46 protein-coding genes, 1 tRNA gene, 2 pseudogenes and 1 riboswitch are annotated in these 46,921 nt (G+C 56.3%); of the genes and pseudogenes, 17 read left to right on the forward strand and 32 right to left on the reverse strand.

The window, feature by feature from the left end; genetic code table 11:
- The 4 genes from JX360_RS11380 to rpsB form a co-directional block, all read right to left on the reverse strand.
- Nucleotides 1-1,036: amidohydrolase family protein (locus JX360_RS11380; protein WP_244350937.1), on the reverse strand; the 1,036-nt coding region annotated here is incomplete at its 3' end.
- Between the two features lie 78 nt (nt 1,037-1,114).
- Complete coding sequence (locus JX360_RS11385; RefSeq protein WP_244350939.1) at nt 1,115-1,924, reverse strand: PHP domain-containing protein; 810 nt, start codon at nt 1,922-1,924, stop codon at nt 1,115-1,117.
- Between the two features lie 13 nt (nt 1,925-1,937).
- Complete coding sequence (gene tsf, locus JX360_RS11390) at nt 1,938-2,726, reverse strand: translation elongation factor Ts (protein ID WP_279611446.1); 789 nt, start codon at nt 2,724-2,726, stop codon at nt 1,938-1,940.
- 182 nt (nt 2,727-2,908) lie between these two features.
- Nucleotides 2,909-3,706, reverse strand: coding sequence for a 30S ribosomal protein S2 (gene rpsB / locus JX360_RS11395; RefSeq protein ID WP_244350941.1), 798 nt, complete (start codon nt 3,704-3,706; stop codon nt 2,909-2,911).
- Nucleotides 3,707-3,907: 201 nt separating this feature from the next.
- Between rpsB and JX360_RS11400 the strand changes: the two genes are divergently transcribed.
- The 3 genes from JX360_RS11400 to JX360_RS11410 all read left to right on the forward strand — a co-directional run bounded on the left by JX360_RS11400 (nt 3,908) and on the right by JX360_RS11410 (nt 5,818).
- Nucleotides 3,908-3,981 (forward strand) — tRNA-Pro (locus JX360_RS11400).
- A 497-nt stretch (nt 3,982-4,478) separates the two neighbouring features.
- Nucleotides 4,479-5,324, forward strand: a complete 846-nt coding sequence (locus JX360_RS11405; RefSeq protein ID WP_244350943.1) for a DUF726 domain-containing protein — start codon at nt 4,479-4,481, stop codon at nt 5,322-5,324.
- 14 nt (nt 5,325-5,338) lie between these two features.
- Complete coding sequence (locus JX360_RS11410; protein ID WP_244350946.1) at nt 5,339-5,818, forward strand: hypothetical protein; 480 nt, start codon at nt 5,339-5,341, stop codon at nt 5,816-5,818.
- Between the two features lie 301 nt (nt 5,819-6,119).
- On the opposite strand, the gene JX360_RS11415 is transcribed toward JX360_RS11410, so the two are convergent.
- From JX360_RS11415 to JX360_RS11430, 4 genes are all read right to left on the reverse strand, one after another.
- Entirely contained in the window at nt 6,120-7,142 is a 1,023-nt protein-coding gene (locus tag JX360_RS11415) for an isopenicillin N synthase family dioxygenase (RefSeq protein ID WP_244350948.1), read from the reverse strand.
- Between the two features lie 117 nt (nt 7,143-7,259).
- Nucleotides 7,260-8,054, reverse strand: a complete 795-nt coding sequence (locus JX360_RS11420) for an ABC transporter permease (RefSeq protein ID WP_244350950.1) — start codon at nt 8,052-8,054, stop codon at nt 7,260-7,262.
- A 109-nt stretch (nt 8,055-8,163) separates the two neighbouring features.
- Entirely contained in the window at nt 8,164-8,370 is a 207-nt protein-coding gene (locus JX360_RS11425) for a hypothetical protein (RefSeq protein WP_244350954.1), read from the reverse strand.
- A 145-nt stretch (nt 8,371-8,515) separates the two neighbouring features.
- On the reverse strand, nt 8,516-8,710 hold the full coding sequence (locus JX360_RS11430; protein ID WP_244350957.1) for a hypothetical protein: 195 nt from the start codon (nt 8,708-8,710) through the stop codon (nt 8,516-8,518).
- 146 nt (nt 8,711-8,856) lie between these two features.
- On the opposite strand from JX360_RS11430, the gene JX360_RS11435 reads away from it, so the two are divergent.
- Together JX360_RS11435 and JX360_RS11440 are read left to right on the forward strand one after the other, a co-directional pair.
- Complete coding sequence (locus tag JX360_RS11435) at nt 8,857-9,336, forward strand: GNAT family N-acetyltransferase (RefSeq protein WP_244350960.1); 480 nt, start codon at nt 8,857-8,859, stop codon at nt 9,334-9,336.
- Between the two features lie 2 nt (nt 9,337-9,338).
- Nucleotides 9,339-10,481 (forward strand): NAD(P)/FAD-dependent oxidoreductase, encoded by a 1,143-nt coding sequence (locus tag JX360_RS11440; protein ID WP_244350963.1) that lies wholly within the window; start codon nt 9,339-9,341, stop codon nt 10,479-10,481.
- Here the strand turns inward: JX360_RS11440 and JX360_RS11445 are convergent.
- The 9 genes and pseudogenes from JX360_RS11445 to JX360_RS11480 all read right to left on the reverse strand — a co-directional run bounded on the left by JX360_RS11445 (nt 10,444) and on the right by JX360_RS11480 (nt 19,414).
- Complete coding sequence (locus tag JX360_RS11445; RefSeq protein WP_244350966.1) at nt 10,444-11,436, reverse strand: alpha/beta fold hydrolase; 993 nt, start codon at nt 11,434-11,436, stop codon at nt 10,444-10,446. The two genes, JX360_RS11440 and JX360_RS11445, sit on opposite strands and share 38 nt — an antisense overlap.
- A gap of 60 nt (nt 11,437-11,496) precedes the next feature.
- Nucleotides 11,497-12,495 carry a LysR substrate-binding domain-containing protein gene (locus JX360_RS11450; protein WP_244350968.1) on the reverse strand — a complete coding sequence of 333 codons (999 nt, stop codon included), beginning with the start codon at nt 12,493-12,495 and terminating at the stop codon, nt 11,497-11,499.
- Nucleotides 12,496-12,639: 144 nt separating this feature from the next.
- Nucleotides 12,640-13,908, reverse strand: a pseudogene (locus JX360_RS11455) (RNA-guided endonuclease InsQ/TnpB family protein).
- A gap of 116 nt (nt 13,909-14,024) precedes the next feature.
- Nucleotides 14,025-14,153 (reverse strand): hypothetical protein, encoded by a 129-nt coding sequence (locus JX360_RS17625; protein WP_279611448.1) that lies wholly within the window; start codon nt 14,151-14,153, stop codon nt 14,025-14,027.
- A gap of 340 nt (nt 14,154-14,493) precedes the next feature.
- Nucleotides 14,494-15,141 (reverse strand): thermonuclease family protein, encoded by a 648-nt coding sequence (locus JX360_RS11460; protein ID WP_244350974.1) that lies wholly within the window; start codon nt 15,139-15,141, stop codon nt 14,494-14,496.
- A 237-nt stretch (nt 15,142-15,378) separates the two neighbouring features.
- Nucleotides 15,379-16,434, reverse strand: coding sequence for a UDP-3-O-(3-hydroxymyristoyl)glucosamine N-acyltransferase (lpxD, locus tag JX360_RS11465; RefSeq protein WP_244350975.1), 1,056 nt, complete (start codon nt 16,432-16,434; stop codon nt 15,379-15,381).
- A 24-nt stretch (nt 16,435-16,458) separates the two neighbouring features.
- The gene (locus JX360_RS11470; RefSeq protein ID WP_244350976.1) at nt 16,459-16,977 is read right to left on the reverse strand and encodes a DUF4330 domain-containing protein; all 519 of its coding nucleotides are present in this window, start codon (nt 16,975-16,977) and stop codon (nt 16,459-16,461) included.
- Between the two features lie 78 nt (nt 16,978-17,055).
- Complete coding sequence (locus JX360_RS11475) at nt 17,056-18,519, reverse strand: hypothetical protein (protein WP_244350977.1); 1,464 nt, start codon at nt 18,517-18,519, stop codon at nt 17,056-17,058.
- Nucleotides 18,512-19,414, reverse strand: coding sequence for a TIGR03943 family putative permease subunit (locus JX360_RS11480; protein ID WP_244350978.1), 903 nt, complete (start codon nt 19,412-19,414; stop codon nt 18,512-18,514). The genes JX360_RS11475 and JX360_RS11480 overlap by 8 nt, the downstream gene beginning before the upstream one ends.
- 102 nt (nt 19,415-19,516) lie before the next feature.
- Here JX360_RS11480 and JX360_RS11485 point away from each other — a divergent pair, with 102 nt between their 5' ends.
- The 7 genes from JX360_RS11485 (at nt 19,517) to JX360_RS11515 (ending at nt 25,186) form a co-directional block, all read left to right on the forward strand.
- The gene (locus tag JX360_RS11485; RefSeq protein WP_244350979.1) at nt 19,517-20,032 is read left to right on the forward strand and encodes a hypothetical protein; all 516 of its coding nucleotides are present in this window, start codon (nt 19,517-19,519) and stop codon (nt 20,030-20,032) included.
- A 25-nt stretch (nt 20,033-20,057) separates the two neighbouring features.
- Nucleotides 20,058-20,630 carry a hypothetical protein gene (locus JX360_RS11490; RefSeq protein WP_244350980.1) on the forward strand — a complete coding sequence of 191 codons (573 nt, stop codon included), beginning with the start codon at nt 20,058-20,060 and terminating at the stop codon, nt 20,628-20,630.
- A gap of 47 nt (nt 20,631-20,677) precedes the next feature.
- Entirely contained in the window at nt 20,678-22,336 is a 1,659-nt protein-coding gene (locus JX360_RS11495; protein ID WP_244350981.1) for a bifunctional aminoglycoside phosphotransferase/ATP-binding protein, read from the forward strand.
- Between the two features lie 194 nt (nt 22,337-22,530).
- Nucleotides 22,531-23,184, forward strand: coding sequence for a Crp/Fnr family transcriptional regulator (locus tag JX360_RS11500; RefSeq protein ID WP_244351007.1), 654 nt, complete (start codon nt 22,531-22,533; stop codon nt 23,182-23,184).
- Nucleotides 23,185-23,626: 442 nt separating this feature from the next.
- The gene (locus tag JX360_RS11505; protein WP_244350982.1) at nt 23,627-23,923 is read left to right on the forward strand and encodes a hypothetical protein; all 297 of its coding nucleotides are present in this window, start codon (nt 23,627-23,629) and stop codon (nt 23,921-23,923) included.
- A gap of 230 nt (nt 23,924-24,153) precedes the next feature.
- Entirely contained in the window at nt 24,154-24,654 is a 501-nt protein-coding gene (locus JX360_RS11510; RefSeq protein ID WP_244350983.1) for a hypothetical protein, read from the forward strand.
- 13 nt (nt 24,655-24,667) lie between these two features.
- Nucleotides 24,668-25,186, forward strand: coding sequence for a MogA/MoaB family molybdenum cofactor biosynthesis protein (locus JX360_RS11515; protein ID WP_244350984.1), 519 nt, complete (start codon nt 24,668-24,670; stop codon nt 25,184-25,186).
- A 173-nt stretch (nt 25,187-25,359) separates the two neighbouring features.
- Here JX360_RS11515 and metK read toward each other — a convergent pair whose 3' ends face one another.
- Complete coding sequence (metK, locus tag JX360_RS11520) at nt 25,360-26,607, reverse strand: methionine adenosyltransferase (protein WP_244350985.1); 1,248 nt, start codon at nt 26,605-26,607, stop codon at nt 25,360-25,362.
- 206 nt (nt 26,608-26,813) lie between these two features.
- Nucleotides 26,814-26,925: riboswitch (SAM riboswitch) on the reverse strand.
- A 172-nt stretch (nt 26,926-27,097) separates the two neighbouring features.
- Nucleotides 27,098-27,466, reverse strand: a complete 369-nt coding sequence (locus JX360_RS11525; RefSeq protein ID WP_244350986.1) for a hypothetical protein — start codon at nt 27,464-27,466, stop codon at nt 27,098-27,100.
- A 161-nt stretch (nt 27,467-27,627) separates the two neighbouring features.
- Between JX360_RS11525 and cobO the strand changes: the two genes are divergently transcribed.
- The gene (cobO, locus tag JX360_RS11530) at nt 27,628-28,251 is read left to right on the forward strand and encodes a cob(I)yrinic acid a,c-diamide adenosyltransferase (RefSeq protein ID WP_425244394.1); all 624 of its coding nucleotides are present in this window, start codon (nt 27,628-27,630) and stop codon (nt 28,249-28,251) included.
- A gap of 36 nt (nt 28,252-28,287) precedes the next feature.
- The gene (locus JX360_RS11535; protein WP_244350988.1) at nt 28,288-29,706 is read left to right on the forward strand and encodes a cobyrinic acid a,c-diamide synthase CobB; all 1,419 of its coding nucleotides are present in this window, start codon (nt 28,288-28,290) and stop codon (nt 29,704-29,706) included.
- A gap of 9 nt (nt 29,707-29,715) precedes the next feature.
- Here the strand turns inward: JX360_RS11535 and JX360_RS11540 are convergent, their stop codons facing one another.
- Nucleotides 29,716-30,984, reverse strand: a complete 1,269-nt coding sequence (locus JX360_RS11540) for a URC4/urg3 family protein (RefSeq protein WP_244350989.1) — start codon at nt 30,982-30,984, stop codon at nt 29,716-29,718.
- Nucleotides 30,985-31,000: 16 nt separating this feature from the next.
- Complete coding sequence (locus JX360_RS11545; protein ID WP_244350990.1) at nt 31,001-31,270, reverse strand: hypothetical protein; 270 nt, start codon at nt 31,268-31,270, stop codon at nt 31,001-31,003.
- 193 nt (nt 31,271-31,463) lie between these two features.
- Between JX360_RS11545 and JX360_RS11550 the strand changes: the two genes are divergently transcribed.
- Together JX360_RS11550 and JX360_RS11555 are read left to right on the forward strand one after the other, a co-directional pair.
- Entirely contained in the window at nt 31,464-32,930 is a 1,467-nt protein-coding gene (locus tag JX360_RS11550) for an aminotransferase-like domain-containing protein (protein WP_244350991.1), read from the forward strand.
- 174 nt (nt 32,931-33,104) lie between these two features.
- A complete protein-coding gene (locus JX360_RS11555; protein WP_244350992.1) occupies nt 33,105-33,644 on the forward strand; it encodes a pentapeptide repeat-containing protein in 540 nt (179 codons plus the stop codon).
- 79 nt (nt 33,645-33,723) lie between these two features.
- Here JX360_RS11555 and JX360_RS11560 read toward each other — a convergent pair whose 3' ends face one another.
- From JX360_RS11560 to JX360_RS11610, 11 genes and pseudogenes are all read right to left on the reverse strand, one after another.
- Entirely contained in the window at nt 33,724-34,578 is an 855-nt protein-coding gene (locus JX360_RS11560) for an ATP phosphoribosyltransferase regulatory subunit (RefSeq protein WP_244350993.1), read from the reverse strand.
- 32 nt (nt 34,579-34,610) lie between these two features.
- Nucleotides 34,611-35,448, reverse strand: a pseudogene (locus JX360_RS11565) (IS630 family transposase).
- Between the two features lie 378 nt (nt 35,449-35,826).
- Complete coding sequence (locus JX360_RS11570; RefSeq protein ID WP_244350994.1) at nt 35,827-37,116, reverse strand: aromatic ring-hydroxylating oxygenase subunit alpha; 1,290 nt, start codon at nt 37,114-37,116, stop codon at nt 35,827-35,829.
- Nucleotides 37,117-37,194: 78 nt separating this feature from the next.
- On the reverse strand, nt 37,195-37,818 hold the full coding sequence (locus JX360_RS11575) for an aromatic-ring-hydroxylating dioxygenase subunit beta (RefSeq protein ID WP_244350995.1): 624 nt from the start codon (nt 37,816-37,818) through the stop codon (nt 37,195-37,197).
- Nucleotides 37,815-39,404 carry an ABC transporter permease gene (locus JX360_RS11580; protein WP_244350997.1) on the reverse strand — a complete coding sequence of 530 codons (1,590 nt, stop codon included), beginning with the start codon at nt 39,402-39,404 and terminating at the stop codon, nt 37,815-37,817. Before JX360_RS11580 ends, JX360_RS11575 begins: the two co-directional genes overlap by 4 nt.
- The gene (locus JX360_RS11585; RefSeq protein WP_244350998.1) at nt 39,401-40,231 is read right to left on the reverse strand and encodes an ABC transporter ATP-binding protein; all 831 of its coding nucleotides are present in this window, start codon (nt 40,229-40,231) and stop codon (nt 39,401-39,403) included. Before JX360_RS11585 ends, JX360_RS11580 begins: the two co-directional genes overlap by 4 nt.
- Nucleotides 40,209-41,228 (reverse strand): ABC transporter substrate-binding protein, encoded by a 1,020-nt coding sequence (locus tag JX360_RS11590; RefSeq protein WP_425244395.1) that lies wholly within the window; start codon nt 41,226-41,228, stop codon nt 40,209-40,211. The genes JX360_RS11585 and JX360_RS11590 overlap by 23 nt, the downstream gene beginning before the upstream one ends.
- Before the next feature lie 82 nt (nt 41,229-41,310).
- Complete coding sequence (locus JX360_RS11595; protein WP_244351000.1) at nt 41,311-42,117, reverse strand: phytanoyl-CoA dioxygenase family protein; 807 nt, start codon at nt 42,115-42,117, stop codon at nt 41,311-41,313.
- Between the two features lie 44 nt (nt 42,118-42,161).
- On the reverse strand, nt 42,162-42,590 hold the full coding sequence (locus JX360_RS11600) for an ester cyclase (protein WP_244351001.1): 429 nt from the start codon (nt 42,588-42,590) through the stop codon (nt 42,162-42,164).
- 174 nt (nt 42,591-42,764) lie between these two features.
- Entirely contained in the window at nt 42,765-44,042 is a 1,278-nt protein-coding gene (locus JX360_RS11605; protein WP_244351002.1) for an ATP phosphoribosyltransferase regulatory subunit, read from the reverse strand.
- A gap of 30 nt (nt 44,043-44,072) precedes the next feature.
- Nucleotides 44,073-45,182: a cysteine hydrolase family protein gene (locus JX360_RS11610; protein ID WP_244351003.1), complete on the reverse strand. Its 1,110-nt coding sequence runs from the start codon at nt 45,180-45,182 to the stop codon at nt 44,073-44,075.
- Between the two features lie 251 nt (nt 45,183-45,433).
- Between JX360_RS11610 and JX360_RS11615 the strand changes: the two genes are divergently transcribed.
- Nucleotides 45,434-46,813 (forward strand): nicotinate phosphoribosyltransferase, encoded by a 1,380-nt coding sequence (locus JX360_RS11615; protein WP_244351005.1) that lies wholly within the window; start codon nt 45,434-45,436, stop codon nt 46,811-46,813.
- The last annotated feature ends 108 nt before the right edge of the window (nt 46,814-46,921 follow it).

Genomic DNA, 46,921 nt, shown 5'->3' on the forward strand with positions numbered 1-46,921 from the left:
CATTGTGCAGGATGCTGCCAATCTTGATCGCTTCCAGAAGATCCTGGGAGTCGTTGCTGGCGGATCCGTCACAGCCAAAAGACACATTCACCCCCGCCTGCCGGTATTTCAAGATGGGGGCAATGCCGCTGCCCAGGCGCAGGTTGCTCAAGGGGTTATGGACAACGGTGGATCCGGTGCGGGCCAAGATCTCGATATCCGCATCGGTTAACCAAACGCAGTGGGCCAAAGAGGTTTTGTCATCTAGGTAGCCAAGCCGGTCTAGATGTTCGACGGCGCTGCAGCCGTATTTTTCCTGGGCCAGCATTTGTTGGGCGCGGGTTTCCAACAGATGGGCATGACGGGGCAAGTTGTACGTTTGGCTCAGCTCCACACAGCCCTTAAACAGATCATCTGAACACAGTTGGATCCCGGTTGGGGCCACCATCAAGGAAATTCCCTCTTCCGGTCGGTGGAACTGCTGCACCGCCTCTTCTACAATTTTCAGGACTTCCGCAGTGGTGAGGGGGTAAGCCTCGTGTTCCAAATCGGTGGACTCCCCGGTGGGTACCCCTGTTGACAGGGCTTGATCCTGAATCAGTGGGCCGATAAAGGCGCGGATCCCGCTTTGTCGGTAGGCTTGCACGGCTGCTTCGATGGTGGCCAGCTCTTGCCCAGGGATCAACACCAAGTGATCTACCACCGTAGTACCCCCGGTGAGCAGGGTTTCCACGGCAGTGCCCAAAGCACTTAGATAGACCTTCTCGGTGTCTAGAGGTGAATATTCATGCAGTTGGGCAATCCACAGCTCCAGCGGATAGGGAGGGATGATCCCCCGTTGCCACATTTCTGAGGAATGGGTGTGGGCATTCACAAAACCCGGCAAAAGCAACTTATCGCGGGCATCCAGTTCCGTGCTAGTTGCCGTTCGCGTTAGCGGGACGGAGTCCTTTAAGCCTGAGCCAATCGCCGCAATTCGTTCCCCTTCGATATACACATCCACCGTTTCGTAGCCCGTGCTGGTGGGAATCAACGCATTGCGGAGGACGTAGCTCATGCCAGGGATCCAAAAAGGCCGCCTGTTACCTTAGCGTGTTCGAGTTAACACTGCCAAGGCAGACACCAGGGAAACCCCTCAAGCGGACACCTGAGCGTGGGCTGCTTTCAGGGCATCCAGCAGATCTAAGCTCAGGCCCATCATATTCAAATGAAACCCCGCTGGATTTGGCCCGTGGTAATCACTCCCGCCGGTCACCACCAAGTTGTGCTTCTGGGCCAGTTTCAACAGTTGCCGTTTCTGTCGCACACTGTGATCCGGGTGATAAACCTCTAGGCCCATCAACCCCGCTCCCAACAGGGCCGCAAACGTATTCTCTAGAGGATCTCCCCGAAACAGTCCCGGATGTGCCCACACCGGCACCGCTCCGCAGGAGCGCAACAGTTGGATCCCTTCCAGGGCACTGAACTTTTCGTAGGGAACAAAGGCTGGGCCATCGTCCCCCAAGAAACGCTCAAAGGCTTCGCAGGCATTGCGCACATGACCGGCTCTCACCAAAGCTTGTGCCAAATGGGGCCGACCCGGGGCAATCGGGGTGTTTGGCATTGGGATCGGGTAACCCAGTTCTGTGAGGCGCTGCACCATGGCCTCGGCGCGTCGGATCCGCCCTTGGCGACGCTTTTCTAGAGGTGGGGTGAGTTGCTCTCGCCGGGGATAAAACCCCAACAGGTGCAAAGACCGCCCCTGCCAAACGGTACTCAACTCCACTGCCGGGACAATCTCAACGGCCCAACGGGATCCTGCCTCAACCGCTTCATCCCAACCGGCCAGAGTGTCGTGATCGGAAATGGCTAGGGCTTTCACACCAGCACGAGCAGCTGCTTCCACCAATTGTGACGGACTCAGGGATCCATCCGAACAGGTGGTGTGGCAGTGCAGCTCCAGCATGGGCTTATTTTTTCTATTTTTTCTTTTTGGCGGATCCCTTTTTGGCCGGCTTACTCTCGGCAGCAGGAGCAGGAGTGGGTTCTTCTGCAGGAGTTGGAGGAGGAGCTGGGGGTGCGGCTGCTTCTTCCACCTGGGCAGGTTCTGCCGGTTTGAGGCCAGCTTGGGCAGCCACCTCAGCGGCAAAATCCACCTCTTCTTTTTCGATCCCTTCTCCTAGCACAAAGCGGACAAAGCGCCGCACCTGAATGTTTTCCCCCAGTTTGGCGATGTGCTGCTTCACCAGTTCTTCGACGGTGATGGAAGAATCTTTGATAAAAGGCTGATCCAACAAAGATAACTCTTTCAAACGCTTGTCGATGCGACCCTGCACGATCTTTTCCCGCACGTTCTCTGGTTTGCTAGCCAGGTCATCTTTGCCCATCTCGATGGCTTTTTCCCGCTCCACCACCTCCGCAGGAATCTGGTCAACACTGACGTATTCCACGTTTTGGCAAGCAGCGATTTGCTTAGCGATATCCTGCACCAATTTTTTGAAATCTTCCCCTCGGGCGACGAAATCCGTTTCGCAGTTCACCTCCACCAACACGCCAATCCGGTTGCCAAAGTGGATGTAGCTATCCACAACTCCCTCTGCCGCGACGCGACTGGCCTTTTTAGCAGCCCCTGCTAACCCCTTCTGCCGCAGCCAAGTGATGGCTTTTTCCATGTCGCCATCCGTTTCCACGAGGGCTTTTTTGCAATCCATCATGCCTGCGCCTGTCTTCTCGCGCAGTTCTTTGACCAATTTGGCATCAATACTCATGAGGGTTCCTCAAGTCTCACATCGTACAAACAAGGGGTGACAAAAAAAGTGTGGCCGGATCAGAGGTCAAGCTCAGGGGTAAATTGTGAACCTATATGTCAAGGATACAGGCTTCTGGGTAGGGAGCAGGCAGGGATATCCACAGTTGGTAGCAGGGATCCCTGCCCAGTAGCATCTAGGGCTTACTCTGTCTCGTCTGAGTCTCCCTCTTCATCTTCGTCCAGGTCATCCAGACCATCCTCATCGAGATCCATGGCACCTTCGTAGTCGAACTCATCCTCTTCGCTGATGTCGAGCTGTCCGTGCCGCCCTTCGTAGATGGCATCGGCCAACTTACCCACGATCAGCTTGATGGCACGAATGGCATCGTCATTGGACGGAATGAACACATCGCTGAGATCCGGGTCACAGTTGGTGTCCAATAGAGAGATGATCGGGATATTGAGTTTGATACACTCCTGGATGGCATTGGCTTCCCGCCGTTGATCCACGATGATCACGGCATCCGGGAGCTTGCGCATGGTTTTGATGCCACCCAGGTATTTCTCCAATTTGACCAATTCCCGCTTTAGCCGAGCAGATTCCTGTTTCGGCAAGCGATCCATCATGCCGCTGCTCTGCATTTCCTCGATTTCTTTGAGGCGGTCGATGCGGGTTCTGATGGTGGCCCAGTTGGTGAGCATACCTCCCAACCAGCGTTGGTTGACAAAATAACTACCGCAGCGGCGGGCTTCTTGGGCAATGATCCCAGCGGCTTGCCGTTTGGTGCCAATGAACAGGAACCGCCACCCTTTGTCGGCAGCATCCCGCACATATTCGTAGGCTTCGTTGAGGTAACGGGCTGTCTGCACCAAATCAATGATGTGGATGCCGTTCCGTTCTGTAAAGATGTAGGGCCGCATCTTCGGGTTCCAACGGCTGGCTTTGTGGCCAAAATGAACCCCTGCCTCCAATAGCTGAGGCAAACTGACTACGCTCATGAATGTGTGATCTCCTGCGGGTTGGCCTCCGCCCGAACGGATCCCGGTTAAGGACACCCGATGGTTCAGGCGTGTGATTTTTTAACAGCTTAACTAAGCTAGCATGTCTCTCACGGGATCCCGCAATTTGGGGTTAACGCCTGTTGGGATCTGGTGCTAGACTAGCGAAGCACTTCTAGAGTTTTCTCTTGTTAAGTGCATCGGGGCGTAGCGCAGCTTGGTAGCGCACCACTTTGGGGTAGTGGGGGTCGAAGGTTCAAATCCTTTCGCTCCGATAGGTAGAGATAGCAAATCACCGGAAGCCTGCTTTCTGAGACGGTTTCAGCAGCTTCTTCCTCCTTCTGGGAGGGCTGGTTTAGCCCCGTGAAGGTGACGATTTTGGCCTCAGGGTCTCCCTAAAACCCTCCCCAAACCACCACTTAAGGCTGGAAGCCCTCTAGAGTTAAGTGAGTGGGTGGGCTTAGGTAAACGTAGTCCTGAAAGCCTTGCTGGTCAACACGCTGATGATTTAGGGCTGCCCAACACCAACCCCTACCCTACTCCATCCCGCCACCAGCAGCTCGGGAGTCCTTGTCTTCTGGCAGTTCTGTCAGAATAAGAATTCCTTTGGTTTTTGCTTAAGATTCATAGATTTTCGTCTATTGACCTTTCTTGAGTGTTTGAGGGAGAAGGTAAGTTGCTTCGCCTAGATCTTTGAATAGAATTCAGCTATTTTGCTGATGAACTTTTCAACAGATATCATTAAAATGCAGGAAACTGACTGAGATGAGCAATGATTTGGAAGATCAGCAAGATATTAGGCAAATCTGCTTATCGGGGAATCAAGTTTGCGAAAAATATTAGTCGTACAGCAGACATCATTCAATCTGTCGGAGAATTAATCCCTGATTTTTCTCTGTTTGAAAATTTCGATGAGCCTTATTTGCAGCCTGTCCAACCTAAGATAGATCAAGACGAAGCTCTAATTTTTGTTAATGGTTTTCTAACTGAAAATGAAATACAACCTCAAGATAATCACTTGTTCTGGAGAGCTGTGAGAAAAGCGGGTTGGAGAGGCTCACTGTACCACCTTTGGTGGGATGCTTCTAACCCCATGAATTTTGTGATGTCAACATCCCTACTGGGTGTTGGATTACTTCTACATTGGGAAGCCCATGAGAAGAAGGCAAAGACGGTTGGTTTGAAATATACCTATCCAATGTTATCAGTGCTGCCTGAGAAAAAGATAACCATCATTGGTTTTTCCTTGGGTGCAAGAATTGCTTACTACACGATGCAGGCTTGGCCTCATCATGACAGACGACTCAAGGATATTGTACTTTTGGGTGGTGCTGTCAGGAGAGGAGCAAGTAAGAACTGGAGCGAACATGTAGAAAAACTAAGTGGGAAATTAGTCAATATCTATAATGAAGAAGATTTAGTGCTTAACTTTCTTTTTAAGACTGCCTCACTGAATAGAAGTCCATGTGGTATTAAGCCGATAAAGGAGTTTCATCCAAAGATTGAAAATCTCAATGCAACACATTTGATTGGCTCATTAGGGCATGGTTATACATCCTATCTTCCACACTTGCAAAGATTGCTTGAGCAGAAACTAGATTGGAAAAATCTAAGGTGAAAGGAGGAGAATTTATGTCAATTGCTGGGATTGCCGTTTCTACTCTATCAGAACTTTATGAGAGAGCGGAGGGTAGACATAAATATCCAGAAGGATTGGAAGGAAACCTCCTGAGATTTTTCCTCAGTTTCAAAAAGGCTTTTGATAACAAGAATGAAAGAACTTTAAGTCATCTTATTTCAAATCGTTACTACAGCTCGTCTTTTGTGAACAAGAATAAGAAAGATCTTGTCAATTACTTTGGTAGAGTGTTTGATCAACTACCCTTCTTTATTTATCCAAATCTGGAGATAGAGATTTGTACAGAGCCTGATATTGTTGAAGGAAATTTGATTTATTTGGTTATTATGGCGTTTATCAATCTTGAGATCTTTGCCATTCCTGTTGATATATCAAGGTTTCCACTGGGAACAGATGGCAGAATTGGAATTCTATTGGAGAAAGATCCTGCTTCCGGTGTATTCAGAATTGTTAATATGGAAGCTTTAGATTAATCAAGTTACAGCCCCTTCGCGGGTTTACTACAACAACTGTTGTGTCCTTACCCCATTTTGAAAGGGCTCCGGGGATTCCCCCGTGCTAGGTGACTAGCGGTCGCGCTAGCGTGCTCTTGGCGCAAAGGGCTGTAAGGGAAATTTTAATGCGAGTGTACGTCTGGCCGTGGGAGAGACGTTCCGAAAACCTTACAGAGGTTCAAATCCTTTTGCTCCGATAGGTAGAGATAGCAAATCACCGGAAGCCTGCTTTCTGAGCAGGTTTTAGTAGCTGAGTCAAAGACTTGTTTTGCCCGATTTCTTACTGCCCTGTCTCCCCAATCATCGAGACATCCAACTTAGAGCGGATATACTCCCCGGCTTGTACAGGGGCATAACGAGGGGGATGGTTCTCATCTTGGCAAGTGGGCAAACACTCGATCCAAGCATCATCGCGGGGGGCCGTAAAGTAAACCAAGGATAGACGGCGGCTGGAGCCAAAAGCTTCTCTGGGTGGGTTCACCACCCGATGTAAGGTAGAGCGCCAACGGTCGTTCGTCCAACGGGCCAACAAATCGCCAACGTTGATGACAAACGAGTTGGGAACGGCCTGCACGTCAATCCACTCCTCGGACTTGGAGTACACCTGTAGCCCACCGGGCGCCCCATCTTGCCGCAGAAGGGTAAAGCCGCCGTAGTCAGAGTGAGCGCCGTAGCGCAACTGCCCTGGAAGCGGTTCCACTTCTTGTTCGGGATAATGCACAGCCCGCAGGACTCCCCCTTTCCCTTCCATAAAGGGTAGAAAATAGGTTTCTGGTAAGTCTAAGGCCAGGGCGCTGATGCGCATTAAGGTTTCAGTAAGCCGCAGTAACGCTGCATCGTAGGCGAGCAAGGCGGCCCGCAGTCCCGCTGGATGAGTGGGCCAAAGGTTGCCAGAATCGGGATCCAATCCTGCCTGAGGCCGTTGCGGATCTTCCCGAAACAGGTCGTTAAACACCAAGGCTTCGCAGAGATCGTAGGGAACTTCGGCTCCACGGGTAGCAGCCACACTTTCAATACCAATTGGCAGATACCCCCGATTTTTCACTCGATCTGGAATCGCTGCCTGCATTTTCTGTTCTAGGGGCAGATCATAAAAAGCCAGCACGCTTTCATAGGCAGTTTGAATGAGGGCTTCCGGGATCCCGTGCCCTGTAACGATCACAAATCCCACCTGCTCTAGGGCGGCCCCAAACGCCTTGGCTACCCCCAACGGATCTGTACCCTCCCGAAAAGGCGTCAAGTCCAGACAGGGGATCCCTTGCTGTTGAGAGTGGACAGGGTGCAGAGATGAGATTAAGGACATTGCGGATCGGGATTCTTTGGCAAAAGCATTTCCCACATTACAAAAAGGGACGAACCCGCGGTTGTGTGAGCTGATACTGGCCATTGCGGACTTTTGGGGGAAGGGATGCGGATGCACTCAGCTAAACAAGCGCCGAGCCAACTGCCGGTGGGCCAAAGCCCCCACCCCCATCATCAACAGGATCATCCAAGCCAATTCCAGCAGCCACAGATTCGGCAACCCCAGTGGCCAACGCACCAGATCCACCAAACTGGAGAGAGGTAAAAAGCTGGCTACCCAGTTCAGGGCAACCGGCAGGTTATCCCGCGGGAAATAGGTGCCACACAACACAAACATTGGCACCACCAGGGTAAAGATCGGCACGTTCACCTGATCCACTGTCACCACCAGTCCGGCTGTCAGCAACCCCATCGCGGCGAACACCAAGCTGCCCAAGGCCAAAATCGGCAGGGATCCCAACAACCCCTGCAGGGGGTAAAGGCCAACCACCACCGTCACCAACCCCGTGACCATGCCAGAAATAAAACCACGGGTAGCCGCCCAAAACCAATCCCCCAGAAACACCTGAGTGTAGCTGAGGGGAGCGGTGAGGAGAGCATGCCAGGTACGCTGATAGTTGAGGCGAATGAAGCTGCCGTAGGCCCCTTCAAAAAAAGCCTGGAAAAGGATGGCCACCGCGATCATGCCCGGCGCAATAAATTGTAGATACGTGGCGGGCTGCCCCAAGTACACCAGCTCCCCGACCAAAGGAGTGAGGCCAAATCCAAACGCCAGCAGATAGACCAAAGGCTCGGTAACTGGGGGTAAGAAGTTCACCAGCCAGGTTTTGCGATAAACCTCCGCATGACGACGCCAGACAGAATAGATGCCCCAGGGATCCGGCAGAGCAAAGGGTTTCATGGGTTGAGCCAAAAATGTATCCACTGCCTCAGTTGTACAGCACTCCCCCGCCCCTTCCGGGGTTGGATCCCACAGTTTTGACTGCCGTGAGCTGCCAATGTTGGGTCTGGCGGAGTGTCAACTAGGCGGATTCGCTCATCAGAACCAAACTATCGGAGCCAGAGACCACGTGACCTTCCGCTAGGGCTTGTCGCAATTGTTTTAACTTCTGCAACTCCGTACTGCTATATTGCTGGCGCATCAACAGGATATCCAGATGCCGCTGCTGCCGGTGAGTCAACACCCGTGTTTGAAAGACTTCGTCGATAATAGCCTGCATACTTTCCATGTGGAGATCCGCCCCAACCGGGAACTGTATTTTCAGTATGGAATTTGGGGTATCCTTTGGCCTTGGCGGTTGTACGGATGTTGATCTAAGCGATTTGGCGTATTTTTCTGCAACAACCTCCAAGAAATGACCTAAGTAGAAACCCTTAGGCAGCGTAGCTGACGATGCGCGGTTCAGCCTGTACCTGCCCCTCGAGCAAGGCGAGCGTCAGCTGATCGATGGCATCTAGGTCGAGTTCACTGTAAAGTTGCTGCCAGAGCAGGTGGTTGATTTGGGATTCTTGCTCACGGGTCAAGTAGGCTCGCTGTAGAGCAGATTCGACAATCAGGCGGATAGACATGGTCGTGGTGGAATTCAACTGTCCCTATTGGACTCGATGGGAGTGGGGTGGGGCAGTGATATCGGTCAGTCTGTGATCCCAATCAGGCTTGTCTATAACAGGGATATGCCTGACTACAATCAGATAGGATTTACTGCTTGTCCTGAATGCAGATTGAGATTCGCCCGGTGGAAAACTCCGATAGTGCTGCTTTGCTCCACATCTTAGAAGTGGTCTTTGCCGAATATCCGGGTTGTGTGTTGGATCTAGAGGAAGTTCCCGAGTTGCTTCAGCCAGCCACCGCTTTTGCCCATCTCGGAGGCTCCCTGTGGGTGGCACAACAGGAGGAGCAGGTGGTGGGGTGTGTGGGGATGGTTCCCACCGAAACGCCAGAGCGAATGGAATTAAAAAAGCTTTACACCCTCCCAAGGGTGCGTGGCAAGGGTTTGGGGCGGCGGCTCATTGAACAGGTGGAAGCAGAAGCCCGACACCAGCAGGCAAAGTACGTCCATCTCTGGACAGATACCCGCTTCACCACAGCCCATCGAGTCTATGAACGGCTAGGCTACGCACGGCTGCCCGAAACCCGCAAGCTCTATGACCGCAGCAACTCGGTGGAGTATCACTACGAAAAGCGCCTGCGTTAGGGATGCCGCCTTTGAACTGTGATGTGGTGGTGATTGGCTGCGGGGTAGTGGGTTGTGCCATTGCCTATGAGCTGGCTGTTGCTGGCCTATCGGTCATTGGAATAGATGCCGGGGATCCGGCGGCAGGCTCTACGGGAGCAGCCCTAGGGGTATTGGTGGGAATCTCTAGCCAGCAGCCCAGTGGGGATGTGGTGAATTTGCGTCTCAAAAGCCTGGAGCGGTTTGATCCCTTAATTGCCCGATTGGAGGCAGATCTGGGCCGCAGCTTGCCGGTGAATCGACGGGGCCTGCTGCAGTTGCTCAAGGAGGGAGAAGCGGAGACTTGGCAGGCCACGCTTCTGGCCCGTCAGGCGGCTGGCTATCCCCTGCACCTGTTAAGCCCTTCCGAGGTGGGATCCCTGCAGCCAGGGTTGCGAACGGATCGGGTTGGGGCGATTTTCTCCCCTCAGGATCGGCAAATCCAACCCAAGCTCCTGACCCAGGCCCTGTTCGAGGCCGCCCAACGACAGGGGGCCCGCTTCTTCTTTCATCAGCCTGTACAGCGGTTTAAGCGCAGTCCGGATCCCCCCTTTCGTGTCCACGTTGTCTACACCCCAGATCTCACCCTCTCGGCTGGGCAGGTGGTTCTCGCTGCCGGGTTGGGGAGTTCACCGCTGGCGGATGAGCTGGGTCTGCGGGTACCCCTACAAGCCGTGAAAGGACAAGCGCTGCGAATCAAAGCTCCCAACCTCTTGCTGGGGCCGGTGATCACCGATGAAGATTTGCATTTGGTGCCCTTGGGGGATGGATCCCTGTGGGTAGGGGCAACGGTGGAGTTCCATGCCCCGCAGCCTCAGCCAACGCTGCTGGCGTTACAGGATGTGCTGGCTCGTGCCATTGCGCTTTGTCCAGCTCTAGCAGAAGCCACCCTCATGGAGCACTGGGCAGGCCAACGTCCCCGACCTGCAGGCCAAAGGGCCCCCATTCTGGGGTTTGCTCCAGGTTATACCAATCTCTGCTTGGCAACAGGCCATTATCGCAATGGGGTGTTGCTGGCTCCCATTACTGCTGCCATTACGCGGGATTTGCTGCTGAAGGGGGAAACAGAGTTGTGTGATCTGGAGCAATTCACTCTGAGAAAGAGGGAAGAGGCAAGCCCCCTTTAGGTTGCTGACTTTGTTGTTGATATCTCGCTGTTGTCTTCTTGATAGCGTTCGTTGTTGAAATCGAGGTTGAGATCGAGGTCAGGAACTCTTGAATCAAAGGTAAAACTGACTCAGCATGAAAGGCAGGGATGGCATGACTGGCTGCAGGCAGGATTTTGAGCTGCGCCTCAGGGATCCGCTCCGCATAGGTTTGGCAGTGCCAGAGGGGAATCGTGTCATCCTCTTCCGCCGCAATCACCAGTGTTGGGGCTTGAATGCGATGGATCTGATTTTCAACGGTATCGACGGCATCTTCCGGACGCAGACGGTGCAACAGAAATTGTCGAGCGACTGGCTGCTGGCGCAGGGATCCCCGTAACCAGAGGATTTGAGCCAGTCGATCCTCCTGATGCCACCAGCGGGCCAGAGGGATAGCCGCCTGCAAAAGTCTATCCACCCAAGGGGTTTCCCACAGCAAAGGCCGCAAATGGTTATACCGCCCCACAAAGCTATCGTCGCGGATCCCGGCAGGAGCCAACAAAACCAATCCCTGTAATGGGTAGCGCACCCCATAGGCCGCCCCCACCCATCCCCCAAAGGAATGGCCCACCAGCACCAGCGAGGATAAGCCCAACGCCTGCACAAAACCCCGCACAAACTCCACTTCTGCAGCAATGTCGTAGCGCAAAGCCGGTTGGCTCGACTGACCAAACCCCAACAAATCCAGGGCAATACAACGGTAATCGGATCCCAACCGTTGCATGATTGGCCACCAGTTGGCATGGGTAGCCATAAAGCCGTGCAGAAATAGCACCGGCATCCCGGATCCCCACTCTCGGTAAGCCGCCCAGCAGGACTCTGCACCTGGAATGTTCAATCCATCCAGTTTCACCCGCTGCAGCGGGATCCCTTGAATATCAGCTCGTAACTCCGCTAGGCGCCGTGCTAGAGGCAGCCGTTCCATCAACTCTTGCATTGCTCTTGCCGAGTGCTCAGCCCTGTTTATGCGATTAGCCATCTCTTCTTCAGATCAACTTCAGATCAACTGCAAATGGGGAGGAGGCGTTTTCAGCCAGTCTTGACGCGTCAGTAGCCCCTGCCGGAACCCAGTGGCCGCCTGCGATTGGTACCGCTCCGGGTTAAAGGCCAACCAAAGGGTACGCCGCACCTGTAACCCTTCTACCGACAGCTTCTGCAGCCGCCCCTGTTCCAGATCGGATCCCACTGCCACCACCGACAAAAAGGCCACCCCCAAGCCCGCCTGCACAGCATTTTTGATCGCTTCGATGGAGCTGAGTTCCAGTTGCACATCCAGTTCAGAAGGATTGATACCGTGACGATCCAACACCCGGTCAATGGTCTGGCGAGTGGAAGAGTGGGGATCCAGGGTGATAAACGGTAAAGTCAATAGATCCGCAATGGAGAGGGAATGGATGGCCGAACTAGGGGAACTAACCAAGACATATTCATCCTCCGCCAGGGCAGTCACCTTCAGGTTTTTTTGCAAATCAAACGGGATCTCACCCCCGACAATTGCCACATCCAATTGCCCTTCCGCCAGCTTCTGGGCAATCCGCCGGGTGGATTGCACCAACAATTGCACCGAAATGTGGGGATAGCTGCGGTGATACTGAGCAATCAAAGAAGGCATCACATAGGTACCTACCGTTTGGCTGGCCCCCAAAACCAGGTGCCCCCGCCGCATATCCTGTAGATCCGCCAGGGCTTGGGTGGTTTCCCGACACAACTTGAGAATGCGCTCGCCATACTGCACCAGAATTTGCCCTGCATCCGTCAACTGCACTTTGCGCCCGCCCCGGTCAAACAGCACAACCCCCAACTGTCGCTCCAGGTTTTGGATCTGCAGACTGACGGCAGGCTGGGAGACAAACAAACTATCGGCAGCACGGCGAAAACTGCCCTGCTGAGCAATCGCCCGCACAATGAGTAACTGATCCAAAGTAAACGGCAATTCATCCGCCATAGGGAACTCCAAAAACCACTGCGGGATCCCTGGCAACTCTCCAAGCGACACAACAGCCTATGGTTCGTAGATTAATTGGTCTGGTCTTAGCAATATGTTTCGACAACCCAGCTTAGCCCGCCCCTGAGAACCCGTATCAGATCATCATAGATAAGCAAGAGTCCGTAAACTACCCGACGCTATGCCTACGGCACGCTAGGCGAACACCCTAGCGGGTAGAGCGCGGGCTTTCAGTAGCCCTCCAGTTATCTGGCAAAATAACCAGGAACCTCCAGGGCGGTTTACGAGCGCCCCGATTGCTTGGTCGCGCCAGCGGTGCGGAGCACGAATATTCTTGGCACCGTTAAAGTCCGCATCCCCATGCCAACCACAATGCCCACACTGGAACTGCTTACCACTCCGATACGACTGGCCGGGATCAGGATGAATGTGCAGGCAGCAGTGGCAGGTTTGGCTGGTGTATCTAGGATCCACAAACACAACCCTGACCCCAGACCGCAACGCCTTGTAGCCGATGACCCTCCGGGTCGTCCGGAGGACGATAAACAACCTCAACTGGTGGAACGCCCAACTGTTACTGCGTCTGCGCTCGGTCTTGTTGCGAGGCTGTTGATTCGTCCGTTCCCGGATCCCTGTCAAATCTTCCAGTGCAATGCTGGCAGAAAGGGCTTCGGCGGCTTCAACGATGCGTTTGGAAACGTTGTGGTTGACCCAACTTTGGAACCGACGCTCACGGCCAGACAGCTGTTGCAGCAGTTGACGGCATCGCCGCCTAGAACTGCGTGTGCCCTTACTAGCCTTGTGCTGGAGCTTGGCTCTCAAGTCGGCAAAGTGGTCACGAACCTTAGTTATGTCCTTTCCATTCCAGTGCTGTCCCTCCGTTCGCGTTAGCGGTGCGGAGCACTGTGTGTGAGCAATATCCGTCCGCCCCAAATCCACCCCCAAAACCTTATCCCCGCCTTGCGGCTCGGGTGGCTTGGACTCCAAGCAAACCTGGATGTAGTAGGAGCCGTCTCGCCGTTTGACCAGGGTTGCGGACTTGGGGTGAGAACCGGCCAGCATTCCTCTTTGGTAGTTGCCGATGGCCAGCCCAAACCGCTCACGACCCTCAACGGTAGTGAGCGAAACCGTCCAGTCCTTCTCCCGAAACGAGAAAATCCGAGCGTCGTAGGTTACAAAGCTAGCTTTGAACCCTTTGACCGGACGGTTCTTGCGCTTAGCAGCTGTGCGAGACCCTGCAACTCGACGGCACACCTGTTGAGCCAAGTTGCTCGACAAGCCAAAACGAGCACGAATCTCGTAATAGCAAAGGGATTGCAGCTTGACCGCGTTGGCTATCTTCTCTGGCGTGTTCTGGTTCACCCAGTTCAGCGCTTGCCCAAAAGCATCCAATGTCGCATCTAGTTTTGTGGCTTGCGACTAGGACACCTTCAGCTTACAGGAGATAGTCAGGACTTGGTTCATAGTCCTATTGTATCTCATCAGAACAGGGCTGCCTGTATGTTCGTTCTACCGGAGCACGTTAGATTCTTGTCCGGCTCCGTTCCTGTGCCAGACTCGCATTCCTCCCGATGCTATGCCTACGGCAGAGCGCGGGGCTCCTGCTCCTTTAGCTGAGAAAACTGCTCGATGCTGCCCTGATAGTCTAGCTCCAGCGTTTGCTCGATATCCGAACGGCCAAAACAGAAAAAAACCCCATCGGAAGCCATTTTTGAAGAGATGGGATGTCCACATGAAGAGCCGCATTTGAGCGCCAATTGCCCCGGTCAACTCGTAAAATAGACAGGGACTTGCAGCTCCACAAATCGGAAGCCTTGGGTTAACTGTACCCCTGGCCCGACACAGGCCCTTAGGGATCCCAGCTGATGGAATCGCTCCCCAGGGGAAATGAGGAGGGTCTCATTTAGAGAAAGTTTAGAGAAAGCAAATGCTCCCGAAACCCCCGATGTAAGGGATCCCAGTCAGAACTGGGGAGTTGTTTCAGCCTGTTGTTGAGGACTTGGCTCACGGGCACGCCAGCGATCCTAGCTTTGTACTTTGAGCTTAACCCTAGCGAGGGCCATAGGTTGTCCAGTAGCCGCGCCCTTGTCTTTCTCCTGCGCTGGCCGCTTCGGAGAGGATGGTGCCGTACTTTAGGCCATCGGTTTGGGGCGACAACCGGCCATGCCCCAAAAACAACATTTCCTGATTGATGAGGGTATTGGCTTGCCAAACGTAGGCGGGCAGTGTTGGGGCAGGGGCTAAGGCCGGATCCAACTCCAAAAACACCTCACGACCCAGCAAAGAAGTCTGCAAGTATTGACCGGCATTGTAGACAGCCAGAGGGGTTTCTTCCCGCAACTCCGTCCAGTTGGGGTTAATCTGGTCCGGCAAAGGATCAATCCCGATCAGTTGCACCAACCGCAAAGTCAAATCCCCCTCGATCTGGACAAGTAGGGTGTTGTAGTTAACCACCCGAATCACTTCCGCTCGTTTTAGGGTGCGCAGATCCGGGCGTGCCACCAACGTTAAGGCCCAACTGGGCAAAGCTGAGAATATCAGGGGCAGAGCCAGCAGGCTTCCCCATTTGACAAGACTCCGTCCTACGGATGGGATCAGGGATTTACGGCGAGGGGAAGCAGGGACGGAACGCAGGGATTTTTGCATCATGGACTTCACCCGTTGCATGGCAGATTTGGCAATAGTCGTGCTTCGCATGGTTGACTCTGAGATCTCACACCGCCCTGACACCGCAGCCCACTGAGTTTCCACCGCGCGGGATCCGGCTCACCTGCCGTCACTTTACAAAAAACTTGAGCGGATGGGTCAGAGTGGCCTCATTTTCAGCTGAGGGAGCAGACCCGGGTTCAAAAGCCCTTATGCGCGAGGAAGGGGTTCGAGACGGTGAGTTGGGTTACAGCCCTTGAATGCCCCGCAGTCGCGTGTCGCGTAGCATTAGGGATCCTGCTTAAGGTCCCGGTCAAGGCCCAACCGATCTTCCAGTTCCGCCACACGGGCTTGCAATTTGCGTAAGCTGCGTTGCAAATCCGGCAGGTGCCGCAGGGCCGCCATGCTTTTTCGCCATTCGGATACCGGCTGATGGGGATAACCGGCCACCGTTTGCCCCGCCGGAATATCACTGGTGACACCCGTCTGGGCCGCAACCCGCACTCCATCCCCAATCTCGAGATGCCCTGCCAAGCCGGATTGTCCCGCCAAAATGACATGGTGACCCAGCTTCGTACCCCCGGCAAGGCCCACCTGCGCGATGATCACACAGTCAGGGCCGGTCTTGACCCCATGGCCAATTTGCACCAGGTTGTCGATTTTGCTGCCTCGGCCAATGCGGGTTTCCCCCACCGCCGCCCGGTCAATGGTGGTGTTGCTGCCCACATCCACACCGTCTTCCAGCACCACCCGTCCTGCCTGTAACATCCGTCGCCAAGAGCCATCCGCCAGAGGAATATGACCGAAGCCATCGTCCCCAATGACGGCCCCACTGTGAATCAGGCAGTCATCCCCAATTTCCGTGCGCTCGTGAATGACGCAGTTGGCGAACAGTTGACAACGGGATCCAATCTGCACCTGCGGGTAAATCGTCACGTTGGCATGAATTTGCGTATGGTCGCCAATCTTTGCCCCCGCCATCACCACCACGTTCGCCCCAATCGCCACCCCTTCCCCCAGTTGCACACTCTCATCGATCACGGCTGTGGGATGGATCCCAGCCGGAGCCCGATAGGGTTGGTAGAACAGCTCGATCGCTTGGGCAAACAACAGCCGCGGATCCCGGCCCCGCAGACAGGGGAGCGGGCGTGGCAAAGGGGTGGATTCTGCCACAATTACGGCACTGGCTTGGGTTTGCTCCAACAGGGGCAGGTAACGGGCCTCGCTCACAAAGCTCAACTCCCCTACCTGAGCCTCGGCCAAGCTGGCCACCCCGTGGATCTCCAGATGGGGATCCCCTTCATAGGTGCATCCCAGCTTTTGGGCGATCTCCTGTAGCTGCATCGCGTTTCACACCGAAAGGGATCCCTAAGATTGCAGCAGCCGTACCTCCATGACGGTGCCGCGCAGGTTGTAGTCAAAGGTTTCTAACTCCAGCGGAACACCGATTTTGACGCGGTTGTTGCCCAAAACGATGCCACTGTCGGTACGCTGGCCGCGCCCTCGCAAGGTCAAGACCAAATCGAGGCGATAGGCTTCTGGATCCGGCAAATTCTGGACGCGACCATCCGGGAAGACCATCGGCACGGTCCGGCTGACATTCTCTACCCGCACCACTTCCACCTGACCATAGGGCTGGTTACGGATGATCAAATCGGCTTTATGCCCAGCCTGAAAAGGTTCCATGGAACGGCTGCTGATCCCGCGCACGATCATGTCCACTTCCACCGGTACAGGGGATCCCCCGCCCACCTGCACCACGCTGCCCGCCTGCCGACCCGGGAAAAACAGAACGGCCGCAATCGCCACTACCACAATCACCAGCGCCCCCAGATCCAGTAGGCTCACCCTGCCAAAAAGTCGCCCCTGCCCGTCAATCACCTGCATTGTGACTTCCCTCGAACACACTGCTTCGATTCTAGGCAGGTTTGCCCCCATTCCCAACCGGGGGTTACCCCTGTTTCCCTACGGGATCCAAGCCAGCATGCTACTGCCCAGAGGCAGGCGACGACGGCTGCTGGGAATCGGTAGTCCATCTTCCACATCCAACAACCATACTTGCGAACTGGCAATCGCCTGCCCAGTACGGCTGAGGGGGGCCAAGGGATCCGGCAACCCCTGAAAAGGTTCCAGTAGGGTATAGGCCAAGGTGCGCCCATCCGGGGCAAGGCTGAAATCCAAGCCAATCGGATACTCTGCCCGAACCACCTCTGTCTGGCGGCCCTCTTCCCAATCGATTGCCAATAGCCGCGGGGACTCGGTATAGGTCTCTGGGTCGATCTCATTCACCAGGCCGTAAAATACAGGCGCTGTCGTGGAGAATGCCCCCACCCCAATCGAGCCTTCTGCCACCCAAATCTCTTGGCTATTGCCGGTGTTGCTGACGATCCAAAGGCTACGGGTATAGTCGGGGTTGAAGCGCAGCAGCGCCCCGAAGGCTCCATCCGGTCGAATCGCCAAGGTTTGGCCAAACTGGGCCAGGAAACTCTCTGCCGCTGCCCGCGGATGCAAAGGGACGATCCCCACCCCACGTCCCTGAGAGATCAAGAGACTGCTCTCGTCTGGGCTGATTAAGAAGTCTCCCCCCACAGCTGTATCCAGATCCAAGCGCTGAAACGGATCCCGGTGAGTTTCTTGGATCCACAGTTGCGTTTCCACCAAACCAGAGGGATCCCGTTGCAGGGGCATCCGTTCTGCGACCACCAGTTCTCCGGTTGGCGAAACTTGGAAGCGCAAATTTTGGTAGCCTTGATGGTCTAGCAGCAACTCCGCGGTCTGATCCTCCAGGTTAAGGCGATACAGATCCTGGTGTTGAATCCCTGTTTCCGTCGCAAAATAGTAGACATACCGGCCATCAGCACTGGGCTGCATTTGTGTTACTTTCATCCCGGCTGGGGTGAGCAGCGTCGTGGAGTGGGTTTCTAGGTTGAACAAAAACAGTCGCCCTGCCTGGGGTGGCTCCGTGCCAATTCCCAGCAACTGCCGATCCGGGGTGCGAAATTCTCCCTCAAACGGACGGGACATCGGCTGGCCCCGTTCATCTTGAGCCGCTTGCAACTGCACCCGGTAGGTTTGGCCGTAGGGGGCAGGTTCCGTCAACGTCCAAAAGAAGCGGCGTCCCAATTTGCGCATCCGCCCCGGCAAGGGGGGCTGGATCTGCAGGTGGGCCTCAACACTGTCGGGATCCATCGGGCGGTTGAAGGTGAGCACCATTTGCAAATCACGGGATCCCACCCGTTGCTGTTGCCAGTTAAAATCCCGCACGTAGGGAGCCGTATGGTTGCCCAGCAAAAACAGGATGATCCCAACCATCAGACTGCCAAAGGTAATGCCTGCAACCCAGCGATCCAGCGGTTGGGAAAACCAATGGGCGGGCCAGAGAGAGCTTGAGGCAGGGATCCGGTTCATGTCTATTCTGGACTCACTCATCTGCGTAGGGATTCACCGGCACCGGCAGCGGCTCAATCCGCTCCGCCACAATCACCAGCTGTGATGTGCCATTCCGTTGCTCTATCGCCATTCTCCCTTCCAGGCGCAACCAACTGTCGGTGGCGAGATCTTCAGCCCCTGGCCACAGCACCGGCAGACCCACAGGGTAGGCATCGGCAGCGCAACAACTGACCAAAAAGCGGGCAATGACGAAATGATCCGGTCGTTCGTCGGGAATGACAAACCCCTGCACCTGCACCGGCTGATCCACATAGTTGTAGGGATCCGGATAGACATCCAAGGTGCGCACCCAATCCAACAAGGTGCGCTGGCGGGGATCGATCTTGGGGCGAAACGCTTGCGGCTGGCTGCGGGACACCCCCAGATAGGGGGATACCCCCCGGTTCAGGGCCGTCTGGCTAGAAAGAGGCTGGGGCTCGATCCAGAATCCCAAAAGGGCTGTCAAAAGCAATAACCCTGCCCCTAGCCTTGGCCCCAGCAACGAGGAATGGGTTTCGGGCATGGCAGCTTTGGCGCCCCGCCAACGACCCATCCCCAGTCCCAGCAGGCATAGCCCTGCCAACAGCGCCACGTTCACGTAGTTGGGATTGATCAGCATTAACAGGGTGCCCCGCCAGCGGTAAACCACCAACAGGAGCCCAAGCAGGATCAGCCCCGCCGCCTCCCAATAGGCCGTGTTCCCCCACAGCAGCAGCCTTCTGAGTGGCGATAAAAGCGGGTTTACTAAAGCCTGGCGAGGCAAGTCGCTGCTGCCGCGCACCCCTGTTGGAAGGGCACGCATGGGCTGGGCGGAGCGCAGATAGGACTTTTGCTCTGGATCCCCGTTCAGAACCCTATCGCTGGCATATTCGGAGCCAGAACGGTCTTCGGGCATAGGTTACAGCTTCTTCACACAACTCTGAACCTAAGTTTAACGAATCCCCTAGCAGCGAGTGGCTGTGTTTAGGGTGGGGCCGTTGTGAGGGTCATTAAATCAATGACGAAACAAGCCGGCAAGTTGTTCCCACTCTTGGACATGAGTTCTATCGGTGTAGTGGTGATGGCCTTGGGTCTGTTAACCTGTGCTTCTCCCCCAAGTTGGGCCAGCACGGGATCCCTTCAGCAAACCCTGACGGCAGAACAAGCCCATCAGCACTACCGCCTTGCCCTCCACTTTTGGGGCCGTCAACAGGGAGCGACCCTCAACGAAACCCTCTACGCTCAGGGAGCCCAGATTGGAGAACGCTACTGTACTGCCCGTCGGGAAGGCACCTCCCACCAAGACTGGATCTCCCAAACCCTGAGTGCTCTTGCGGCTACTCCGAATCTGTCGGTGGCGCAAATGCAGGGGATCGCCCAGTTTACAGGGGCTGCCATCTTGGCCTATGCTCCTTACCACTGCCCGGAGCAGAGTTTACCCTTGAATCAGGCGGAGGTGGGGCTGCCAGATCGGGTCGCGCCAGCGTTGCCTAGCGGACAAAACTCTGGTGCGCTAACCCAGCCTGCCCCCTGACCCCTCTCGGAGGATCCCTGGTCCTATGGCTGCTGCTCCCCTCACCCCTCACCTTCTGGAGAATGAGAGCTTCTACGAAAATGCCCTGTGTTGGTTGGGGCGACCCCAAGAAGCCTATCGACTCTTGAGCGAGGCGGTTTTCCCGTCTGTGTCCTCCTGGGTGCGAGGGGAGGTCGATAGCCACTCTTTTAACCACTGGCAGCCGGAGGATGTGCGCACCTTCCTCTATCCGGTGGTGGCCCTGGGGGAGCACGAAACCCTCGTTTTATCCAGTGAAGCCCTGCTTCTCTGTGGCATCGGTAACTATTACAACCCCTGCGATCTGGCCATTGTCGTGTTTGTGCAGCAACCCCAGGAGCTCTTTAGCCAACTGATGCAGCGCATTCGACGGGCCGAAGCCATCATCAGTCGAGGGCCGGATGTGCGCATGCTCTCGGAACAGGTCAACCTCGCCAAGCGGGGGCGTGACTATATCAACACCAAGTATCTGGTTTGGCCCTACGCCCTTTCGGGTGCCGCTCAGGATACTCTGATCAAGCAAGGGATCAGCATTATCCGCCTTTCCCCCCAAGAGGCCGCGCTACCGTTTGCGGACTAAAGGCTGCTGCCCCCCGTGTTGATGTCCCCTGAGTTCTGGGTGCCTTCATGACCGATGCCCGTTTGCCGCCGTTGATCCAAGCGATGTTGGATCCCGCCTTTTACCCTCATCCGGTACAGGCCCCTATTCAGCTGATTCAAACCCACATTTCCTACATTCTTCTGACGGGGGACTATGCCTACAAGGTGAAGAAGCCTCTCGATTTTGGGTTCTTGAATTTCACCACGCTCCAACAACGGCAACACTTTTGTCAGGAAGAACTGCGCATGAATCAGCGGGGTGCCCCTGGCCTTTACCTGGAGGTCTTGCCCATTACCCAAGCCAACGGTCACTTTCAATTAAATGGCTTGCCGGGATCCGGAGACTGTGTGGAATATGCTCTGAAAATGCGGCAATTCCCTCAGGAGAGCCTGCTGAGCAACTTATTTGCCCGGGGAGAACTGACATCCGCCCTGATGGAAGAACTGGGGCGTGTAGTTGCAGCTTTCCATGCTCAAACGGAGACCAACGACTACATCCGCAGCTTTGGTCAGCCGGAACGGATCCGGGAAGCCTTTGATGAAAACTACCGGCAAACCCAACGCTACATCGGTGGGCCCCAAACCGTCCAGCAATATCAAGAGACCCAAGCCTATACGGATCGGTTTTTTGCCGAACGACGGGATCTGTTTCAACAACGGCTGGATCAAGACCGCATACGGGAGTGCCACGGTGACCTGCACCTGCGCAATATCTGCCTGTGGGAAGGCAAACTCTTTCTCTTCGATTGCATCGAGTTTAACGAGCCCTTCCGCTTTGTGGATGTCATGTACGATGTCTCCTATGCGGTGATGGATCTGGATGCCTGCCACCGCCCCGATTTGGGGAATGCCTATCTGAATACCTACCTGGAAGAAACGGGCGATTGGGAAGGCTTAAAGGTTTTGCCAATTTACCTAAACCGACAGGCGTATGTGCGGGCCAAGGTGACGTCTTTTTTGCTGGATGATCCAACGGCTGCGGAGGATATCAAGGCAGAAGCCTTCAAAACGGCGGCCCAGTATTACCGTCTGGCTTGGGAGTATACCTGCCCCAAACAAGGGCAGTTGTTGATCATGTCGGGGTTATCGGGATCCGGCAAAAGTACCGTGGCCCGCTACCTGGCTCGTCAAAAGGGGGCAATCCACATCCGCTCCGATGCGGTGCGCAAGCATTTGGCCGGGATCCCGTTGCGGGAACGGGGCGGGCCGCAGGTCTACACGCCGGAGATGACCGCCAAAACCTATCAGCGCCTGGTTCAACTGGGAACGGAGCTGGCGCAGGAGGGCTATACCGTCATTCTCGACGCTAAGTTTGACCGCCAGGATCTGCGGGGAATGGCGATTGCCCAGGCCCAAATCCGGGGGATCCCGCTACGCATCCTCCACTGCTATGCTCCCACAGCCATCCTCCAAGAACGGTTACAACGGCGGGCCAGCAGCCAAACCCGTGCGGAATCGGTTTCGTCAACGCAGGCGAGTTGGGTGGTTGGGGATCTGGTCTATGCTCCAGATATTGCCGATGCCACCGCCGATATGCTCTCCAAACAGCAAGTGCATTGGCAGGATTTTGCGGAATCGGAACGACCGTTTGTGACTGCTGTGGATACCAGCCAGGATTGGCCAGCTCAACTGAAAACCCTTTCAGTCGCCACTCAAACAGTGCAAAGTCAAGAGAATTGTGAATGATCGAGGCGGATTTTGCTGTTTCCGTGTTAGATGGTGCAGTTAGAGAGTAGCAGCAGGGCTTTCTCTGCAGGGATCCCGGTTGAAGGTGGAGCTTTCGGGTAAACCACTCGGCTGCTCCAGGGTGATGAGTTCAGAGGCTGCTTAAGGCGGGAGAACCAACGGTGAGTGATGTAACGTCTGACGATCTGCGGTTAATGCTCCTGTTTGAAGGATTTTCACCTGAGGTGCTGGAGCCGATAGCCAGCCAGATGTCATTGCGCTCTCATCCGGTGAACCAGGCTATCTTGCTGCAAAATGACTGGGGTAATGCCGTTTATTTCATCCTGGAAGGTTGGGTTAAAATTCGCACCCACGATCTGGAGGGCCGCGAGATTACCCTGACCATTCTCGGCCCTGGAGAAATCTTCGGCGAAATGGCCGCTTTGGATGAAGTGCCTCGTTCTACCGATGTTATGGCCTTAACAGCCACTAAGGTCAGTTGTTTGTCAGCCCAGCATTTTCTGGCTTTTTTGGCTTCGGATCCCCAGGTTGGCATCCGTCTGGCTCAGTTGATGTCCCGTCGTTTGCGCCAGATCAATCGTCGCCTACAACTGCGAGAGGCCAACAGTACTGCCCGTGTTGCCGATGTATTGCTGTTTTTGGCCGAATCCCGGGGGCGAGTCAGTCGGGCTGGGGTGGAGATCCCCAATTTGCCCCACCGTGAGTTGAGCAGTTTGAGTGGTTTGGCTCGGGAAACGGTAACCCGTGTCCTCTCCAAGCTGGAACAGGAGGAGCTGATCCAACGGGATCGCAATCGGGATATCCTCTGCATTCCCCAGATGGATCTGCTGGAGAAACTGATCGGCTAATCTCCTATCTCCTATCACCGCCAAGTGCTGTCGCACTGTGGCGAGAGTACCCCAGAGAGTGAAAGATGGATCCAGATCTAGCTTCTCCCCAGAGTGTCCCTGGACACAGGAGCCCAGCGACAGGTCGTTCTCGTCCTCTGGTAACCTTGGCCCTAACCTTCGGCATCCTAACCGGATTGGGGATCGGGGGCTACACGTTGCTGCAGCGGCTACGGCTGCAAATGCACCGGGATCTGATTAACTATCGGCACACTGCTTTTTCTGACTTCGGTTATGGAGACAGCGCCGAGTTTGACCCGGGCCCAACCGACCGCTGGTTTCCGCTCACCTACCCGGTGCTAGCCCGTTGGGGGGGATCCGCCGATCCAGTACGCAGCAGCTATGCCTTTCAAACCTTGCAGGGCCACGGTTTACCCTACAGCTACCCGGTTTTCCAGCCGCTGTGGGAGAAGATGCCAGCTTATTTGATATTCCCCTGCCCGACTATGCGGATCCCAGCAGCCCTAGCTACCGCTACTTTCTCCAAGCGAAGGCCCTGCAAGATTGGTACGCACGACAAGCGATCCATTCTGGAAATGAGTTGCTGGCCCGCTTCCCGCGTAGCCGCTATGCCGGAGATGTGCTGATGTGTTTGTACAGTCTGACGGGAGATGTGGCTTTTCTCCAACGGTTGCTGGCGCAGTTTCCCGAGAGTGATCGCGCCTTGGAGGCGGAGTTTACCCTGCAAGGGGGATCCTGAGGGTTCACTCCTTAATTATTTCCTTATTATTTTGGTTTTAGATTTTTAGATGGGCACCCTAGTTTTAGATGGGCGCCTTAGTCTTCATGGAAGCTTCATGGAAGGCAGATAGAGGTATTCTTGAGTGAGGATATTCTTGGTAAATCCACTGAAGAAAAAACTGAAGAAAAACTTTTGTTGACCTATCTGGGTTAGCCCTGGTTTGAGTCTTGTTGGGTCATGATGGTTCGATGGATCCCGCCACCTTCCTGGAACGCTATGGGTTTGAACTGGATCAGCAATCCGGCCAAGTTTGGGTGGAGCGCTGGAGCAAAGTGTTCCCAACTCGGTGGATCCCGGCGGCCCTCTTAGAATCTCTCTACCAAGGCCGGTACAAGGCCACCTCTGTCGAACACATCCTGCGCCTTTGGCAACGACGGGGCTGTCCTCGCATCACCTTTCCACCCGAAATGAGCCAATCTCTGTGGCAAGAACAACAGGAGCTGATCCGTTCCTTGGCGCTGGCGGCTCACACAGCCATACCCCGGCCTTATTCCCCCCTATCGCCGCAGATCCCTTCCCCCATTGCCACGGGATCCCTGTTTTCTCCAGAATCGGCCATTTCCCTGAATGTATTGCTGGGACAATTGCAGGAGCTTTCCCCTAAGCTACGCCACCTGCTCAGCCCATCGGCATCCCCTCAACCCAATGCTCACCCTCAACCGTTGGGTGTTGACCCCCCAGAGCCTTAAGGGATCCCTTTCTATGTCTTCTTTTGTGTCTTCCTCTGATCTGGATTTGTTGGATCTGAATTCATTGCCCTGCGGGGTGATCACCGTCAGCGATACCCGTACCATCGCAACCGATTCCAGTGGCCAGTTGATCTGTAGGGCTTTGCAAGAGGCGGGCCATCAGGTGAGCCAATACCAAATCCTCAAAGATGAGCCGGAAGCGATTCGGCAACTCGTCCAGGATTGGGCCGGATCCCTGCCGGTCATCCTGTTAAATGGTGGAACGGGCATTGCCCCCCGCGACACCACCTACGATGCCATTGAGAGCTTACTGGAAAAAACTTTGCCGGGTTTTGGGGAGATCTTCCGCTACCTAAGCTACACCCAAGTTGGCAGTCGGGCCATCGCCTCGCGGGCCATTGCCGGGATCCATGGCAAAGCCCTCATTTTTTCCATGCCTGGCTCAACGGCAGCAGTGCAACTGGCCATAGAAAAACTAATCCTGCCGGAGCTTCCCCACCTCGTCAAGCAAATGTACCAAGGCAAACATTAAGTTTGATAAACGGATTAAGCAAGAACAGGGATCCCAACCTAGACCCAAGGCAGTGGGCGGTTAGGGATCCCCAATTCCTATCTAGGCAACATCTAGTAGAAAAATATCTAGAGATGTATCTAGAAATAGATGTATCTAGAAATGATAGATGTATCTAGAAATGCCAGCAAGGCTTAAGCAACCACAGAAAGGGCTTCCTCTTGCAACAGAGCAGCTTTGTCGGTGCGCTCCCAGGGCAGATCCAAATGAGTTTGGCCAAAGTGTCCATAGGCAGCCACGTTTTGATAGAAACGGCCTCCCCGTTGCTGGGGCAACTCCCGCAGTTGGAACTGAGCCAGGATGGCTGCCGGCCTGAGGTCGAAATGGCGCTGTACCAAGCGCAGCAGTTCTTCATCAGAAATGCGCCCTGTACCAAAGGTTTCTACCAAAATGTTGATCGGGCGAGCCACCCCAATTGCGTAACTGACCTGCACCTCACACTTTTGGGCTAGCCCCGCGGCAACAATGTTTTTGGCCACGTAGCGGGCAGCATAGGCAGCACTGCGATCCACCTTGGTGGGATCCTTGCCGGAAAAGGCACCGCCCCCATGACGAGAGTAGCCCCCATAAGTATCGACGATGATCTTGCGCCCGGTTAAGCCCGCATCCCCCTGGGGGCCACCGATGACAAACTTGCCGGTGGGATTGGTCAGAAAACGGGTGTTGCCGTCCGGTCTAACCGTCAACTCCTTAAAAACCGGTGTGACCACAGCGTCCCAAAGGTCAGCTCGAATCCGTTCTTGCACCGCAGCATCGTCGGTAATCGATCCAATGGTTGGGGTGTGCTGAGTGGAAATGAGCAGCGTGTGGATCCCGACCGGGCGACCGCCCTCGTAGGCAACCGTCACCTGAGTTTTCCCATCGGGGCGTAGGTAGGGCAGGGTACCGTTTTTGCGAACTGTAGCCAGTTGGCGGCTAAGACGATGGGCCAGACTAATCGGCAAGGGCATCAACTCCGGGGTTTCATCGCAGGCAAAGCCAAACATCAAGCCCTGATCCCCAGCCCCAACCGAGTCGAAGTGATCTTCTTGGGATCCGCGATTTTCCAAAGCGACGTTCACCCCTTGGGCAATGTCCGGGGACTGTTCATCGAACGCCACCAAGACGGCACAACTTTCGGAGCAAAACCCATTTTTGGCGTCGGTATAGCCAATTTCCGCCACCTTTTCCCGCACCAAGCGAGTGAAGTTGACCTGCGCTTGTGAGGTGATCTCGCCCGTTAGGATCACCAAGCCGGTGTTGACCACCACTTCTGCTGCCACCCGACTGAAGGGATCCGCCGTCAAGAGAGCATCGAGGATGGTATCAGAGATCTGATCACAAATCTTATCGGGGTGCCCTTCCGTCACCGACTCAGAGGAAAACAAAAACGACTTGGACAACGGACTTCTCCTTGATGAAAGATGAAAAACGATACTGACCCGTTCGTTCCCCATCCGCTGGAGAGATGAAGGTTGCTGTGGATCCCTCGAACCCGCAGGGGCTAGAGGACTGACCTAGACCTATCAGTGCTGTAGGAGCCGCTAAAGGGTGAATTTACCAAGAAAACCCCTCACACCCGAGGGATCCACCTTGAAAAAACTCTTTTCCTTTATCTTTCGGTTACTGACTAACCGCAGGAGTTAGCACCGTAGCGGAGACTTCCGCCGGGTTGCCGCAGCTTCATTGGGCCTGATCCCTCAGTCTGCTCTGGATAAAGAACGGAACTAAGGCTATGTTACCCCTAATACTCGGCAATCTGTCAAACAACTGTCGAACGGGGCACCTTACCTGCACGGCGAAACGGTGTCAGAGGTGGGTAGGGTTGGGGGGTGCTATTTTGCGATGTTGCACCTTCTCACAAATCCTTGAACAAGGATCAGCTTGCGCCCCTCAGCCAAACAGCCCCCGGAACCAATCGGTGTCCCGCGCCGCATTGAGAAACACAAACCCAGTTAATCCCAGTGGGAAGAGAATGCCGATGAACCCCACTGCACCCAGCCCCCAAGCCAGGCGATGTCGATAATTTTTGCCCTCCGGGCTACGCACATCTCCAGCAGAAGCCGTGAGCATGGAACCCAGAGCAGCCAACAGGGATCCCCCCAAGCCAGTCAAATAACTGGGCACCAGCCAGGGCTCCAGGTCAGCAGTCGTGGTGACTTCGATGCGGGGCAAGACTTGAAAACAACCTACCGCCAGCACTGCCCAGATGAAGCAGTAGATCAGCAGGCTATCTCTAAAGACGGCAGCCGGTTCTTTCATAGGCTCAACCCGATAGGATGAGGACGGTCTGCTGTGTGCGATCTCGCGATCTTAAGTTCTTTCAGCCAATCACCTCAATTATGTCTCAACTGCCGTGGTCTTCTTCTGGATCCAACTCAGCAACAACCTCAACAGAACTGGCAATCGAGCCTGAATCCCTAATGGATCAAAACCGGCGACACCAACAAAAAATGCAGCAACGGCAGCAGGTGCAACGGCAGCGCCTAGCGGGGATGCGGGACAACAAAGGGTTGATCATCGTGCATACTGGCCAGGGCAAAGGCAAGAGCACAGCCGCCTTCGGCATGATCTTTCGGGCACTGGGGCAGGGACTCTCGGTGGCAGTGGTGCAATTTATTAAGGGGGCCTGGGATCCGGGAGAGGCCAAGTTGTTACGAAAATTAGCCAATCAAAGCTCACAGGGGTGGGGGCAGATTGCCTTTCATGCCATGGGGGAGGGCTTTACCTGGGAAACACAGGATCGGGAGCGGGACATAGCCCATGCAGAGGCCGCTTGGGAAAAGGGGCGCGAATTGTTCACCCGTGGGGAGTTTCAGTTGGTGCTTTTGGATGAGATCAATGTGGCCCTGAAGTTGGGGTATTTGCGGGTGGAACAGGTTTTGGCAGGGCTAGCGGAGAAACCGCAGCATGTCCATGTGATCTTGACGGGGCGCGGGGCACCTGAGCCGTTGATTGAGCGGGCGGATTTGGTGACGGAAATGAAACTGATTAAGCACCCCTTCCGTGAGCAGGGGATCAAAGCCCAAGTTGGGGTTGAGTTTTAACGCCATCGGTAACTCCACAAGGCGGGATCCAAAATCATGGCAATTCTGCTGGCGGCGGCAGCCAGTGGCAGTGGCAAAACCACCCTCACTCTGGCTCTTTTGGCGGCTCTCAAACGGCAGGGCCTGCGGATGCAATCTTTCAAGGTGGGGCCAGACTACATCGACCCGATGTTTCATACGGCGGTGACCGGGATCCCCTGCCGCAATTTGGATCCCTTCTTAACGGATGAAGCCTTTGTGCAGCGCTGTTTTCGCCACCATTGTCAGGGACGGGATGGCGCTGTGGTGGAAGGGGTGATGGGTTTGTTCGACGGACGCGCAGCGGGATCCCCCTGTGTCCCAGAGCGGGATCAGGTATCTGCGGATTCGGTCTGCATCACCGATTTTGCCAGTAGCGCCCATGTGGCGCGCCTGTTGGGGATCCCGGTGGTACTGGTGATCGATAGCCGGGGCATGGGGGCAACGGTGGCGGCTTTGCTCTATGGGTTGAGCCGTTTTGATCCCCGCCTCACCCTGGCCGGGGTGATCTTGAACCGGGTGGCCTCAGAGCGCCATGGGCAGATTTTGCAACAGGCCGTGGCTTCCCTGGGGATCCCGGTCTTGGGCCAATTCCCCCGCTGTGAGGAGTTGCAGTTGCCCAGCCGACATCTGGGGTTGGTGCCCGTAGAAGAACTACCAGCCTTTTCTCAGTGGCAGGCCGCTTGGGCCGACCTGGCAGAGCAGTATCTGGATTGGGATCAGCTTTTGCCCTTGATCCGACCGATCCCGCCGGCGGTTGGGGAGCTGTGGCCAGGGATCCCCTCGCTACCTAGTCCAGTGCGGGTAGCAGTGGCCCGGGATGCGGCTTTTAACTTTTACTACGCCGACAATCTGGATTTGCTTAGGGTTTGCGGGGCGGAAGTGGTGGAGTATTCCCCTTTGCAGGAAGGGCTGTTTCCGCCGGATCCCTGTGCCGGGGTGTTGCTGGGGGGAGGGTTCCCAGAACTATGGGCGGATCCCTTATCCCACAAGATCGGCCAACATCCGATCCCGCCCGCCCACCCACCCCTCTATGCCGAGTGTGGCGGCCTGATGGTGCTGGGAGAATCCCTTACGGATTTCCAGGGGGAAACTCATCCGATGGCAGGACTGTTGCCGTTGCAAGTGAGCATGGATGGAAAACTGTGTTTGGGCTACCGGGAGGCCACTGTTTTGCGCTCAACTCTACTGGCCCAAGCTGGGGAGCGCCTACGGGGACATGAATTTCACCGCTCTCGCAGCTGGCCAGCTCCTGCCAACCCGGTCTACACCTGGGGATCCCTGGGTCAACCTCAGTCGGAAGGATGGGCCACGGCACGGATTCACGCTTCCTATTTACATCTGCACTGGGGATCCCGTCCTGACCTAGCCCTGAAATTATTACAGAACTTCTTAAGACTCTCGACAGGAGAGCCCTGCGCTCGCCAACCTTCCTAAAAAACAGTCCTAGAAAACCGTCCCATCGCTGAGCAGTTGGATTGGGGGTATGGCACCGGGTCTCAGCTGTGCCGCCAGGGTTCGTCCTGCTGTCCAGGTTCCTCCTTGCAAGATCTTGACCAAGGGCAATTCTTGAGGAGAACAACCGAGTTTTTCCCGAATCAGGGTGGCCACCTGATCCAGCAGGATCACTGTCAAAGCCCGCCATTCCACAATCACCGTCGAACCCGGAGGATAAGGCTGCTGGGCGATCTCCGGCTGTTTGAGTTGGATCACCCCCAAATCCACAAACAAGCCGCCATTACGGTATTCCGCCAAGCCCGTCAGCTCCTCCAATCCCTCAATCGGGATCCCCTCCTGTTGCAAGGGTTCCAGCAGGGAATAGGTCATCCACTGGGACAACTTGTGAAAAGGCACCCAATCGCTTCCCACCTCCGTTTGGGGCAAGTGCGGATAGGGCCAGACATCCCCCAACGGGATCCCTGCCAACGAAACCCGACCGGGCCAAATGGAGCCAAACCCTGCCAACACGGCTCGTAAGACCTGTGCTGCCTGGATCCCACCCTGGAGGCTCTCGGGTTGGATCGCTTCCCACAATCGGCCCGGACGGGGGAAATCGGCTCCAAACCGCTGCGGTTGGGCCCGTAAAGCTCGCGCCAGCCGTTGCAACAGGTGCCAGCGCCCTTCTAACCCCAGCAGGGGATTTTCGGATCCCACCTGAAAAGCGGCAGCTAGATCCGCCAGAGTAATGCGCTCTAACCCAGCCGCATCCACCTGCAAAGGAAACTGGGGATCGCTAGAAAGCCCGCCCCGCCAGAACCAATCGAAGCTGGCCAGCGCCAACCCCTCCGAACGACCCACCCTTTGGCCACTGTCGGGATCCCGATAAACCCAGGCGGAACCCGCTCCAGCATCCAACAATACGCTGAGCACGGTGAGATCCCACTTGCACCGCAACCGCTGCTGCAAATCCAGGTCTTTTAATCGATTTTCCAGACGGGCTAAGCGATGACCCTCCGCGTCGTCCGGAGGACGATCCCCGGATCCCACCTGAAAATGTCGCCAGCGGCTGTGGAAGGGAATGTCTCCGCTGGGATAGTGGGTCTGCATCGTGGTGAGCACGTAGTCCGCCACGGATCCCAGTCGGTTGAGATCCAACTGAAAGTGCTCCGATTCATCCGCTAAAACCCGCTCGAATAGCAGCTTACAGCGATCCCGAATCGCTTGGGGCGTGTGGAAATAAGCCACGCGTTTTTCCAAATCAACACCGGTCAGCATCGAGGGTTTCCTTCGGCTAACGTCTGAGATGGTAGTAGTGGCGCTCCACCCACTGCCGCACCTGATCTTCTTCGCTGAGGGTGATCTGTTCCTGCCCATAGCGAATCTCCCAAACCCAACGGCCAGAGGGATCCCGTCGTCGCCAAATTTTAGGATCTTCACTGGGGGCAAATTGCGCCACTAGGGCCTTCAGAACAGTACGGGCCAGGTGGGCCAGTTTTTGCCGACGGGGGGAGAGATCCGCAGCGGTAATCTGGCGGCTACTGGGAATCAAAAGGTGTTGCATCGGTCGGTTCCAAACGCGGCTTTCCCCACTCTCGGCGATGGACTAAGGCTTGTGTAGATACAGTTTGCACTCTTTTGGCTAGACCAGTTCTCAGGTCTGACAACTGTACTGGTGAACTGGCTGGTAACTGTACCGCTGGGATCCGGGCAGGGATCGTATAGGCTGCAGCTAAGGTTTTGAGCTGAGAGTGGCTATGCGCATTCTGCTTGATCGGGACTCTTCGCAACCGATGTATCTGCAGATTCAGGATCGTCTGCAAGCCCTGATCCAGTCGGGATCCCTGTTGCCAGGAGAACGGTTGCCCTCCATTCGCACCTTGGCCAAAACTCTACAGGTGAACAAATTGACGGTGATCGAAGCCTACGATCGGCTGTTGGCCCAGGGGTTGATCCACGCCCGCCAGGGATCCGGCTACTTTGTCGATCCGGTTGGGATCCCGGCCCCCAGCAAACCGAGTGGCTTTGAGCCCGCGCAGGATGTGGTGCTCTGCGAAACCCAGTCCAACCGTCCATTTGCCATTTATGCCCGTTCCATCCAGGCCAAACAACAACCGGGGGTGATCGATCTCAGCTGTGCCTTGCCGCAAAATCCCCCCAACGATTTGGCCCGCATTGTTCGCCGGGTTTCCAACGACAGCGACAGCATCTTTTCCTACGATGCCATTGAGGGGCAGAGCCGCCTGCGACACCAGATCGCCAACCTCGTTCTGCAATTGGGACTAGAAGCCAGTGCTGACGAAATTTTAATTGTGAATGGGGCGATGCAGGGTCTGTCTTTGGCGATGCGGCATCACCTACAACCGGGGGATTGGGTGGTGGTGGAGAGCCCAACCTTTTTTAGTACACAAGCCCTTCTGGAGCAACTGGGCTGCCGCTTGATCGGGATCCCAATGGATCGAGAAGGCATGAATCTCGACCTGCTAGAGCGCTACCTGCAAAGCCATCGCCCTAAATTGATCTACACCATCAGTTCTCTGCATAATCCTACCGGCCTAACTACCCACATCTCCCACCGGCAACAGCTGCTGCACCTTGCGGCTCAGTACCATTGCCCGATTTTGGAAGACAACGCCTATGAAGCCCTGCATTTTGGATCCGCTCCACCTCCCCTCAAAGCCCTAGATAGCGAGGGCCTAGTCACCTATGTGGGCACCTTTTCCAAAACTCTGTCGCCTGGCTTACGGGTTGGCTACTTGGTGGTGCCGCCTTCCCAATACCCGGCGCTGCTAGAGCAGCGTTACTTGACGGATATTCACACGGCTTCTCTGCCCCAAGCGGTGGTAAGCGAATACTTGGCCCATGGTCACTATCGTCGCCATCTGCAACAGGTACGGGCGCAACTGCTGCAAAATCGTAACCAAATGCTCTGCGCACTGGAAACCCATTTCCCGGAGGAAGCTCGCTGGACGATCCCGGAAGGGGGCATGTACCTCTGGGTGCAACTGCCGGAACACTACCGCTTTCAGATGCAAAAGCTAGCGCAACAGGCGCGGGCTGCCGATGTGTTGGTGCTGGAGGGATCCGCCTTTTTCCCCGATGGGGTAGGGTATCCGGCTTTGCGACTATCCTTTGCCAATGTTGTCCCGGAGATGATCGAAGTGGGGGTTGCAAGAGTGGGATCCCTGCTGAAAACGCGGCATGAATCAGTCCAGTTCACATGAACGGAAGGCTTGGCATCTTTGGGTTGGGTATTCGGTAGCACAGCCAGAACGACGGATGGATTAAGTTCTCTGAAGGGAATGTCAAAAAATCAGAAGGGCAATCCGCAATTCTCAGGTCATCCGGCAATCTTCGGGGTGAAATAGAGGTGAGCATTCTCTGCAAGGGATCCGACCATGATGGATGTGGCTCAGCTGCTTGCCAAGTATCAAGAAGGGGAGCGGGAATTTCCTTTGGCGGATCTGCGCCGGGCCGATCTGCGGGGAGCCGATCTGCGGGACATTAACCTGCACCGGGCCAATTTGTCGAGGGCAGATCTGAGCGGAGCCAACCTGACCGGGGCTAATCTGCGCCGGGCCATCCTGATCGAAGCTAAGTTGTCAGAAGCCGATCTCAGCCATGCCGACCTGCGGCGAGCCAGTCTCGACTATGCCCAATTGCAAAAGGCCACCCTCGCCAACACCAACCTGATGTGGGCCACCCTCAACGAGGCGGATCTCAGAGAAGCCAATCTACAACAGGGATCCCTGCAACGGGCGGTGCTCAAGCGAGCCAACCTCAGCCACTGTCAATTGCAATCTGCAGATCTGATCAGCGCCGATTTGTCAGGGGCTAATCTGACGGCGGCCAACCTGACGCACGCTCACCTGAACTTGGCGGAACTGAACCAAGTCATCTTCCAGAACACCACCATGCCCGACGGCAGCCTGCGCTAAAACGGGTGCTCCCAGGCTTCAATATTCCTCTTGTATAGTACTTGTATAGTACAAGTCGGATTTGGTATTCAGCAGCACTTTAGTTGAAATTCAAGGTGGTGAGGTGAAAGCTGCCATCCGCTTGTACCCAAGCAACCTCCGGGATCCGACATTGACGGGCATAGGCTTCCACCTCTTCTGGGGAGCGATCCAGCAATTCCAGTTCCACGGGCTCAGACTGTCTCCACTGGGCCGCTAAAGCCAGCGCCTGCGGGATCCCTGCCGGCACCAAAGGAACCACCAACCGTCGGCAACCGCTCCCATCCGGTTTATGGGCAGGAGGCAAGAGCCGGAGCAGGGTATCGGGTAGCAGCGTAAAGCCGATCCCGGCCTGTTCTGCCTGATGAGGGCTGTAGAGAGCATACAGCCGATCGTAGCGGCCTCCTAAGCCCACGACCTCGCCACCCACCACCGCCTGAAAGACAATGCCCGTATAGTAAGCCAAGGTTTGAACCAGGCTCAGATCCAACACCACCTGCACCTGTTGCTCCTGCAAGACCTGGCAAAGTTGTTGCAAATCGCGCAACCGATCGGCTGGCACAGGCAACTGCGCCAACTGTGGCAAAACCCGACTGGGCTGGCCCCGCAGCGCCAAAATCTGGGATCCAATCTGGCGGGCTGCTTCCGGTAAGGGTGCTGACTCCAGATAGACATAATCCAATTGGGCAATGGCTCGTCGAACCGCCGCTTGGGCAGTGGGGGCAATGGGGCTAAGCAAACTTTCGGTGAGACTCACATCCCCCAACAACAGCGTCCAATCGGGGATCCCGTTCCCGCCTTCCCTTGTGTGCCCGAAGGGGGTAGCAGCGCCCTGACCGACGGAACGAATACAATCGGCCAGCAGCAGCAGGATCTCGGCATCCGCCAGCCAACCCCCAGCCCCGATCAGCTCCACCTGTTATAGTCAATTCAAACAAGAATGAGACGCTAGCAAGCACAGTAGTTCCGAATCACTTCATCAATAGAAGTTCCAATGTCGGCATGCATCCTTGCCCTCTTGAGAGCACTAAAATCATGCTCTATGTCATTTAGATCCGGAGAGTACCTGGGCAGAAAGACTACCTCATGTCCCCCAGCTTCCACCAACTCCTTTATCCTACCCTTACAATGAATTGGTGCATTATCCATAATTAAAACAGATGGCCTCTCCAAGCTCGGTATGAAGTATCGCTCCAGCCACCCTTCAAATCCTTCTGCATTTAAGCTGCCTTGAAAAAGCATAGGTGCTATCCAGTCCTTCTTCTTTTTCCTCCTACCTGCCACTAGGCTCTCTTGCTTCCCTTGCTTCTCTCCATAAACTTTTTTCCCTCTCTTTGCCCAAGCATAAACACAAGTACATATCTCATCAAAACTCGTCTCGTCAATATAAACTAAGCTATCACTGCCATATTTCCGTATGAACTCCCGCAAGACCCTGTAGTACTTGATTCTCTCTTGCCAGTCTCGTTCTCGATACCTTAACTCTTTTTTTTCGCGTTATTTTCATCTGCTTGAGAGCATAATGAATAGCACTCGGTTGAACGCCGAACTTCTCAGCTCTGTCCTTTAACTTAGCTTCTGGGTACTGCTCCACATGTTCTTTTAGGGCAGCCCAGCTCATTTTTCGCTCCCGTCTTTTGACCACGGTTGGGCTGAGGTCTTCTCGGCCTAGCCAGCGATAAATAGTTGCACGACTGACGTCGTAGAGCTGGGCAGCTTTCGTTGGACTGCCCCCTTCCTCAACATACTTTACAACTCTCTCCCTCAAGTCTAAGCTGTAGCTCATGAAGCTCCCTCCAACAGGTTATATCCACGCCATCTTACCCTCAATGTTGTCTCACTCCCAACTGAATCGACTATAAGTGCTAGCAGTACATCCCTTTGCTAAAATGGTGAAGCTGGTGGTGAAACAAGAATTTCCAAACCCTAGGATCTGCTACAGAAAAGTGATTGAGAAAGCAAGTAAGAGGACTGAAAATCCTCGTGTCACCAGTTCAAGTCTGGTTCCTGGCATCGAATACAACCTTGATTCCGATCCCAGCAGTGGGCATCCTGCCGGGATCCGGGTCAGTGGGCCTTCAGGGGCAGATTTTCCACACTGGTGGTGACCGCGTCGGCGGCCAGCAGAGGGTAGGTGCTCACCGAGCGATACATGGCCTGCAGCTCAGTGGCCAACGGCCCGCCGCACCCGCAGGGGAACGGGATCCCGCATCAGTCGTTTCCACTCTTGCCAATAGGCTCGAATCGGAGCTTCGCTGGCAATCGAGCCTGTGACCCGGCCCCATTCATCCTCTCGATCCCCCGCTTGATCCCCCCGGCTGATATCCAGCCACTCCTCCTCAGGGATCCCTAGCCCCTCCTGAATCCGCTCAAAGATCGCCAGATCATCCGGGGTGCCAAAGCTGACGAAATCCTCCTCCACCCGTAACCGCAGCAGGTTGATCTCCTCCGGCCCATCCTCCACCACCGCCAGGTAGAGGGTGATGCGGGTGCGATCCACCGCCAGGGGCTCCACCACCATTAGCTGGTTACCCACCAATATCAAATTGGGAAAGAGGCTGAGGTTAACCATGTTGCCGGTGGCCAGCTCCAGCAGTTGGGGTGGGTGCTGAACTCGTAGGGATCCCTCCAAGGCCTCGCGGGTAGGCAGTTGTCGCATGGTTGACCACGGCCCCTCCGGGATCCCAGGTCGTTGATCCACCACACAATGGCCGTGATCCAGGGTTTGGCTGACCATCGGGGTATTGGCCGGATTGCGGGCCAGAACGGTCTCCGTGTGGGCCTGGTGACCCAATTGGTTGTAGGAGCGGTGGGCAAAGGTGGCATGGATCCCATCGGCAGCATTGTCCCACAGCAGCTTCCAGTTGCCCGCAAACTCTAGCCGAACCGGGGAGTCCAGCAGTCGGATGGTGCCGTTGGGATGGCGATTGAGGTGCTGATCCAGCCAGGGCAACGCCGCTCCGAGCCAGTTCACCAGCTCCAGTGGCTCTGCGGCCAGGGTGCCAAAGATCAAGCCCCGATAGGTCTCCACCCGCAGCTGGCCTAGATGAAACGACCCCTTGCGGGGGTTGGCGTAGCTGTCGGCCACAGGCAGATTGCGCAGGTGACCATCCAGGTCAAAACACCAGCCGTGATAGGGACAGGTCAGGCGCTTGCTACATCCTTTCTCTGCTGTGACCAGGAGGGTGCCACGGTGGGTGCATCGGTTGAACAGGCCATGAATCTGGCCATCCCGCCCCCGCGTCAGCAGGATAGGGCGACGACCCATCGTCCGGCGCACAAAGGAGCCTGGCTGAGGAATCTCGCTGTTGTGCCCCAAGTAGATCCACGTCCCCCCGAAGATGCGCTCCATCTCCAGCTCAAATAGGGCAGGATCCGTATAGAGATGACGATGTACCCGATCCGACTGGATCAACCTGTCAAAATCAGGAGGATTGGCGGCGGGAAAAACCATGGCGAGAGTCCGGGAACAGGTTTGTTTCTTTTGGAAGCGTCTGATGGAACCGAGGAACCACTAGGGGGGCTGCAAAGCCTACAGCAGCCAGCCCAAATGCTGGGATCCCCGGGCGAGCTCGGGAATCAGCAGGGTTTTGCGGAGTATCTGGAACCCTGCAACAGTTGGCCCCTCAGGGGTTGCTCCCTCAGCTATGAGGCGCAAGCGGTGGATCTGACGGGCCACCACCTGGCGGGGCTGGGATCCCGCAACCACCTGCAGGATTAGGGTACTGCTGGCCACTATGGTTCCTTCGGCAAGGTCCTTGTGGGGGTGCTCCCAGGCTTCGACACTGGTGATAGCCCGTACCATCTCGGGCAGGGGCTGGATCCCCCAGGCATAGGGATCCCTAAGCCGCCAGACCCGCTCCTGCAATCGTCGCCAATCGTCCAAAAATAGGGCCTGATCTGTGCCTGGGTGACTGTCCCGCCGCAACGGGATCCAGTACCAACCCTGGGGATCCCAGAGCTGGAGCCAGCGTTCAAAATGCCCCGCATCCAACAGGCGGGCTTCCAGGGCCAAAAAGCGCTCTACGTCTGCCACAAGAGCCTGAGGGGTGGCCAGAGGTGCCGACAGCACCCAATCCCGCTCAGCGGCCAGGTCATCGTAGAGGGCCTTAACCCCCTCAAGCCCCCGTTGAGCCGAGAGGTGTGCAGCACTCATCCCACCACCTGCTCAGGGGCCACCTGCGACAACACCAACCGTTCTAACCCGACCACCAGGCTGTACCCCGCCACCGAGACCGCCGTCAGCAGCACCACCGCGCTCCACAACAAACCGTAGTTGCTGGTGGAGTAGGTGAGGGCCATCAGATTGCCGATGCCGGTGCCGGTGGCCAGCCATTCTGCCACGGTTGCCGCCAGCACCGCAGTGGGCACCGCGATGCGAGCCCCAGCAAAGAAGGCGGGCAATGCCGCCGGGAGACGGGCCAAGACCAGGATCCTCAACCGACCGGCGGCAAAGGTGTTGAACACATCCACCACCTGGCCCGGCACCTGCCGCAACCCCTGGGCACAGGCGATCAAGGTGGGGAAAAAGGTCATCACCGCCACCAGCGTGATTAAGCTGGCTCCGCCTCGGCCTAGGAGGATGATCACCAGCGGGGCCGTGGTGATGATGGGCACCGAACGTAGGGCAATGGCCACGGGCATCACCCCCCGCCGCACCCACGGGAACAGCTCAAAGACACAGGCCGTGAGCAAGCCCACCATCAGGCCGACAAAATAGCCTGGCAGCGTCACCCCTAGGGTGGATCCCAGAGCCTGGAATACTTGCTCTCGATGGGATCTAGCGTTGGCATGGGTGACCAGAAACTCCCAGACATCCCCCGGTCGCTTGGCGAAGAAACGGTTCAAATTGAGCCAATCCATGCTGATCTGCCACATCAGCAGAATCAGCAGACCCGTCAAGGCCGCCATCCCCAAAGAGATCCATAGTGTTGCGGCTGAGGGCTTGCGGTTGGGTCGGGCCGTCAGCAGAAGAGGAGGGGTGCCCGGAGAGAGCCACCGCCCAAACGCCACCGCCAGACCATAAACCGCGATTGAAGCCACCGTTGCTAGGCTGGCTACCGTCCACGTGGCCACCACATCCAGCGACCGGATCCCTTGGATCACCAGCACCCCCATGCCCCGTTCGGCCCCGGTAAATTCCCCCACCATCGCCCCTAGCACCGCCGCTGGCGCCGCCACCTGCAACCCCGCCACCAAATAGGGCACCGCCGCTCGGGCCCGCACATACCGCAGCATCGCCAGTCGGCCCCGACCATAGCTGGCCACCAGATCGGCCCAACTGGCGGGAATGGCCCGCAGTCCCACCACCAAGGACACAAAGGTGGTGTAGTAGACCGCCAGGGCCGCCAGGGTAATTTGTGGGCCATCGGAGGTGCCAAAGATCACCCGCAGCACCGGCCCTGTGGCCACCAGCGGCAGACAAAACACCACCAGGGCCAGGTTTTGGATCAATCGCTCGCTCACGGGAAACAAGGCCACCAGCATGGCCAACAGCATGGCCGCCCCATTGCCGTACAGGAAGCCCCAAGACGCCTCCCGCAGGGTGACCAGTAGGGCCCGAGCATATAGGTCGGAGCGACTGGCCAACCGATCCACAATGGCGCTGGGGGCCGCCAAAATATAGCGTTCCGATAGCAAAAGCCGAACCAGCAGCTCCCAGGCCACCAGCAAGCCCCCAACGATGAGCAGGCTGTTCACCCCGATCAGTGTCCCTCTTGCCCCAGGCCCAAGCCGGTTCACCGCTGCACCTCCAACACCTGCTCCAGCCCCAATGCCTCTGAGACGTGAGCGACTAGGTGATGAAACTCCGGAGAGCGCAAAATCTGAGCCTGCCGGGGGCGAGGCAACGTCACCGGGATCCGAGCCACGATCCGGCCTGGCCTCACGCTCATCACCAGGATCTCATCGGCCAACAGCACCGCCTCATCGATGGAGTGGGTGACCAACAGGGCCGTCGTCCCCCGGTTTTCCCAGAGGCGGGGCAACTCCAGATTCAGCCGTCGTCGGGTTAGCTCATCCACCGCCCCAAAGGGCTCATCCAACAACAACAGTCGAGGCTGGGTGATCAGACAGCGGGCAATGGCCGCCCGTTGCCGCATTCCTCCCGACAATTCTGCCGGTTTGGCCCGTTCAAATCCCTCCAAGCCCACCCGCGCCAACAGCTCCCGGATCCCAGCTCGATCCACCGGCTGCTGGGCTAGGGTTTGGGCCAGAGCCACGTTGGACTCCACGCTGCGCCAGGGCAGCAACGAGGGATCCTGAAAAGCCACGGCGATCTCCCCTCGCTTTTTCACCACAGCCGGGGGCTGGCCATCGATCAACACCTCGCCGCTGGAGAGGGTTTCCAGACCTGCGATCGCCCTTAGCAGAGTGGATTTGCCACAGCCGGATGGCCCCACCAATGCCGTCAGGGATCCCGGCTGTAGCCGCAGATTGATATCCGCCAGGGCTGGCACCCGAGTTGGCCCCCAGCCAAAGATCTTGCTGCCCTCCACCACCCGCACCTCTGGGGGCTGGATGGCCCTGGGATCCCTGAGGTTGGCCCTAGATGGTAGATTGACCGCCATAGATTTCTTCTAAAATTGAGCGATCCCAGAGGGCTGGGGTGACCTCCTTCCCCAGCAGGTTGAGGGTCTCCACATTGGCGGCCACCGTCTCGTCAGTAAACCAGCCAAAGCCATTCTGGTCGGTCAAATCCGAGAACATCAGCTTCAGTTGTTCGCTGGCTTGTAGCTTCTGGGTTTCTAGATCCAGTCCTGCATCTGGGAACAGCTCCAGCGTCAACTCCGCTGCCGCATCCGTGTCGGCTCGATAGTCCTGCCAGCCGCGAATCTCCCCGCGCAGCAGGCCAATCACCTCCCCACGACGGGTTTTTAGGCTCTCTTCTAGAACAATGTAGGTCTGGCTGTGGACGGTGTAGCCGTAGTCGGCCATCAACATGGTGACGTTGTCGATCCCCTGGACGGTCATGGCCACGGGCAGATCCGTGAGCCAGCACAGCAGGCAGTCCACCTCTCCATTCACCAAGGGGGCCGCATCGTACTGGGTGGGGATGATGGTGATCTGGTCGATGTCCACATTGTTGAGGGTGCAGAGGGTCTGCAACACGGGGGTGTTGGCGATGGCCATGCCGATGCTCTTGCCCTCCAGATCCTTGGGCTCGTTGACCGGGTTGTCCGGCAGCGAGGCGATGGTGAAGGGGTTGTTTTGCATCGCCACGGCGATGATCTTGAAGGGAGCCCCCTGTGAGACCGCAGCAGCCGTGTAGTCTGCCGCCGAAATGCCCATCAATGCGGTGCCACTGACAACGGGTGGCTCGACGGGAGCGTTGGGGCCGCCGGGCACCAGGCTTACTTCTAACCCCTCTTCAGCCCAGTAGCCTTTGTCCTGAGCGATGTAGCTGCCGCCAAACTGCACCGAGTGCAGCCAGGAAAGCTGAAAGCCCACCGAGATGGCAGCCCGGGCATCGGGAGTGCGCAGCAATGGGGAGCCAGCCACAAGCGCACCACCAGCCCCCAAGAGTTTGATGGCGCTGCGGCGAGAGACGGAATGAGGCTTAAACATCAACCACGCTTGAGACAGGAACAACAAAGCTCACTGTTCAAACGGTGCCTCAACTGGGAGGTGGATTCTGTACCTGTAGCTACTACTCCTGCCAAAAGGCCGCCACAGGCCAAGCTCGCTCCACAATGTGGGTCTCGGGATGAGCGTAGCGAATGGAAATGCGCCGGAAGGGATGGGGACAGGCTTTGCCTCCTGCATGGAGCGTGCGAGAGTCCAGAATCATCACATCCCCGGGCTCGAAGGGGGGGGCAAGAATGTTGACCTCTGGCCCCAGCCTGCTGTTTGCAAGATCTCCATCAATATCAGGGACGGGAGCAAGCGTGTCTCCTGCGGCGGTCAACGTGGCCTCCGCCGCCGAAAATTCAACGGGGGCAAAAAGAGGCCCGCGATGGGATCCCACCACAGCCCGTAATCCCTGCCCCGCCAGGACAGGATCCAATGGGATCCAGAAGGTCAAGAACCAGGGCTCCAGCGGGTGATAGGGGTGATCCTGATGCCAGGGGCTAAGAGTTTGGGCTCTTGCCTCCGAGTAGAAAAACTGATCTTCTAGCAAGACAACGGAATCGGTGCCAAAGATACTGGCAGCCAATTGGGGCAGGATCCCTTCGGTTACCACCTGGGTCAGGGTTGCATCCTCAGGCCAGCGAAATAAATCGCTTTGAACCACGGGCAGACCGACTGGAGACAGTGTCCGAAAATGCGGCCCCGGCTTGGCCCGTAAATGATCAATCGCTCGAATTAAGGCAGTACACAGGTTGGGCTCAAGGATCCCTGAGAGCACCGCCACGCCATCCCGGGCGATCTGCTGAGACAGATGAGGGTCTGGACGGGGGGATATCTCCAGAAGCTTCATGGCAGATTTGAGCTGGAGTCGGGTGGGTAACGCCATCAGCAGGATCCTTAGCAGCTGCCGTGAAGTTGGCTATCGGCGGTCTACTGGGGGGAGGACTGTCTCTCTAGTCTCAGCACCCCCAGTTGCTCGTAGACCGACAGGCCATCCCACATCGACCAACATTCTACAAAGCGGCCCTCCGACAGACGCAGCAAATCGATGCCCGTCATGGTGATTCGCTTGTGAGTGGCGGGAATATCGTCGTAGGTATCTACGTGTAGGCCGCTTGTGGACCAGTGCAACACCACCATATCCCCTTCGCTGACGAGGTGATGGATCTGGGTCTCCACCTCCCGAAATGCCTTGAAATAGCGTTCTACATCGGCTTTGACCACATCAATCCCATTGCCATCAAAGCCGGTCATGTGAACTTCGGCTGTGGGTAGCCAGTAGTCCTCAACTGCGCTCAGATCCCCTTTGGCCCAGAGACGGGTATGGTACTCGCGAACGATATCGGCATTGGTGACCATGTTAGTTAGGGATCCCTCTAGTGGCCTGTATGGATAGGGTGGCACGCTCCCCGTGTAACCGGCATTGATTCAGCAACGAAGGGAGTATCAAGGGGCTTCGCGGTGCATCTTCAATATCCCTCAATTTGTATAGTACTTGTATGGTACAAGTCGGATTTGGTATTCAGCAGCACTTTAGTTGAAATTCAAGGTGGTGAGGTGAAAGCTGCCATCCGCTTGTACCCAAGCAACCTCCGGGATCCGGCATTGACGGGCATAGGCTTCCACCTCTTCTGGGGAGCGATCCAGCAATTCCAGTTCCACGGGCTCAGACTGTCTCCACTGGGCCGCTAAAGCCAGCGCCTGCGGGATCCCTGCCGGTACCAAAGGAACCACCAACCGTCGGCAACCGCTCCCATCCGGTTTATGGGCAGGGGGCAAGAGCCGGAGCAGGGTATCGGGTAGCAGCGTAAAGCCGATCCCGGCCTGTTCTGCCTGATGAGGGCTGTAGAGAGCATGCAGCCGATCGTAGCGGCCTCCCAAGCCCACGACTTCGCCACCCACCACCGCCTGAAAAACGATGCCCGTGTAGTAAGCCAAGGTTTGAACCAGGCTCAGATCCAGCACCACTTGCACCTGTTGCTCCTGCAAAACTTGGCAAAGTTGTTGCAAATCGCGCAACCGATCGGCTGGCACGGGCAACTGCGCCAACTGTGGCAAAACACGGCTGGGCTGGCCCCGCAGCGCTAAAATCTGGGATCCAATCTGGCGAGCTGCTTCCGGTAAGGGTGCTGACTCCAGATAGACATAATCCAATTGGGCAATGGCGCGTCGAACTGCCGCTTGGGCAGTGGGGGCAATGGGGCTAAGCAAACTTTCGGTGAGACTCACATCCCCCAACAACAGCGTCCAATCGGGGATCCCGTTCCCGCCTTCGCTTGCGTGCCCGAAGGGGGTAGCAGCGCCCTGACCGACGGAACGAATACAATCGGCCAGCAGCGTCAGGATCTCGGCATCCGCCAGCCAACCCCCAGCCCCGATCAGCTCCACCCCCGACTGGAAAAATTCCTGCCCACTGCTGGATCCCTCCTCCCGCTGGCTGTTGCGAAAAACGCTGCCATGGTAGTAAAGCCGCAAAGGCAAGGGCCCAGAAGAGAGACGAGTTGCCGCTGCCCGCACAATGGAAGCGGTCAGTTCTGGGCGCAACCCCAGCATCGTCCCTTCGCTATCCCGCAGTTGCAGTACAGACTCCGCCTGGATGGATCCCCCGGCCAGCAGCGTTTCCAACCGTTCTAGAGTAGGGGTAATGATGCGCTGATAGCCATAGCGCTGGAACACCTGGCTCAGTTGAGACTCCAACCATTCCCGCCGCTGGACCTCACGCGGCAAGAAATCCCGAGCGCCGCTGGGTGGCCGCAAGCTGCTGGGGCTGGTGGGGGATCCCACGGCTAGGCGGGAGTCTGCATCGTACACGGTTACGCTCTGGCACGCTGTCCTGCCGCATCATAGCGGATGTTGGGTTGGTGCAGCGCTCCCAGAATCCCGAGGGAAATCAGGCCAGTCCTCCATGGGATCGGTGGAGCGTACCCGGTGCATCCCTGCTGCCGCAAACGTGGCAAAGGCCGCTTCCGCCTGCTCGCTAAAATCCACCACCCCTGGGATCACCACCGCCGAGGTGCAATCTTCCAAAAGGTAGATCTTCTGGGCCAGCTTCGGATCTTGGGTCTGGATTTCCTGCAGGAGATCACTCACCGTCCAGGCTACACAGTGACTTTTGGCTTGACCCGCGACGATCAACGCATCAAACCCCAGCAAATAGCGAATCAGCGGATCGTTTTTTTCGTCGATGGGATCCCCTTCTGGCCCAGTCAAAACTTCCGGGCTGAGCACCGAATAGTTCTCTGTCAGGGGGTTGGCCCCTTTCAGTTCCAAACTGGCCTGGCTATGACGAGCCAAACTGTGGAAGAAAATCGCCTCCTCCACCGCCGGCACCAAGGCATGGCCAATACCCCCCAACATGGAGTGGTAGGGCCAGACGATAAGAGGATACTTCCCGCCCTGCTCCAGTTGCTCCGCATAGTGGAGGGCATGAGCCTGGAGAGCAGTTAGATCTCCTTGGGTGAGGCTGGCAGCCACAGCGGGATTGACCTGCCAGCGACCGGAGCGAATGTCGGCCACCGAGATCGCGGTTGCCGGTTGCGGATGGGATCCCTGCCCATCCACCCAAAAGATCGGGTGGAAGATCTGCATGGCCGTATGGGTATCGAGGGTGGGAATGATTTGGGTGATCCGGGCCAGGTTGCGGTAAATGAACTGGCAAAGGCGCTGATTGTCCTCCACCGCCCCCAGTCCAGAGCTGCCGGCGACAAACAATTCAAACCCCGGAATACAAAAGGTATTCTGCACATCGATCAGCAGCAAGCCTACCCGTACCCGATCCGTAGCCGCCGCAGGGATCCCGTGCTGCCTGGCCCAAGCCTCAGCTTCCGCCGCCCGGTGTTGGTAAGGCACACGCCACACTTCTCCCACCCGCTCAACCTGAAAGTGGGGGGGTAAGGGTAAGGTTCCGGCAGGGGGGGTATCAGCGGTTAACCCCTGTACAGTGGTGATCATGGTGTTTGTCTGCAGTGGTGTCTGTTGGCTAAAGCGTCGGAGTGCAAGACTTTATTTATGGTTATTTTTACTATAAATGGCATGACTGGGGTTGTCCAGTCAGTGGAAATCATCTCTGCAAGGGATCCGAGCTGAAAAGGTTGAAATCTTTCTGTGCAGGCATTGATTTGAAGTAGGGATCCCCTGACAGCTGTACTTGATTATGGTAGATTTTACTATAAATAGATCGCCTTCTCCCCTGAGGTTGCCTCATGTTGGCCCCTGATTTTTCGTCGCTGCAGCCCCAAGACTATGGTCTGCTGACGGACTTGTACCAGTTCACCATGGCCGCTTGCTATGTAGGGGAGGGCCTAGAGTCTCAGCCGGCAGCTTTCGAGCTATTTGTGCGTCGGCTGCCCCCCGACTACGGTTACTTGATCGCCATGGGCCTCACCCAAGCGGTGGAGTACCTGCAGCAGCTGCACTTTACCCCAGAGTCTTTGCAGGCGTTGCGGGACACGGGGATTTTTGCCGACGCGCCGGAGCGGTTCTGGAGTTTACTGGAACAGTGCCGGTTTCAGGGGGATGTCTGGGCGGTGCCCGAGGGATCCGCCATATTTGCCAACCAACCTCTGGTGCGCATCGAAGCACCTTTGTGGCAGGCGCAACTGGTGGAAACTTACTTGTTGGCCACCTTTAACTACCAAACCCTGATCGCCACCAAAGCGGCACGCATGCGGGATGCGGCAGGAGATGAAGCGATTTTGCTGGAGTTTGGTACACGGCGAGCCTTTGGTCCCCAAGCGGGGTTGTGGGCAGCACGAGCCTCTCTAGCAGCAGGGTTTAACGCCACCTCCAATGTGTTGGCGGCCCTGAAATTGGGTCGAAAACCGGCAGGCACGATGGCCCATTCCCTGGTGATGGCGATTGCCGCTCTGTCTGGGGATGAAACCCATGCCTTTCAGTCTTTTCAGCGCTACTTTCCTCAGGCGGCTTTGCTCATCGACACCTACGATCCGATTCAGGGGGCGCGTACCGCGGCGCGGCTGTTTGCGGCAGACAGTCCCGACCAGCTGGGATCCCGGGGGGAGTTTGGCGGTGTGCGTATCGACTCCGGGGATTTAGAAGATCTGTCTCGCCAGGTGAAACAAATCTTGCCCCAGGGATCCCCAGTGTTTGTGAGCGGGGATTTGGATGAGTACGAAATTGAACGGCTACATCGCTCTCAGGCCCCGATTAGCGGCTATGGGGTCGGCACCCGCTTGGTCAGTGGGGAAGGGGTGAATGGGGTGTATAAGTTGGTGGAAATTAACAGCATCCCGGTGGCCAAAGCGTCCTTTGCCAAGGCAACCCTTCCAGGTCGTAAGCAGATCTTCCGCGGCCCCAACTCCGATTGGCTCGGTCAAGCAGAGGAACCTCCACCTCCCGGCTGTGAACCGTTGTTGCGCAAAGTGATGCAGGCGGGGGTGCTCCTGGATCCCTTGCCGGACTTGGAGACCATCGCCCACACCAGCCGAGCCTCGGTGATCCGACTTCCAGATGGTGTGCGGCAATTGCGTCAGCCGGATCCCTGGCCGATGAGCCTGACCGAGGCTTTGCAACAGGTGAAAGATTCAAACCCTACGACAGGAACCTTACGAAAACCAGCGTAAAGCCCCCGGTTTCTAACCGGGGGATATAAGCGCACAGGCTGAATTGATTCAGCCGTGGTGTGGGTCGTTGATGTATTCCAACACCTTTCCAACCGAATGCCGATAATG

It is taken from the genome of Thermostichus vulcanus str. 'Rupite' (assembly GCF_022848905.1).
GTDB classification, from domain to species: Bacteria; Cyanobacteriota; Cyanobacteriia; order Thermostichales; family Thermostichaceae; genus Thermostichus; species Thermostichus vulcanus_A.

Excerpts from the sequence above, each read along its gene's own strand:
- JX360_RS11385 (WP_244350939.1), bottom strand. The coding sequence starts at position 1,924 with ATGCTGGAGCTGCACTGCCACACCACCTGTTCGGATGGATCCCTGAGT.
- tsf (WP_279611446.1), bottom strand. The coding sequence starts at position 2,726 with ATGAGTATTGATGCCAAATTGGTCAAAGAACTGCGCGAGAAGACAGGC.
- rpsB (WP_244350941.1), bottom strand. The coding sequence starts at position 3,706 with ATGAGCGTAGTCAGTTTGCCTCAGCTATTGGAGGCAGGGGTTCATTTT.
- JX360_RS11405 (WP_244350943.1), top strand. The coding sequence starts at position 4,479 with ATGATTTGGAAGATCAGCAAGATATTAGGCAAATCTGCTTATCGGGGA.
- JX360_RS11410 (WP_244350946.1), top strand. The coding sequence starts at position 5,339 with ATGTCAATTGCTGGGATTGCCGTTTCTACTCTATCAGAACTTTATGAG.
- JX360_RS11415 (WP_244350948.1), bottom strand. The coding sequence starts at position 7,142 with ATGTCCTTAATCTCATCTCTGCACCCTGTCCACTCTCAACAGCAAGGG.
- JX360_RS11425 (WP_244350954.1), bottom strand. The coding sequence starts at position 8,370 with ATGGAAAGTATGCAGGCTATTATCGACGAAGTCTTTCAAACACGGGTG.
- JX360_RS11430 (WP_244350957.1), bottom strand. The coding sequence starts at position 8,710 with ATGTCTATCCGCCTGATTGTCGAATCTGCTCTACAGCGAGCCTACTTG.
- JX360_RS11435 (WP_244350960.1), top strand. The coding sequence starts at position 8,857 with ATGCAGATTGAGATTCGCCCGGTGGAAAACTCCGATAGTGCTGCTTTG.
- JX360_RS11440 (WP_244350963.1), top strand. The coding sequence starts at position 9,339 with ATGCCGCCTTTGAACTGTGATGTGGTGGTGATTGGCTGCGGGGTAGTG.
- JX360_RS11445 (WP_244350966.1), bottom strand. The coding sequence starts at position 11,436 with ATGCAAGAGTTGATGGAACGGCTGCCTCTAGCACGGCGCCTAGCGGAG.
- JX360_RS17625 (WP_279611448.1), bottom strand. The coding sequence starts at position 14,153 with ATGGCTTCCGATGGGGTTTTTTTCTGTTTTGGCCGTTCGGATATCGAG.
- JX360_RS11460 (WP_244350974.1), bottom strand. The coding sequence starts at position 15,141 with ATGCGAAGCACGACTATTGCCAAATCTGCCATGCAACGGGTGAAGTCC.
- lpxD (WP_244350975.1), bottom strand. The coding sequence starts at position 16,434 with ATGCAGCTACAGGAGATCGCCCAAAAGCTGGGATGCACCTATGAAGGG.
- JX360_RS11470 (WP_244350976.1), bottom strand. The coding sequence starts at position 16,977 with ATGCAGGTGATTGACGGGCAGGGGCGACTTTTTGGCAGGGTGAGCCTA.
- JX360_RS11475 (WP_244350977.1), bottom strand. The coding sequence starts at position 18,519 with ATGAGTGAGTCCAGAATAGACATGAACCGGATCCCTGCCTCAAGCTCT.
- JX360_RS11480 (WP_244350978.1), bottom strand. The coding sequence starts at position 19,414 with ATGCCCGAAGACCGTTCTGGCTCCGAATATGCCAGCGATAGGGTTCTG.
- JX360_RS11485 (WP_244350979.1), top strand. The coding sequence starts at position 19,517 with ATGACGAAACAAGCCGGCAAGTTGTTCCCACTCTTGGACATGAGTTCT.
- JX360_RS11490 (WP_244350980.1), top strand. The coding sequence starts at position 20,058 with ATGGCTGCTGCTCCCCTCACCCCTCACCTTCTGGAGAATGAGAGCTTC.
- JX360_RS11495 (WP_244350981.1), top strand. The coding sequence starts at position 20,678 with ATGACCGATGCCCGTTTGCCGCCGTTGATCCAAGCGATGTTGGATCCC.
- JX360_RS11500 (WP_244351007.1), top strand. The coding sequence starts at position 22,531 with ATGCTCCTGTTTGAAGGATTTTCACCTGAGGTGCTGGAGCCGATAGCC.
- JX360_RS11510 (WP_244350983.1), top strand. The coding sequence starts at position 24,154 with ATGGATCCCGCCACCTTCCTGGAACGCTATGGGTTTGAACTGGATCAG.
- JX360_RS11515 (WP_244350984.1), top strand. The coding sequence starts at position 24,668 with ATGTCTTCTTTTGTGTCTTCCTCTGATCTGGATTTGTTGGATCTGAAT.
- JX360_RS11525 (WP_244350986.1), bottom strand. The coding sequence starts at position 27,466 with ATGAAAGAACCGGCTGCCGTCTTTAGAGATAGCCTGCTGATCTACTGC.
- cobO (WP_425244394.1), top strand. The coding sequence starts at position 27,628 with ATGGATCAAAACCGGCGACACCAACAAAAAATGCAGCAACGGCAGCAG.
- JX360_RS11535 (WP_244350988.1), top strand. The coding sequence starts at position 28,288 with ATGGCAATTCTGCTGGCGGCGGCAGCCAGTGGCAGTGGCAAAACCACC.
- JX360_RS11540 (WP_244350989.1), bottom strand. The coding sequence starts at position 30,984 with ATGCTGACCGGTGTTGATTTGGAAAAACGCGTGGCTTATTTCCACACG.
- JX360_RS11545 (WP_244350990.1), bottom strand. The coding sequence starts at position 31,270 with ATGCAACACCTTTTGATTCCCAGTAGCCGCCAGATTACCGCTGCGGAT.
- JX360_RS11550 (WP_244350991.1), top strand. The coding sequence starts at position 31,464 with ATGCGCATTCTGCTTGATCGGGACTCTTCGCAACCGATGTATCTGCAG.
- JX360_RS11555 (WP_244350992.1), top strand. The coding sequence starts at position 33,105 with ATGATGGATGTGGCTCAGCTGCTTGCCAAGTATCAAGAAGGGGAGCGG.
- JX360_RS11570 (WP_244350994.1), bottom strand. The coding sequence starts at position 37,116 with ATGGTTTTTCCCGCCGCCAATCCTCCTGATTTTGACAGGTTGATCCAG.
- JX360_RS11575 (WP_244350995.1), bottom strand. The coding sequence starts at position 37,818 with ATGAGTGCTGCACACCTCTCGGCTCAACGGGGGCTTGAGGGGGTTAAG.
- JX360_RS11585 (WP_244350998.1), bottom strand. The coding sequence starts at position 40,231 with ATGGCGGTCAATCTACCATCTAGGGCCAACCTCAGGGATCCCAGGGCC.
- JX360_RS11590 (WP_425244395.1), bottom strand. The coding sequence starts at position 41,228 with ATGTTTAAGCCTCATTCCGTCTCTCGCCGCAGCGCCATCAAACTCTTG.
- JX360_RS11595 (WP_244351000.1), bottom strand. The coding sequence starts at position 42,117 with ATGGCGTTACCCACCCGACTCCAGCTCAAATCTGCCATGAAGCTTCTG.
- JX360_RS11600 (WP_244351001.1), bottom strand. The coding sequence starts at position 42,590 with ATGGTCACCAATGCCGATATCGTTCGCGAGTACCATACCCGTCTCTGG.
- JX360_RS11610 (WP_244351003.1), bottom strand. The coding sequence starts at position 45,182 with ATGATCACCACTGTACAGGGGTTAACCGCTGATACCCCCCCTGCCGGA.
- JX360_RS11615 (WP_244351005.1), top strand. The coding sequence starts at position 45,434 with ATGTTGGCCCCTGATTTTTCGTCGCTGCAGCCCCAAGACTATGGTCTG.